At 69.9% G+C, this 45128-nt stretch carries 46 protein-coding genes; 24 read left to right on the top strand and 22 right to left on the bottom strand.

The window, feature by feature from the left end; genetic code table 11:
- Nucleotides 1-730, bottom strand: a 730-nt coding sequence (locus VNO22_09785; protein HXG61656.1) for a class I SAM-dependent methyltransferase, incomplete at its 3' end; no start/stop codon positions are given.
- Nucleotides 731-752: 22 nt separating this feature from the next.
- Here VNO22_09785 and VNO22_09780 point away from each other — a divergent pair.
- Nucleotides 753-1727, top strand: coding sequence for a hypothetical protein (locus VNO22_09780; GenBank protein ID HXG61655.1), 975 nt, complete (start codon nucleotides 753-755; stop codon nucleotides 1725-1727).
- Here the strand turns inward: VNO22_09780 and VNO22_09775 are convergent.
- The 6 genes from VNO22_09775 to VNO22_09750 all read right to left on the bottom strand — a co-directional run bounded on the left by VNO22_09775 (nucleotide 1718) and on the right by VNO22_09750 (nucleotide 8490).
- A complete protein-coding gene (locus tag VNO22_09775; protein ID HXG61654.1) occupies nucleotides 1718-2806 on the bottom strand; it encodes a class I SAM-dependent methyltransferase in 1089 nt (362 codons plus the stop codon). The two genes, VNO22_09780 and VNO22_09775, sit on opposite strands and share 10 nt — an antisense overlap.
- On the bottom strand, nucleotides 2803-3258 hold the full coding sequence (locus tag VNO22_09770; protein HXG61653.1) for a hypothetical protein: 456 nt from the start codon (nucleotides 3256-3258) through the stop codon (nucleotides 2803-2805). The genes VNO22_09775 and VNO22_09770 overlap by 4 nt, the downstream gene beginning before the upstream one ends.
- A gap of 102 nt (nucleotides 3259-3360) precedes the next feature.
- Complete coding sequence (locus VNO22_09765) at nucleotides 3361-5274, bottom strand: sodium-dependent transporter (GenBank protein HXG61652.1); 1914 nt, start codon at nucleotides 5272-5274, stop codon at nucleotides 3361-3363.
- 119 nt (nucleotides 5275-5393) lie between these two features.
- On the bottom strand, nucleotides 5394-6332 hold the full coding sequence (fmt, locus tag VNO22_09760) for a methionyl-tRNA formyltransferase (GenBank protein ID HXG61651.1): 939 nt from the start codon (nucleotides 6330-6332) through the stop codon (nucleotides 5394-5396).
- A 4-nt stretch (nucleotides 6333-6336) separates the two neighbouring features.
- Complete coding sequence (locus VNO22_09755; GenBank protein ID HXG61650.1) at nucleotides 6337-7467, bottom strand: FAD-dependent oxidoreductase; 1131 nt, start codon at nucleotides 7465-7467, stop codon at nucleotides 6337-6339.
- A gap of 33 nt (nucleotides 7468-7500) precedes the next feature.
- On the bottom strand, nucleotides 7501-8490 hold the full coding sequence (locus VNO22_09750; protein ID HXG61649.1) for a S8 family serine peptidase: 990 nt from the start codon (nucleotides 8488-8490) through the stop codon (nucleotides 7501-7503).
- A gap of 526 nt (nucleotides 8491-9016) precedes the next feature.
- On the opposite strand from VNO22_09750, the gene rnc reads away from it, so the two are divergent.
- From rnc to VNO22_09725, 5 genes are read left to right on the top strand one after another with little or no spacing between them, the layout of a single operon-like run.
- Nucleotides 9017-9739: a ribonuclease III gene (rnc, locus tag VNO22_09745; protein ID HXG61648.1), complete on the top strand. Its 723-nt coding sequence runs from the start codon at nucleotides 9017-9019 to the stop codon at nucleotides 9737-9739.
- An 18-nt stretch (nucleotides 9740-9757) separates the two neighbouring features.
- A complete protein-coding gene (mfd, locus tag VNO22_09740) occupies nucleotides 9758-12766 on the top strand; it encodes a transcription-repair coupling factor (protein HXG61647.1) in 3009 nt (1002 codons plus the stop codon).
- Complete coding sequence (locus VNO22_09735) at nucleotides 12763-14265, top strand: sulfatase (protein ID HXG61646.1); 1503 nt, start codon at nucleotides 12763-12765, stop codon at nucleotides 14263-14265. The genes mfd and VNO22_09735 overlap by 4 nt, the downstream gene beginning before the upstream one ends.
- Nucleotides 14266-14320: 55 nt before the next feature.
- On the top strand, nucleotides 14321-14623 hold the full coding sequence (locus VNO22_09730; protein ID HXG61645.1) for a hypothetical protein: 303 nt from the start codon (nucleotides 14321-14323) through the stop codon (nucleotides 14621-14623).
- Nucleotides 14620-15105 (top strand): DUF6036 family nucleotidyltransferase, encoded by a 486-nt coding sequence (locus VNO22_09725; GenBank protein HXG61644.1) that lies wholly within the window; start codon nucleotides 14620-14622, stop codon nucleotides 15103-15105. Before VNO22_09730 ends, VNO22_09725 begins: the two co-directional genes overlap by 4 nt.
- Before the next feature lie 67 nt (nucleotides 15106-15172).
- On the opposite strand, the gene VNO22_09720 is transcribed toward VNO22_09725, so the two are convergent.
- A complete protein-coding gene (locus tag VNO22_09720; GenBank protein HXG61643.1) occupies nucleotides 15173-15991 on the bottom strand; it encodes a hypothetical protein in 819 nt (272 codons plus the stop codon).
- 166 nt (nucleotides 15992-16157) lie between these two features.
- Here VNO22_09720 and VNO22_09715 point away from each other — a divergent pair, with 166 nt between their 5' ends.
- Nucleotides 16158-18155, top strand: coding sequence for a hypothetical protein (locus VNO22_09715; GenBank protein ID HXG61642.1), 1998 nt, complete (start codon nucleotides 16158-16160; stop codon nucleotides 18153-18155).
- 87 nt (nucleotides 18156-18242) lie between these two features.
- A complete protein-coding gene (locus VNO22_09710; GenBank protein HXG61641.1) occupies nucleotides 18243-18833 on the top strand; it encodes a hypothetical protein in 591 nt (196 codons plus the stop codon).
- 3 nt (nucleotides 18834-18836) lie between these two features.
- Here VNO22_09710 and VNO22_09705 read toward each other — a convergent pair whose 3' ends face one another.
- From VNO22_09705 to VNO22_09695, 3 genes are all read right to left on the bottom strand, one after another.
- Nucleotides 18837-20870 (bottom strand): DEAD/DEAH box helicase, encoded by a 2034-nt coding sequence (locus tag VNO22_09705; GenBank protein ID HXG61640.1) that lies wholly within the window; start codon nucleotides 20868-20870, stop codon nucleotides 18837-18839.
- A gap of 101 nt (nucleotides 20871-20971) precedes the next feature.
- Nucleotides 20972-21733, bottom strand: coding sequence for a hypothetical protein (locus tag VNO22_09700; protein HXG61639.1), 762 nt, complete (start codon nucleotides 21731-21733; stop codon nucleotides 20972-20974).
- Between the two features lie 70 nt (nucleotides 21734-21803).
- Nucleotides 21804-22061, bottom strand: a complete 258-nt coding sequence (locus tag VNO22_09695) for an SWIB/MDM2 domain-containing protein (GenBank protein ID HXG61638.1) — start codon at nucleotides 22059-22061, stop codon at nucleotides 21804-21806.
- A 179-nt stretch (nucleotides 22062-22240) separates the two neighbouring features.
- Here VNO22_09695 and VNO22_09690 point away from each other — a divergent pair, with 179 nt between their 5' ends.
- From VNO22_09690 to VNO22_09680, 3 genes are read left to right on the top strand one after another with little or no spacing between them, the layout of a single operon-like run.
- Nucleotides 22241-22744, top strand: coding sequence for a PilZ domain-containing protein (locus VNO22_09690; protein ID HXG61637.1), 504 nt, complete (start codon nucleotides 22241-22243; stop codon nucleotides 22742-22744).
- Between the two features lie 43 nt (nucleotides 22745-22787).
- Nucleotides 22788-24062, top strand: coding sequence for an MFS transporter (locus VNO22_09685; GenBank protein HXG61636.1), 1275 nt, complete (start codon nucleotides 22788-22790; stop codon nucleotides 24060-24062).
- A gap of 35 nt (nucleotides 24063-24097) precedes the next feature.
- The gene (locus VNO22_09680; protein HXG61635.1) at nucleotides 24098-24868 is read left to right on the top strand and encodes a hypothetical protein; all 771 of its coding nucleotides are present in this window, start codon (nucleotides 24098-24100) and stop codon (nucleotides 24866-24868) included.
- Here VNO22_09680 and VNO22_09675 read toward each other — a convergent pair.
- Nucleotides 24846-26495, bottom strand: a complete 1650-nt coding sequence (locus tag VNO22_09675; GenBank protein HXG61634.1) for a hypothetical protein — start codon at nucleotides 26493-26495, stop codon at nucleotides 24846-24848. The genes VNO22_09680 and VNO22_09675 overlap by 23 nt on opposite strands.
- A gap of 47 nt (nucleotides 26496-26542) precedes the next feature.
- Between VNO22_09675 and rfbF the strand changes: the two genes are divergently transcribed.
- Genes rfbF through rfbH form a run of 4 tightly spaced genes read left to right on the top strand, consistent with a single transcriptional unit; the run spans nucleotide 26543 to nucleotide 30377 of the window.
- Nucleotides 26543-27328 carry a glucose-1-phosphate cytidylyltransferase gene (gene rfbF / locus VNO22_09670; protein HXG61633.1) on the top strand — a complete coding sequence of 262 codons (786 nt, stop codon included), beginning with the start codon at nucleotides 26543-26545 and terminating at the stop codon, nucleotides 27326-27328.
- On the top strand, nucleotides 27325-28257 hold the full coding sequence (locus tag VNO22_09665) for a GDP-mannose 4,6-dehydratase (GenBank protein HXG61632.1): 933 nt from the start codon (nucleotides 27325-27327) through the stop codon (nucleotides 28255-28257). Before rfbF ends, VNO22_09665 begins: the two co-directional genes overlap by 4 nt.
- 1 nt (nucleotide 28258) lies before the next feature.
- Nucleotides 28259-29101, top strand: a complete 843-nt coding sequence (locus tag VNO22_09660) for an SDR family oxidoreductase (protein ID HXG61631.1) — start codon at nucleotides 28259-28261, stop codon at nucleotides 29099-29101.
- Nucleotides 29073-30377, top strand: a complete 1305-nt coding sequence (rfbH, locus tag VNO22_09655) for a lipopolysaccharide biosynthesis protein RfbH (protein HXG61630.1) — start codon at nucleotides 29073-29075, stop codon at nucleotides 30375-30377. The genes VNO22_09660 and rfbH overlap by 29 nt, the downstream gene beginning before the upstream one ends.
- Before the next feature lie 31 nt (nucleotides 30378-30408).
- Here rfbH and VNO22_09650 read toward each other — a convergent pair whose 3' ends face one another.
- The 8 genes from VNO22_09650 to VNO22_09615 are packed head-to-tail and all read right to left on the bottom strand — an operon-like array spanning nucleotide 30409 to nucleotide 35506.
- A complete protein-coding gene (locus VNO22_09650; GenBank protein HXG61629.1) occupies nucleotides 30409-31377 on the bottom strand; it encodes a glycosyltransferase in 969 nt (322 codons plus the stop codon).
- 55 nt (nucleotides 31378-31432) lie between these two features.
- Nucleotides 31433-31786: a hypothetical protein gene (locus VNO22_09645; protein HXG61628.1), complete on the bottom strand. Its 354-nt coding sequence runs from the start codon at nucleotides 31784-31786 to the stop codon at nucleotides 31433-31435.
- Nucleotides 31783-33237, bottom strand: a complete 1455-nt coding sequence (locus VNO22_09640; protein HXG61627.1) for a type IV secretion system DNA-binding domain-containing protein — start codon at nucleotides 33235-33237, stop codon at nucleotides 31783-31785. Before VNO22_09640 ends, VNO22_09645 begins: the two co-directional genes overlap by 4 nt.
- A complete protein-coding gene (locus tag VNO22_09635) occupies nucleotides 33234-34058 on the bottom strand; it encodes a hypothetical protein (protein ID HXG61626.1) in 825 nt (274 codons plus the stop codon). Before VNO22_09635 ends, VNO22_09640 begins: the two co-directional genes overlap by 4 nt.
- Nucleotides 34036-34515 (bottom strand): hypothetical protein, encoded by a 480-nt coding sequence (locus tag VNO22_09630; GenBank protein HXG61625.1) that lies wholly within the window; start codon nucleotides 34513-34515, stop codon nucleotides 34036-34038. The genes VNO22_09635 and VNO22_09630 overlap by 23 nt, the downstream gene beginning before the upstream one ends.
- Nucleotides 34505-35011, bottom strand: a complete 507-nt coding sequence (locus tag VNO22_09625; protein HXG61624.1) for a TraE/TraK family type IV conjugative transfer system protein — start codon at nucleotides 35009-35011, stop codon at nucleotides 34505-34507. Before VNO22_09625 ends, VNO22_09630 begins: the two co-directional genes overlap by 11 nt.
- The gene (locus tag VNO22_09620; protein HXG61623.1) at nucleotides 35008-35139 is read right to left on the bottom strand and encodes a hypothetical protein; all 132 of its coding nucleotides are present in this window, start codon (nucleotides 35137-35139) and stop codon (nucleotides 35008-35010) included. Before VNO22_09620 ends, VNO22_09625 begins: the two co-directional genes overlap by 4 nt.
- A 4-nt stretch (nucleotides 35140-35143) precedes the next feature.
- Entirely contained in the window at nucleotides 35144-35506 is a 363-nt protein-coding gene (locus tag VNO22_09615) for a type IV conjugative transfer system protein TraL (protein ID HXG61622.1), read from the bottom strand.
- 116 nt (nucleotides 35507-35622) lie between these two features.
- Between VNO22_09615 and VNO22_09610 the strand changes: the two genes are divergently transcribed.
- The 7 genes from VNO22_09610 to VNO22_09580 are packed head-to-tail and all read left to right on the top strand — an operon-like array spanning nucleotide 35623 to nucleotide 42300.
- On the top strand, nucleotides 35623-35904 hold the full coding sequence (locus tag VNO22_09610; GenBank protein ID HXG61621.1) for a hypothetical protein: 282 nt from the start codon (nucleotides 35623-35625) through the stop codon (nucleotides 35902-35904).
- Entirely contained in the window at nucleotides 35901-36614 is a 714-nt protein-coding gene (locus VNO22_09605; protein ID HXG61620.1) for a hypothetical protein, read from the top strand. The genes VNO22_09610 and VNO22_09605 overlap by 4 nt, the downstream gene beginning before the upstream one ends.
- Nucleotides 36611-37267, top strand: coding sequence for a hypothetical protein (locus VNO22_09600; protein ID HXG61619.1), 657 nt, complete (start codon nucleotides 36611-36613; stop codon nucleotides 37265-37267). Before VNO22_09605 ends, VNO22_09600 begins: the two co-directional genes overlap by 4 nt.
- Nucleotides 37264-38328, top strand: a complete 1065-nt coding sequence (locus VNO22_09595) for a TraB/VirB10 family protein (protein HXG61618.1) — start codon at nucleotides 37264-37266, stop codon at nucleotides 38326-38328. Before VNO22_09600 ends, VNO22_09595 begins: the two co-directional genes overlap by 4 nt.
- Nucleotides 38325-38705 carry a hypothetical protein gene (locus VNO22_09590; protein ID HXG61617.1) on the top strand — a complete coding sequence of 127 codons (381 nt, stop codon included), beginning with the start codon at nucleotides 38325-38327 and terminating at the stop codon, nucleotides 38703-38705. Before VNO22_09595 ends, VNO22_09590 begins: the two co-directional genes overlap by 4 nt.
- On the top strand, nucleotides 38705-41047 hold the full coding sequence (locus tag VNO22_09585; GenBank protein HXG61616.1) for a TraC family protein: 2343 nt from the start codon (nucleotides 38705-38707) through the stop codon (nucleotides 41045-41047). The genes VNO22_09590 and VNO22_09585 overlap by 1 nt, the downstream gene beginning before the upstream one ends.
- Nucleotides 41044-42300: a hypothetical protein gene (locus tag VNO22_09580; protein HXG61615.1), complete on the top strand. Its 1257-nt coding sequence runs from the start codon at nucleotides 41044-41046 to the stop codon at nucleotides 42298-42300. The genes VNO22_09585 and VNO22_09580 overlap by 4 nt, the downstream gene beginning before the upstream one ends.
- A 118-nt stretch (nucleotides 42301-42418) precedes the next feature.
- On the opposite strand, the gene VNO22_09575 is transcribed toward VNO22_09580, so the two are convergent.
- On the bottom strand, nucleotides 42419-43276 hold the full coding sequence (locus VNO22_09575; protein ID HXG61614.1) for a hypothetical protein: 858 nt from the start codon (nucleotides 43274-43276) through the stop codon (nucleotides 42419-42421).
- Between the two features lie 45 nt (nucleotides 43277-43321).
- Nucleotides 43322-43540, bottom strand: coding sequence for a hypothetical protein (locus VNO22_09570; protein ID HXG61613.1), 219 nt, complete (start codon nucleotides 43538-43540; stop codon nucleotides 43322-43324).
- Between the two features lie 143 nt (nucleotides 43541-43683).
- On the opposite strand from VNO22_09570, the gene VNO22_09565 reads away from it, so the two are divergent.
- Together VNO22_09565 and VNO22_09560 are read left to right on the top strand one after the other, a co-directional pair.
- Nucleotides 43684-44421 carry a sigma-70 family RNA polymerase sigma factor gene (locus VNO22_09565; GenBank protein HXG61612.1) on the top strand — a complete coding sequence of 246 codons (738 nt, stop codon included), beginning with the start codon at nucleotides 43684-43686 and terminating at the stop codon, nucleotides 44419-44421.
- Nucleotides 44393-45128 (top strand): serine/threonine-protein kinase (locus VNO22_09560; protein ID HXG61611.1); only part of this gene is annotated, 736 nt, incomplete at its 3' end. The genes VNO22_09565 and VNO22_09560, both read left to right, overlap by 29 nt.

Raw genomic sequence — 45128 nt, 5'->3', positions numbered from 1 at the left:
GCGGGACCCGCCGCCGGGCCCCCAGCCGCCGCAGCGCGCCGCGCTGCCACTCGACGTTGAAGCGGCGCACCCGCACATCGCGGAAGCCCGCGCGCTCGAGGAGCGTCCGGAGGGTCGATTCCGAGAAATGCCAGACGTGCTCGGGCGCCCCGAAGGGGCCGACCCGCCCGGGAGGCACCTCGGCGGCGTTGCCGGTTTCGAGCGCCAGAACGCCTCCGGGCAGAAGTCCTTCGCGGCAGCGGGCGAATTCCCCGGCGGGGTCCGGCACGTGGCTGAGGACGTTGAAGAGCAGCACCGCGCCGAACCGGCCCGGCGGGCGTTCCCGGCGCACGTCCAGGCCGAGGCGCTCGCGGGCGAACCGGACGTAGGCCTCCGCCGCCTCGGTCCCCGCCACGCGCCAGCCGCAGCGGCGGAGCTCGTCGAGCAGATACCCCGCCCCGCAGCCGACTTCGAGGGCCGAGCGTTCGGGGGCCGCGCGGAGGGCGCGCTGCACGACGGCCAGGCGCAGCCGGGCCTCGAGCCGCTTCTCGTAGGCCGCGCGGATTTCCGCCGCGTGGTGAAACGTGGCGCCCGCTTCCTCCTCGTAGAGGCGTTCCAGGTCTTCCGCCGACGGAAGCGGCCACAGGAAGACGAGCCCGCAGCGCGCGCAGCGCCGGTAGGTGCAGCCCGCCTCCTCGTGATGGGGCGGGGCGTCCCGGCCTCCGCAGAGCGCACAGCGCGGTTCGTCCATGCGGGGATATACTACCCCGGAAATGGCTTTCCCCTGCCCGGCTCCCTATCGCGCCGCCCTGGCGCTTTCGATCGACTGCGACGGCTGCACCGCCCGCCGCCTCGAGGAGGTCCTGGGGTATTGGGCCGGGGACGGGCGCACTCCCTGGGGCCCCGCGCTCGGACTTCCCGTGGCTTCCTCGATGTTCGTCTACTCGCGCAATCCCGCCGCGCCGCCTCAGGCGGCGTATCTCGACGGAGACCGCGACGCCCTCCGTGAAGCGTGGCGGCGGGGCTGGATCGACAGCCTTCACGGCCTCGGAGACTTCGGCCCCGCGTCCCCCTGCACGCGGGAGCTGGCCGCCCGCGCGTTCGACGCGCTGGCCGCCGACGGGATCCGCCTTTCGGTCTGGACCAACCACGGCGGGCCGGAGAACGTCCAGAACCTCCTGCGTCCCGGCGCCCAGGGGGATGTGCCGGGCTCGCCCGCCTATCTGGCGGATCTGGCCGCGGCGTACGGAATCCGATTCGTCTGGCCGAGCGTGCTGACGCCCCTCGTCGGCCAGGACCGGGAAGCGACGCCCGCCGAGTATTACCGCGCCTGTCCGGACGCGACGTCCGGGAAGCGCCGGCTGGCCCGCTGGGCGCACTTTCTGGGGACGTCGGCCGTGCGCCGCCTGGGCGTGGAGCCTTATCCGGGGAACGCCCTTCTGCGTCCCGCGCGGCTCCGGGACGGGCGCGAGGTCCTGACTTTTCTGCGCTACGGCCGATGGAGACGGGACACGATTTCGCTCCTCCCGGAGATCTTGAGCGCGGAAACGCTCGATCGGCTGGTCGCCTCGCGCGGAGCGATGGTGGTCTATCTTCACATCGGACCCTCGCGGGACGAGACGCCGGAGCGCCTGGCGGCGGGTCTTCGGGCGCTCGAGGACGTGGCCCGGCGGTACCGCGCGGGCGAGCTTTGGGTGGCCCGGACGGCGGACCTTCTGGCGCGGGCCGCCGGCGCGACTCAGGCGTAGTTCGGCGGGAGATCGAGGAGGACGAATTTCCGGGCGAGTTCCGGGTCCCCCTCGGCGACCTTCCGGCGCTCGACGCGGAGCGTCGGGGGCAGAAACGGGTGCGGCCGCCGCGCGGCGAGCGAAAGAGCGTCTCCTTCGTCGCGAACGTCGTAGATCGGGTTGATCGAGCGGCCGCCGGTGAAGAAGTCGGCCTCCGGATAGAGGCGGGGATCGACCCCCGCCGCCAGGGAGACGGCCTCGTCCGGATGGGGTCCGGGTCCGGAGAGATCCAGGACGCGCTCCGCGAGAAACCGCTCGAGGATCCGCCGCTCCGAATGAAGGCTCGGCGAGCGTTCCCGGAAGAGATCCAGAATCCGCGCGGAGGCGAGGGGAGGCTGCACGGAGGGGCCCTGGAAGGCGGGATCCTGGAGATGCGGCACGAGCACCGGTCCGCGGGCCACGCGCAGGAGCTCGCGGGCGGCCCGGAGGCGGTCGTGGAGGAAGTAGAAGCCGTCCGCGCAGACGGCGGCGGCGAAGGCGCCGTCCCGGAAAGGCAGTTTTCCGGCCGCGTCGGCGCAGACGAGGATCGCCTCGGGGGCGACGAATCGGCGGGCGAGGTAAAGGAGCGCGAAGTTGAGGTCGAGCCCGACGACGGCGGCTCCGGGAAGTTTGCGGCTCAGGGCGCGGGTCACGTGGCCGGCGCCGCAGCAGAGGTCGAGGACCGGGCCTTCGCGGAGGGGCGCCAGGAACGCCAGGGCGGCGATGTAGCTCGGGTCGCTGAAGCGGTACCGGAAGTAATCGAGATCCGAGGCGCGCCCGAGGCGGGCGACGAGATCGATGAACCGGGTTTCGCGGCGGGCGGCGGCGCGGGCCAGGCGCGCGGTTCCCGGAAAAAGCCTCCGCAGGAAGGCTCCCGCGCGGGTCCGGGGGGGCGGCCGGTGGAGGGCGAGAAGTTCGCCCAGCGAGAACTCGCGATCCCGTGCCGCGTCGGTGAGGAGGGGGATGCCCTCGACCACGGGATAGGAGCCGCAGGAGCAGCGGAGGCGGGCCCCGGACTCGCGCAGGTCCGCGCCGCAGCGGGGGCAGACCAGAGGGATCATCGGGCGTCCGAGGCGCCGAGTTCGCCCAGGAGGGCGCGGAGCCGTTCCCGGTAGCGTTCGCGGACGGCGTCGAGCTGCTTGAGGTCGCGCTGGGCCCAGCGGTGGGCGAAGATCTGGATCGTGATGTAAAGCGCCGCGGCGCCGGCCAGGAAGCACGCGACGCCGAGCGTCGGGTCCACGGCCCGCTGGAGGCTGAAGCCGACGCCCGCCAGGATCGCCACGATGAAAAGCGGCCGCATGATGCGCCAGCCGAAGCGGCGGTACCAGACGTGCTGGGACTTGGCGTAGAAAGCGTGGCGGTGTTCCTCGTCGCGCGCGCGGAGGAATTCGAAGAGGAGGCGCTGGTCGGGGAAAAGCTCGGCGAGATCCTCCAGGGCGGAGCCGTATGAGCCGGGGCGTTCGATTTCCCGCTCGAGGAGTTTGCGGAGGCGTTCGCGGGAGTGGGCGTCCACGGGTTTACTTCTTGGGCCCCGACAGAAGTTTCAGGACGCAGTACACGTTCAGCCAGACGACGGCGGCCCAGGTGAGCATCATGAAGACGGCGGCGGAGGGCTTCATGCGGGGACCTCCCGAGGCGACGCGGGTCGGTTCTTCCAGGCCACATGAATGAGCACGAGGAAAACGAGAAAGACGGCGGCCATGAGGATGCGGGTGACCCAGATATAGGGGGCGCGGTGGAGGGCTTCGAAGACGAGGGTGACCCGGGCGGGGGCGGGGGAGGGACGGTCTTTTTTCTCCTCGTATCGCCAGCCCTGGAGCGCCAGCCAGCGTTCGAAGGAGCCGGCGTCCAGGACTTCCCGCAGGGCGGGATCGGCGAAGAAAGAGACCACCCGGGCCCGGCCCTGGCCGTCGAGTTCCACGTCGGCCATCGCGCGCAGGTCGCGCCGGGCGGCGCGGACGGCGTCGAGGACGGATTTTTCGATCCCTTCGAGGCCCTTCCGGGCCTGCTCCCGCTCTTCCGGAGGGGTTCCCGGCGGGAGGCCTTTGCGGAACTCTCCGGGGTACCGGGCGCGGTTTTCGACGCCCCAGCTGATCTTGGGAGAGGGGATCAGCGTGTCGTTGGCCACGGCGTCGTAGAACCAGGCGCCCAGGATGGCCAGCAGGGCCACGGGCGTGACGTACTTCATGACGAAGTAGAAAAACCGGGGCACCTGAAGATCGGCCCCGCGATGCATTTCTTCCCAGCCGCGGTCCATGCCGAAGATCCAGGCGAAGAGAACGACTTCGATGAGGGCGCACACGACCAGGCCGATGGTGCCCGCCCAGAAGTCCATTTCGTCGAGGACGCCGTACTTGAAGAACCAGATGACCGGCAGGGTGCCCAGGAACCAGAAGAGCCCCACGAGGAGGGCGGAGCCTTCGCGGCGCAGCTTGAACTCGTCCTGGAAGAAGGCGACGACCGGCTGGGCCACCGCGACGGAGGAGGTGAAGGCCGCGAAAAAGAGGAGGAGGAACCACATCGTCCCGAAAAGCTCCAGTCCGGGGGTGTTGCGGAGGATTTCGGGCATGGAGACCATGCCGATGGCGAAGGTGCCGGAGCCGGCGATTTCGGGGATCCGGCCGGCGCCGAAGAAGACGGCCGCGGCGGGAATGGCGATGATGCTTCCGAAGATGACTTCGACGAATTCGTTCGTGGCGGCGGTCGTCAGGCCGGTGAGGGTGACGTCGTCGTTCTCGCGCAGATAGGACGCGTAGCACTCCATGGCGCCGAAGCCGATGGAGAGGGTGAAAAAGATCTGTCCCGCGGCGGCGATCCAGACCTGCGGTTCGAGAAGGGCCTTGAAGTTCGGGGTCCAGAGGAAGTCGAGCCCCTGCCAGGCGGTGCCCTGTTTCTGGCCCAGCGTGAACACGCGCACGGCCAGGACGACGCAGAAGAGGAGCAGGAGCGGCATCGCGATCTTGGCCAGAAGCTCGATGCCCTTGGCGACGCCGCGGTAGAGGACCCAGATGTTCAGGAAGAGCGTGATGAGGAAGAAAACGAACGCCGGGACAAGGCCGGCGAAGTAGGAGTGCGTGGGGGTGTCTCCGAGAAACTCCGCGAGGAATACTTCGAGATCGACGGTGCGGCCGGGGGTGCTTTCGAAGAATCGGGTCAGGGAGAAATACCCGTATCCCAGGCACCACGCCTCGATGTAGGTGTAGTAGAGGCAGAAGACCAGGGGCATCGCCACCCCGAGGACGCCGACGTACTTGGCCAGGGGGGTCTTCCACATCCGATCGAACTGTCCGGGAAGGCTGCCGTGTCCGAACCGGCCGCCGTAGCGTCCGATCGTCCAGGCGATCCACATCATCGGCAGGCCGAAGACGAGGAGGGAGACGACGTAGGGGATCATGAAGGCGCCGCCTCCGTTGGTGGCGGCCTTGCCGGGGAAGCGCAGGAGGTTGCCGATGCCGACGGCGTTTCCGGCGGCGGCGAGGATGAGGCCGATTCGGGATCCCCAGCGTTCGCGCTCCGCGGCGTCTCCCATCCATCCCCCCTTGCCGTCCGGCCGGCAGGTTTGGGCGGATCGTATCGGATCGGAAAAGCGCTTTCAACATAAAACGCCGGAACGCCGCGCCGGCGTCGGCCGGGTTGGGCTCGAAGGCTTCAGGCGAAGAATTGTCCGGCCTTGGGCTGGTAGCCGCTGATGAACTCGGCGGCCGTCATGCGGCGCTTGTTTTCCGGTTGAAGCTCGAGAACGGTCACGTCGCCGTCTCCGCAGGCCACCCGGAACGAGTCCTTGTCCACAGCCAGAATCGTGCCGGGACGGTGGGAAGGCTTTTCCGGGTAGCGCTGGCCGCGGACCTTGTAGAAGAGGATCCGCTGGCGGCCTCCCAGGTGGCTGAAGGCGACCGGGTAGGGGATCAGCGCGCGCACGAAGTCCTGGATTTTCCGGGCGGGCTTGCGCCAGTCGATGCGTCCTTCGCCCTTATCGAACTTTTTGGCGTAGGTGGCCTCCCGCTCGTCCTGCGGCACTTCGACGGCCCGGCGTTCCTGGACCGCCTGGAGGACCTCCAGAAGCAGATCGGCCCCGATCTCGGCGAGGCGGTCCTCCATCTCCGGAGTCGTGGCCTCCGGCGGGATGGGGACGCGGGTGATTCCGAGGATGGGGCCGGCGTCCAGCTTCTCCACCATTTTCGTGATCGCCACGCCCGTATGGGTTTCGCCCTGGAGGATGGCGCGGGCCACGGGTTCGGCTCCCCGGTACTTGGGCAGAAGGGAGGGATGGATGTTCAGGCAGTAGAAGCGCGGGAGCTGGAGGATCTCGTTGCCGAGCTTCTGCCCGTACGCGGCCACGACGATGACGTCCGGCGAAAGCGCCCGCAGTTCCCGCAGGAACTCGTACTCGTTGCAGTTTTCGGGCTGGTAGAGGAAGACGCCCCGCGCCGCGGCCGCTTCCTTGACGGGGCTGGCCTGGAGCTCGCGTCCCCGGCCGGCGGGCCGGTCGGGCTGGGTCACCACGGCCATCACGCGATGGGGAGACGCCAGGAGCTTTTCGAGCGCCGGCACGGCGAACCCGGACGTTCCGAAAAAAACGATGTTCATGGCTTCAGAGGACGTTGGTTTCCCGAATGAGTTTGCCTTCGCGGAAGCGTTCGAGCCGCAGGCAGGAAATGTCGAGCGAGGTCTTTCCCTCCGTGAGGAGTTCCGCCAGGAGGCGGCCGGCCGCGGGGGCGTGCATGACGCCGTGGCCGCTGAATCCGCAGGCGGCGTAGAGCCCGGGGCCGACGGGTCCGAGCACGGGGTGGTGGTCCGGGGTGACCTCGTACAGGCCCGCCCAGACGGTGCGGACTTCCGCGCGTTCCAGGATCGGCACGCGGCGGACGGCGAGAGCCGCCGTGCGTTCCACGAACCCGTCGTCCGGGGTTTCGTTGAAGCCGGGGGGCTCTTCCCATTCGGCGCGTCCCACGAGGAGGCCGCCCGACTCGCTGTGGAGGTAGACCCCGGTGGCGAAATCGATCGTCATGGGGACGGGATGAGGCAGCTCGGGAAGCGGCTGCGTGACGAAGCATTGCCGGCGGACAGGTTCCACGGGGATCTCGCAGCCCAGGGCGCGGCCCACGCGGCCCGACCAGGCGCCGGCGGCCAGAACCGCGCGCGCCGCGCGGACGGGTCCGGCGCTCGTCCGAAGCGTCCCGCCCTCGCGGCCGAGGACTTCGTGGCCGTAGAGAAAGGTCACGCCCAGGTCGCGCGCGCGGGCCACGTATCCCTGAAGGAAGTCCGCCGGCGAGCCGTATCCGTCGCGGCCGTGGAAGGCGCCGCCGAGGACGTCGTCCGTCCTGGCGAAGGGGGCGCGGGCGGCCACTCCGCGGGCGTCCAGAAGTTCCACGTTCATACCGAGCCGCCGGTGGAGGGACGCGTTGCGTTCGAAGAGGCGCAGGTCGTCGGGGCGCGTCGCGATCCAGAGGTAGCCCGCCTGATGGAAGGTCGTGGGGACCCCCATTTCCTCCGGAAAGCGTTCGAAGTCCGGCAGGGACAGAAGCGACAGGCGCACGTTGATTTCGCTGGAGAACTGGGCGCGGATGCCTCCGGCCGCCTTGGCGGTGGATCCGGTTCCGGCGGCGGGCTCTTTTTCGAGGACCGCCACGTCGCGGCAGCCGCGGCGGGCGAGGTGGTACGCGACGGACGCGCCGATGATTCCCGCGCCGATGATGGCCACGTCGTAGCGGCGGTCCGCCATGCGGCGCTTATTCTACGGGGTCCGGGGGACGATTCAATGTTTTGTCCCCGGCGGCCCGGCGGAGGCCCGCTCCACCGCGCGGCGGGCGTGGACGCGCCCGCGGCCGAAGTACGGGTCCGGCCCCGGCGCTCCCAGATCCTCCGCCGACTCGGCCAGGAGGGCGACGAGTTCCTCGGCCGAGGCGCGCGGGCGGACGGCCAGCATCAGGGCGAGCGTTCCGGAAACCATGGGCGCGGCGAACGACGTTCCATGGCGCCAGGCGTAGCGGCCGCCGGCGGCGGTCGTGAGGATCGAGACGCCCGGCCCGCTGAAATCGATCCAGTCGCCGGTCGTCGAAAACCCCGCCAGGGTGTCGGCGGCGGTGGTGGCCGAGACCGCCAGGGCGCGCGGCGAAGCCGCCGGATAGTGGGGGGTGGAGTCGCCCGTGTTCATGGCGCTGGCGACGACCAGGCATCCCCGGCCCCAGGCGTACTCGATCGCCCGGTCCAGGCCGAAGGACGGGCTGGTCCCGCCCAGGCTCACGTTGATGACGCGCGCCCCGTGGTCGGCGGCGTAGACGATGGCGCGGGCGATGTCCGAATAAGAGGCCCAGTTGTTCGCGTCGAGCGCCACGAGGGGCATCACGCGGACGCCGGGGGCGACGCCCGCGCCGCCCACGGCGTTGTTCGCCGCGGCCGCGGCCGTTCCGGCGACGGACGTGCCGTGCCCCAGCACGTCCGAGGTGTCCCGCGTTTCCCTCAGGAAGTTCCAGCCGGGAACCAGGGCTCCGCGCAGGTCCGGATGCGCGGGATCCACGCCCGAGTCCACGACGGCCAGGATCGCCGGTTCGCGGCCCGCCGCGAGCGCCCAGGCGGCGGGCCCGTCGAGGGTGCGAAGGTGCCACTGGGCCGGATAGCAGGGGTCGTTGGGCTCGGCGCCGGCCCGGGCGACTCCGTCGGACTCGATCCATTCGAAGGCGTCCGCGGCGACCGCTTTTTCGAGGCGCGGCGCCGGGGCGCCCGGTTCCGCCTCGAGAATCCACACGCCGATCGCTTCGAGCCCTTCCCGCCGGCGGAGTCCGGTTCCGGCCAGGAATTCCTCCGCGCGGGCGGCCGCCCCCGGGCGGAGTCGGGCCAGGAATCGCCGGGGAGGCGCAGGATCGGCCGCGCCGCCCGGCCCCGCCGCGGTCCACGCCGCGTCCGAGGCGATGTCTCAGGAGCCCGGGGCCGGCAGGGACTCCCCCAGGCCGGGGCCTCCGCCGTCCCCGTCGCCGCATCCCGGCAGGGCCAGCCCCGCCGCCAGGAGTGCCGTTCGAAAGAGGCGCGTCCTCATCGGAGCGCCCCGCCCCATCCGGTCCTCCCTGCGGAACCGGCCGGCGGCTCGACGTTACAGGGATTCCGCGGACGTTGCTTTTCCCGCCCCTGTGTGATAAGAGAAGCGAAGGCGCCCGGCCGAGAGGGACCCGGGAACGCGTTTTGCCCCTGATCCCGCGGATAGACGGTATCCCCGGAATCACCGGCAAAGCTCCCTGCTCCCGTCGGGCGCGGTTCGATTTCGAGACGGGGACTCCATGGAAACGACGCGCCCCAACGAGGAAGAAATTCTCCGGCATCTCGAAGGCAAGATCGGGTACCGCTTCCGGGACGCGAACCTGGCGGTCCAGGCCCTGACGCACTCCTCCGCCAAGGACAAGGACCTTCCCTGCAACGAGCGCCTGGAGTTCCTGGGGGATGCCATTCTGGGGCAGGTGATCAGCGAATACCTCTTTCACCACTTCCCCACCTATGAGGAAGGGGAACTCTCCACGATGAAGTCGATCATCGTCTCGGCCAAGACCCTTTCCGAGCGGGCGCGGGAGCTGGAGCTGGACCGGGTGGTGATCCTGGGCCGCGGGCTGGCGGAGAAGCGGACGCTTCCGCGCTCGATCCTCTGCAACGCGTTCGAGGCGCTCGTGGCGGCGCTCTATCTGGACGGCGGTTTCGACGTGGCCCGGGAGTTCGTCCTGACGAACCTGCGGCGCAAAGTGGACGAGATCCTCAAGGACGAGCACGAGAAGAACTACAAGTCGCTGCTTCAGGACTACGCGCAGCGGACGATGGCGAAGATCCCCTGCTACCGCGTCACCAAGGAAGTCGGGCCCGATCACAAGAAGATGTTCGAGGTCGTCGTCGAGCTCGACGGGCTTCAGTACGGTCCCGCCTGGGGAGTCAACAAGAAGGAAGCCGAGCAGCGCGCGGCGAAACTCGCGCTCCAGCAGCTCGGTCTTCTGACCGTGGAGGCCGAGGCCCCGTAGGCGGGGGGCGGTGCCCCGGTGTCCGTCTCCCCGGCGCTGGAGCGGATCGACGCGGCGCTGGCCGGCGGGGGCTCCGTGCGGGTCGGCGGCGCATGGGGATCCTCGTATGCCCTCCTGGCCGCCCGGGTGCCCCGTCCGGCGCTGGTTCTCGTCCCCACGCCCGTCGAGGCCGAACAGGCGGTGGAGGACTTCGCCTGTTTCGAGGCGCGCGCCGAGCTTCACCGGGGCCTTCGGGACGCCGAGCGCTTCCGGGCCGGGGAGATCGATCTTCTCGTGGCGGCGCTGCCGGCCGCCCTGGCGCCGCTGCCTGCGCCCCGCCGGGTCGAGGCGGCCCGCTGGACCCTCGTCCCCGGAATGCCCTTCGACCTCCAGGAGGCCGCGCGGCGGCTCGTCGAGGCGCGCTACGAGCGCGCGGCCGCCGTCGAGCGGCCCGGCGAGTTCGCGGTCCGCGGGGGCCTTCTCGATCTCTATCCGCCGACCGCGGATCGGCCCCTGCGCGTCGAGCTTCTGGGCAACGCCGTCGAGTCCGTGCGGGCGTTCGACCCGGCCTCCCAGCTTTCCACGGAGGCGCTGGCGCGGGCGGAGATCAGCCTGGTTCCCCTGGATGCTCCCGGGGAGGCGACGCTCCTGGATTATCTGCCGGCCCGCGCGGCGGTCGTCCTGAAGGAGCCCGCCGAGCTGGAGCAGCGGTCGCCGGGGTGGGCGCGCGCCTGGCCTGAAGGGGCGCGCCGGGCGACCCTTTCGATCTCGGCGCTTCCGCAGCCGGAAGCGGAGAACCTCCGGATCCGGTCGCTTCAGCGGTTCAGCGGGGTTCTCGCGCGCGTCGAGGAGGAGCTGGCCGCCGTCCGCCGCGGACGGACCGTCGTCTTCTGCGCCAACGAAGGCGAGGAGCGCCGGCTGCGCGAGCTCGTGCGCTTTCCGGTGGAGATCCGCCGGGGCCGTCTGGGCCAGGGCTTCGTCTTCGAGGAGATCGACGCCACGTTCGTTTCGCATCACGAGCTTTTCAACCGGTACCGGCTGCGCCGGGGCCCGGTCCGCCGGGCCGAGACGCGCCCGATCGACGCGCTGCTCGAAATCGGCCCCGGCGATCTCGTGGTCCATGTAACCCACGGGATCGGGCGCTTCGTCGGCATCGACCGCCGGGACGGGAAGGAGTTCCTCGCGATCGAGTACGCCGGCGGGGCGCGCCTTTTCGTGCCGGTGACGAACCTGGACCTCGTGCAGAAGTACGTGGGCGGGGGCGAGGCGGCGCCGGCGCTTTCGGTCCTGGGAGGCGCCGCCTGGGGAGCCGCCAAGGCGCGGGCCGAGCAGGCGGTCGAAAAGCTCGCCCGGGAGATGCTGCGGGTGCAGGCGTTGCGGGAGATGGAGCTCGGCACGGCGTTCCCGCCGGACCCCGAGTGGCAGCGGGAGTTCGAGGCGGCCTTTCCCTATGAGGAGACGGAGGATCAGCTCCGGGTGGCGGAGGAGATCGCGCGGGACATGCACTCCCCGCGTCCGATGGACCGCCTCGTCTGCGGGGACGTGGGGTACGGGAAGACCGAGCTGGCGATGCGGGCCGCCTTTCGGGCCGTCCTGGCCCACAAGCAGGTGGCCGTGCTCGTGCCGACCACGGTCCTGGCCCAGCAGCACGGCCAGACGTTCCGGGAGCGCATGGCGGACTACCCGATCCGGATCGAGGTGCTCTCGCGCTTCCGCTCGCGCGCGGATCAGGCGCGGGTGGTGCGGGATCTGGCGGAAGGACGGGTCGATATCGTCATCGGCACCCACCGGCTGCTCCAGCCGGATGTGCGCTTCAGGGATCTGGGGCTGGTCGTCGTGGACGAGGAGCAGCGCTTCGGCGTCGAGCACAAGGAGTTCCTCAAGCGGCTCCGCGCGACGGTGGACGTTCTGACGCTCACGGCGACGCCGATTCCGCGGACGCTCCACATGGCGCTCCTGGGGATCCGGGACATTTCGGCGCTGACCACGCCGCCGCAGGACCGGCTGGCGATCCAGACGGAGATTCTTCCCTACGACGAGCGCCGGATCCGGGAGGGGATCCTGCGGGAGCTGGAGCGCGGCGGGCAGGTGTACTTCGTCCACAACCGGGTGCACTCGATCGACGAGGTCCGACGGCGCCTGGAGTTTCTGGTCCCGGAGGCGCGGTTCGCCGTGGGGCACGGCCAGATGGACGAGGAGGAGCTGGAGCGCACGATGGTGCGCTTCCTGGAGCGCGAGGTGGACGTCCTGGTCTGCACAACGATCATCGAGAGCGGACTCGACATTCCGAACGTCAACACGATCTTCATCGATCAGGCGGATCTCTTCGGCCTGGCGGATCTCCACCAGCTTCGGGGCCGCGTGGGGCGCTATACGGTGCAGGCCTATTGCTACCTGCTCCTGCCGCGGGACCGGCCGATCGTGCCGCAGGCGCGCAAGCGGCTCAAGGCGATCGAGGAATTCCAGGAGCTGGGAGCGGGCTTCAAGATCGCGCTGCGGGATCTCGAGATCCGGGGCGTGGGGAACCTGCTGGGCCGGGAGCAGCACGGCCACATCGCGGCGGTCGGATACGATCTCTACTGCAAGCTGCTGGAGAAGGCGGTGCGGCGGGCGCGCCGGGAGCCCGTGGCGGAGCCTCTGGAGACGCACGTCGATCTCGGGGAGCCGGCCTGGGTGCCGGAGGAATACGTGCCGGACGTGCGCACGCGGATCGAGGTCTACCGCCGCCTGACGGGATGCCGGTCGGAGGAGGATCTGGAGGCGGCGGCGCGGGAGCTGGAGGACCGCTTCGGCGCGCCTCCGGAGCCGGTGCGCAACTTTCTCCGGTCGGTGAGGGTAAAACTGCGGGCGGCGCGCTGGGATCTGGCGTCGCTGGCGCGGGGACGGGAGGGCCTCGTGGCCAAATACCGGGATCGCCGCAAGGCCGAGGCGCTCCGCCGGCGCCGTCCGGAGGCCGTGCGCCTCGTGGACGAGGAGACGCTGCTCATCGTGGACGGCGACCCGGCGGCGCTCCTGGCGCCTCCGGAAAAGGAAGGAGACGGCGGATGAGACGGTTCGCGGGAGGGTTGGCGGCGGCGCTTCTGGCCGGCGGGTGCGCGGGACGCGGCGGCGACGTCGCTCCGGAGGCCCGGCGGCCGAACGTGCTTTTCATTCTGACCGACGACCAGCGGTGGGACACCGTGGGGCTGAGCGGACGGTCGGTCGTGCCGACGCCCCACATCGACCGCCTGGGCCGCGAGGGGGTCTATTTCCGGAACGCCTTCTGCACGACCTCGCTCTGCTCGCCGAGCCGGGCGTCGATCCTGAGCGGGCTGTACGCCCACGCCCACGGGGTGATGGACAACTTCACCGAGTACCCCGAGGCGCTTCCGACCTGGCCCCGGGCGCTCCAGGAGGCCGGCTACGAGACGGCCTACGTGGGCAAGTATCACATGGGGGAGGACAACGACGATCGCCGCCCGGGCTTCGATTTCTTCGTCACGCACCGGGGGCAGGGAAAGTACTGGGACACGGAATTCCGGGAGAACGGGGGCGAGCGGCGGGTGCTCCGCGGGTACTACACGCACGTCGTCACGGAACTGGCGGAGCGCTGGATCCGGGGGCGGCGCGGGGACCGGCCGTGGGCGCTCCTTCTGGGCCACAAGGCGCCGCACAGTTTCTACGTGCCGGAGCCCAGGTATGAACGCGCGTTCGACGGCGTGGACGTGCGCTATCCGGAGTCGGCGTTCCGGCTGGACGACAATCCATCCTGGTACCGGGACCGGCTGGACACCTGGCACGGAATGTACGGGCCGCTGTTCGACTTCCGGAAGAAATGGCCGGACCGCAGTCCCGAAGGCGTGGCCGCGTTCGCGGCGATGACGCGCGCCTACTGGGCCACGATCCGCTCGGTGGACGACAGCGTGGGGCGGCTGCTGCGGCTTCTTCAGGAGCGCGGGGAGCTGGACCGCACGATCGTCGTTTTCACCGCCGACAACGGCCTCCTCAACGGCGAGCACGGGATGGTGGACAAGCGCACCATGCACGAGCCGAGCATCCGCGTGCCGCTTCTCGTGCGGTATCCGGGACTGACGCCGCCGTCGCGGCCGAGGATCGTGGACGAGATGGTTCTGACGGTGGATTTCGCTCCGAGCCTTCTGGAGCTCTGCGGCCTGAAGGCGCCGGAGCGGCTCCACGGCCGGAGCTGGGTGCGCCTGGCGCGGGGGGAGAAGGATCCCTCCTGGCGCCGGAGTTTTCTCTACTGCTACAACTACGAGAAACAGTTTCCCTACACGCCCAACATCCGGGGCGTGCGGACGGCGCGGTGGAAGTACGTCCGTTATCCGCGGGGGGACGGCCGCACGGACAGCCATCCGCCGGAGCTTTTCGACCTCGAGCGCGATCCGGAGGAAGTCGTCAACGTGGCGGCCGATCCGCGGCACACCGGGACGATCCGGGAGCTCGAGGCGGAGCTGGCGCGCCTTCTGGCGGAGACGGGGGCGGATCCGGACCGGATGCCTCGGGACGAGGGGATCCGCAAGGAGCTGCCCGATCCGAGGATCCGGTGAGGCCCGGAGGGGGAGGCCGCTGGTCCGCGCGGCGCCGCCGCGCTATCATGAGAGCATGCGGCTGGAGGAGCTTCCGGGCGGGGACCTGGTCGGCCGGGGGCTGGCCGACCTCGCGGCGGGGCGGGAAACGGAAGAGGCGCTGCTCGTTTCGATCGGCGCGTCGCGGCTCCGCCGGGCGGGGCTTGCGGTCCCGCCGGCGGTTCCGGACGCGGACCGGCGGCTCTACGCGCTCCTGGCCGCGCGCTTCGGCGACGACGCCCATGCGCGGTACAACGCCCTGGTGCGGCGGCTGATCAGCTTCGAACGGAGCCTGGAATGCGCGAGCCGGCCACGGGAGAGCGGATCCGCCGCTTCATGAGCCGCCTCGGCCGGGCGGTGCGCGGCGAGGCGCGGGCCTATCTGGTGGGGGGCGCCACGGCCGTGCTTCTCGGGTGGCGGGAAAGCACGATCGACGTGGACCTCAAGATCGTCCCGGAGCGGGACGACTTCTTCCGGGCGCTCCCGGAGCTTAAAGAGGAACTCCGCCTGAACGTCGAGCTGGCCAGTCCGGATCAGTTCATCCCGCCGCTTCCGGGCTGGGAGGAGCGCAGCCTTCCCCTGGGCCGCGAGGGAGCGGTCGAGTGGTTTCATTACGACCTCTACGCTCAGGCTCTGGCCAAAATCGAGCGCGGGCATGAACGCGACCGGGAGGACGTCCGGAAGATGCTGGCGCTGGGGCTCGTCGAGCCGTCCCGGTTGAGGGAGCTTTTTGTCCGGATCGAGCCGGATCTGATCCGATATCCCGCGCTGGACCCGCGTTCGTTCCGCGCGAAGCTCGAGGAAGCCCTCCGGAGGGGATAGCGGCGGGCGGACCCTCTCCGCGGCGCGTTCGGGAATCCCCGGGCCCGCCTCTCTCCCCGGCCGCCGATCAGTGTCTGGATCCGCGCGACTTCGGGAACACGCGCTCGAGGGCGGCGCGCTCCGACGGCGCGAGGTCCCGGAACATCCTGTCGTCCGGCGTCACATGCTCCCGGCGCGCGATCTCGCGGATCGCCTCCTTGATGAACTGCGCGCCCGAGAAGGACACGTGCTCCTCGATGTCGTAGAGCCGCACCAGGGGTACGAGCGCCCGGCGGTCGCCGACGCGCGTGAGCGCGTCCACGACGCCGTCGCGGACCCGGCGGCGGCCGTCCCCGAGCATCTCGAGGAGGTCGTCCACGCCGCCCTTCTCTCCCAGATCGATCAGGATCCGGTGGATGCGGACCTTGGCGGCCTCGCAGCAGTGGACGAGCGTGCGGTCATGGTTGCGCCGGATCGCGCGGTTGAGTTTTCCGAGCTGCTCGAGAAGCGTCCCCGCGGCGCGCCGGTCGTGGAGGACCCCGAGAAGATCCACGAAGCTCTCGAGGAGATAGACGTCCTCGCAGCGGCGCACCTCGGCGATGTGGTTGAGCGCGTGAAGGATCACGTTGAGCGAGGGCTTTCCGATCTCGGCGAGCGCGTCGGAGAAGTTCGCCAGGGCGTGCGGGTGATCGGGCTTCTTCTTCAGGAGCGTGTGGACGAGCGCCTCGGCGGCCTCCTGGCCGTATTTGCCCAGCTCGCTGATCGACTGCGCGCGGACGTGGTAGTCGTCGGAAAGCAGGTCGCGGATGTGCTTCTGGATTTCTTCTCTTCGTTCGGGCGTCAGAACGGCGGAACCGGTCCTCTCCTTCGCCGAGCCTCCAGGCTTCTCCGGTTCGGGCTCACTCATCGAGTACCCTCCTTTCATCCCACTCGTCCCAACACGAAAACGGCCACGCGCACGGGATCGATCGCTCTGCAAGATTATACACGTCGCGTCGCGCAACACAATACCCCGCGGCGCGCTTTTTCGAAAAACGTCGCGCGTTCCGGCAACGTATCTCTCGGAGGCCGCCATGCGTTCCGTCTTCTTCGCGGTCCTGGCTGCGGCGACGCCGCAGGATGCGCCGTCCGTCGATCTTTCGGCGTACGATCCGGCCTGCGGCGTGCGCGTCGAGCGGCGCGGCGCGCTCCTGGAGGTTTCCTGGGACGGCGGCGGCGTCGCGTGCGGCGCCGCCTTCGACCCGGCGCCCGGCGCTCCCCTGGTGGCGCGCCTGACGGCGGGCGGATCCGTCCTCGCGCGGGGAGTCCGTCCCGTCTACGTCGTGACCGCCGGCTCTCGCGCCGTGCGTCCGGGAGAGCGCTATGTCTTCTTCGACAAGCCCGCCTCGCGCCCGCACACCCGGCACGAGGCGTCCCTGGACGCGGGCGGCGCGCGCGTGGAGAGCGCCGGTCGCCGCGTCCGCATCCGGTTCCCCGGGCTTTCGGCGGGTCCCTTCCGCGGCGAGCTCGCCGTCACGCTGTACGCGGGAAGCCCGCTCGTTCATTTCGAAGCGGTGCTCACCCCCGACCGGGCCCAGAGGGCGTACATCTACGACGCCCTCCTCGAGGGCGATTTCGGCGCGTACGCCTGGAAGGACGTCTCGGGCGGATGGGTTCGCGAGGCGCCCGGCGGAGAGCCCCGGCCGATCGTGGCGCGCCACCGGACGATCCTGGCGGAGTCGGAAGGAGGAACCTTGGCGGTCTTCCCTCCGCCGCATGCGTTCTTCTTCCCGCGCGACCACACGGACAACTTCGGATTCGTCCAGGCGGGCGGGCGCCGCTTCGGGCTGCGCCAGGATCCCGACCGCAAGAACGCCTTCGTCCCGTGGTTCGACGCTCCCGAGGGGCGTGCTCAGCGGATGGGGATGTTCGTCCTTCTTCACCCCGGCCGGGCGGAGGGAGCCCTCGAACGCGTCCTGCGATACACCCGAGGCGACCGGTTCGCGCGCCTCGAAGGTCGCGCGACGTTCACGAGTCACTGGCATCTGCGGCTGACGGTCGCCGAGCTGTCGGGCCGCCCCCGCGCCCCCGAGGCGGTGAAGGTTTTCAAGGACATGGGCGTCGAGATCGTCCATCTGGCGGAGTTTCACGGGGATCCCGGCGCCCACCGGCCCGACGATCCCGGTCCGCGCCGTCTCCCGGAGCTTCGGGCGATGTTCGACCTCTGCCGCCGGTATTCGGACGACGAAATCCTCCTCCTGCCGGGGGAGGAAGCCAATATGAGGCTCAATATGCCGCCTCCTCCCGGGACCCATCCCGGCCACTGGGTCTACCTCTTTCCTCGTCCCGTTTATTTCCTCGGGGTGCGGCCGGAAGGCACTCCGTTCGAAGAGCGCCTGGAACCGTACGGACGGGTCTATCGGGCCGGGACCGAAGAGGAAATGGCGGAAATCCTCCGCCGCGAGGGAGCGCTCGCCTGGACGGCGCATCCGCGGATCAAGGCTTCGTTCGCCTGCCCGGACAGCTACCGGCACAAGGAGTGGTTTCGGAGCGACCTGTGGCTCGGAGGCACGTGGAAGGCGATGCCGGCGGATCTGTCGCACGGCAGGCTCGGGGTCCGGTCGCTCGATCTTCTCGACGACATGAACACCTGGGGCGCGCGCAAGTATGTCCTCGGGGAAGTGGACACCTTCGAGCTCGACCGGACGCACGAGCTCTACGGCCACATGAACGTGAATTATCTCAGGCTCTCCCGGCGCCCCACGGTCGACGACGGTTCGCCCGTGCTGGAGGCGCTGCGGCGGGGCGATTTCTTCGTCACCACGGGGGAGGTGCTCATCCATTCCTTCGAGGTCTCGGGCGGGCGGGCGCGGGCGGAGCTGGAGTGGACGTTTCCCCTGGACCACGTGCGGATCGCGTTCTGGGATGGACGGGAGGTCCGGCATCGGACGCTGCCCCTGCCGGAGACGGAGGAGTTCGGCCGCCGCGCGTTCGAGTGGCCGCTGGGGAGCGCGGATCTCCGGTGGGTCCGGCTGGAGGCCTGGGACGCGGCGATGAACGGCGCCTTCACCCAACCGGTCGAACCCCGGTAGTCCTTTTCCTTCCGGCGGATCGGGGGTCTGGTTTAGATTCGAGGCCGGCCCAACGCCCGGGATCCCAGGCCCGTTGAAAGGAGGACGATGGTGCTTCCCTTCGCGCTCTGGCTGGCGGCCGCCCTTTCCCAGGAGGAGGGGCCGCCCGTGGTCGACGAGGCCTTCATGCGGCTCCGAGCGGGCGTGTGGGCCTCGCGCGGCTTCGACTTCGAGGCGGTCCGCCCGGGCGGCCTCAAAGTCCATTCCGACGACGACGCGCTCGCTTCGGGGGGGCTGGACGCGGGGTTCTCCTTCCTGGGGCACTATGTCCTTTTCGGGACGGTGGAGGCGGCCGGGACGGACGACGTGCGCTCGGAGCTCGCGGGCCTTTCGCTGGGCTACCGGGAGTTCGCGCAGCCGTTCGATCCTCCGGGGGTGCCGGACGAGGTCCTCATCTACGCGGGCGGGATCTGGGGGCGCTTCGAGGTGGACGCTCGCGGTTTCGGGGATTTCGACGACGGCTTCGGGTTTCGGGCGGGGCTGGCGCTTACGTGGCGGCCTTCGCGGCCGGTGGCGCTGAGCCTGGTGGCCGAGTATCGCCTCATCGAATTCGACTATGAGGAGCCGGTCGTCGAGGGCGACCGGGAAGCGGGGGGATCCTCCGGTTGGGTGGGGCTGGGGTTGGACGTGCGGTTCTGAACGTCACTCCTCGGGGGTGGTGTCGATCGCGGGGGGCGCCGGGGGTTCGGCCTGGGCCGCGGGGGGCACTTCCTGGGGCTGGGGCTCCTGGGTTCCCAGACGGAGCTGGCGTTCGGCGTCCACGACGTCCCGGTTGAGGCGCCGTGCCGCGCCGCGCAGCTTCTGGCGGAGGGGATCCCCCTCGGGGAGCGCGTACTGGGTGTTGCGCAGCAGCTGGAGCGCCAGCCGGAAAAAGCGCACGAGGTCGCCGTCCGAAGCTCCCGTGTAGGACTCCAGATCCGCCCAGGAGCATCCGCGCGCCCAGGCGTGCACCGCCGCGGCGAGCTTGAACTCCAGCGGTTTGATCCGGTCCTCGATCTCCTGCGCGTCCTCGGCCCGCAGGATGTCCTCGACGACCCCCAGGGACGCGCGGCGGATCCATCGGAAGCGGCCGTCTTCGAGCTTGCGCGCCCAGTCTCCCTTCTTGGCCTCGTAGACGATGGCGTGAAAGAGAACGCACAGTTCCTCCTCCGAGAGCTGCTTGAGGACGCCGCGGAAGAGAAGCTCGGAGACCTGAAGCTCGTAGCCCTGGATCTGGCGGGCGAACTGCCCCTTGGGCGTCAGCTTGTGGTCGCGGATGTAGCCGAGGTGGCGCAGGACGGTGAGCTTCTTGCGGATCTGGGAGATCTTGTTCTGGACCACGCGCTGGCCGCGCTTGAGGGCGAGAAAATTGGCGAAGGACTTCTCCGCGGCCGTGTAGATGCGGTTGCCCAGGCGCTCCCAGAGGGTCAGAAGCGTCGCGTAGGACAGATTGAACTGGGACCGGATGGGTTCGAGGGGTCCGAAGAGGACGCGCTCGATCTCGGCCGCCCGCACGTGGGGCCACTCGACGACGCTGTAGACGTAGCCGATTTCGTCGATGCCGCGCCGCCCGGCGCGGCCGGACATCTGGTGATGCTCGCGCGTCTTGATCGGCCCCATGCGGCGGCCGTCGAACTTGAAGATGGAGTTGAAGACCACGGTGCGGGCCGGCATGTTGACTCCCACGGCGAAGGTCTCCGTGGCGAAGAGCAGCTTGAGGAGCCCCGTCGTGAAGACGCGCTCGATCACTTCCTTGAGGGTGGGCAGGAGCCCCGCGTGGTGGTAGGCCACGCCCTTCTCGAGAAGCCGGCGCAGGTGGTCGGTGGTGGCGTCCTCGGAAAGGTCGAAGCGGGCCAGGAGCTCGTCGTACGCGGCCAGGATCCGGCGGCGCTCGTCGGCCGAAAGAAGCGGCCGGTGGACGAGCGAGGCGAACTCCTCGCACTCGCGGCGGTTGAAGGCGAACCAGAGGGCCGGGAGCCGCCGGGATTCGGCCAGGTGGTCGATGAGGGAGGCGCGCCAGCGGTTCGGATTGAGGTTCGGGTCGATCTTCTGGACGAAGGAGCGGAGGTCTCCCTGCTCGTGGCGCTTGAGGTCGGCCATGGATTTCAGGCCCAGGCCGGGGACGAAGAGCTCGTGCCGCAGGGGGACGGGGCGTTTCTCCTCGACGATGACGTGCAGCGGGATGTGCGGACGGATGGTGCGGATCCAGCGGGCCAGGGCCTCGAGGTTGGGGACGGTGGCCGACAGACACAGGATCCGAATGTGCTCGGGCGCGAAGATGATGGACTCCTCCCAGACCGTGCCGCGCTCGATGTCGTCGAGGTAGTGGATCTCGTCGAAGATGACGTAGCGGACGTCGTGGAAGGCTTCCGGGGACTCGAAGATCGTGTTGCGGAAGATCTCCGTGGTCATGAGGATGACCTGCGCGTCCGGATTGAGCGTGACGTCGCCGGTCTTGATGCCGATGCGGTCGCCGTAGAGGGCGGTGAAGTCGCGGAACTTCTGGTTGGAGAGCGCCTTGATGGGGGCCGTGTAGAGGACGCGGGCGCCTTCCCGCAGGCAGCGCTCGATGGCGTACTCGGCCACGAGGGTCTTGCCCGCGCCCGTGGGGGCGGCCACGATGAGGGACTCGCCGGCGTTGACGACCTCGATGGCGCGCTCCTGGAACGGATCCAGGGTGATGCCCTTATACTCCATGAGCGGGGGGAGCGCGAAGAGGGAGGAAGGGGCGGGGGCGGGTTACGGGAGAAGGATCCACGCGGGGTCCGTGTCCTCTAACCCGCCGGGCCGCGCCGGGGTCAGGGCTTCTTCTCTTCGGGCTTCTTCTCCTCCTTGGACGCTTCCTTCTGGGCGGCGACCGCTTCGTTCCAGAGCTGGAAGTTCTCGGCGAAGGCGCGCTCTTCGAGGGTGACGGGGAGTTTGAGCTGAGCCTTCCGGCTGATCTCCTGAAGCCGCTCGGGGCCCCACCCGGCCGAGGGCGGGAACCGGGCCAGGACCTCCTTGTACTTCTTCACGCGGTCGAGTTTCTCGGCCAGCTCCTTTTCCTGTCCGAGCGCCTTGAACTTTTCTTCCTCCTCCTTGCGGAGGCGTTCGGCCAGTTCGCGGGCCTCCTTCTCGCGCCGCTCGGCTTCCTTGCGCAGCTCCTCGTTCTGGCGCGCCAGGTCCTCCTGGATTTTCTTCTTCTCTTCGGCGAGGCGCTTGAGCGTGGCGGGGTCCAGATTCTGGAGCTTTTCGATCGAGCGCACGTCCTTCTTCTCGATCGTCAGCGTTCCGTTGAGACCGGGGTACTCCCAGCTCAGGTCGAGGGTGAGGGCCGAAAGCTTGGAAAAATCGACCGGCTCGGGAGCGGGCGCCTCGGCCGGAGCCGCCTTGCCGGAGCGGGGCGGGGCCTTCTTGGGCGGCTCCGCCGTGGGAGGCGGCGCCAAGAGCCCCGTGATCGTGTTTCCGCTGCGGAACGTCACCCGGATCCGGTCGCCGACCTTGAGGTCCTTGTAGAACTCCTCGGCCGACTGGACGCAGGGAAGCAGGGACAATACGAGATACAAGGTGCCAGCCGTCATATAACCCAATGCTAGCACCGGATTGCCGCGCGGTCAAATCAAAGATCCCCGGTCCTCCGGGGAAAATCGATTACTTCAGGTGCTTGCTGACCAGGGCGGTCATCTCGAACATGGAAACCTGTTTCTTGCCGCCGAAGATCTCCTTGAGGGTGTCGTCGGCGTTGATCATGCGCTTGTTCTTCTGGTCCTGCAGGCCGTGCTTCTTGATGTAGGCCCAGAGCTTCTTGGCGACCTCGCTGCGGGGGAGGGGCTTCTCCCCGGTCACTTTGGCCAAAGCCGGGCTGGGCTGCAGCGGCTTCATGAACGCGCTTTCGGCCTTCTTGGGCATGCGTTTCTCCCTCTGCGGAAAAGTTTAATGGGGACCCATTAGAAGGAAAAAGAGGCCGGCGCGCAAACAAAATCCGCCTGGGGGCGGCGGGGAGGTTCGAAACTCCTTGACGCAGGGGGGCGTCCTCTTTATCCTGCGGCAGGCTCCGAAGAGGGGAGAGGGGGGGCCGTAAGGAGGGAATGCTGATGGTTACTCAGGTGGAGATCGCCCGCCGCGTGGGCCTGGACGTCTCGAGCGTCAACAAAATCCTCAACCGGCGCCCGGGGCCCGTCTTCCGCAAGGAGACGATCCGAAAGGTCTTCAAGGCCGCCCGGGAAATGGGGTACGACTTCGGCAAGCTCAAGCACCAGCACCGGCGCCGCCACCCGCGCCGGGCCCTCTCCCTGGGAGCCGAGCTCTACATCTACCGGAAGGACGGCACCCTCTACGACCACGGCATGGCCACGATCCGCGACATCTCGCTCGGCGGCGCCCGCATCAGCGACGTGACGCTCCCGACGGGAACGCTGCCCGTGGAACCCTTCTCCGTGGGCCTGCGCTCCATGCAGAAGCCCATCGAGGGCGTCGAGATCCGCGGGCACATCGTGCGCTTCCACCTGAACGGGGACGCCAGCTTCGGCGTCCAGTTCGCGCCCCTCGAGCCCGCGCTCGAGAAGAAGCTCCGGCGGATCGCCAACGGATAAGGTATCGGAGACCGCGAGGACGCAGGCCCACAGGACCCGCAGCGTGATCGAATCCGTCCCCCGCGCGCCTCGCTCCGCCCGCTATGCCCTGGCGGTCATCTTCTCGGCCAACTTCCTGAGCTACCTTGATCGACAGCTCGTCAGCGCGCTGGAAGAACCCATCCGCCGGGACGTGGGGCTCACGAGCGCGGAGTTCGGCCTGCTCTGGACGCTCTTCACGCTGGGGTACATGGCCTGCTCGCCCTTCATCGGGTACGCCTCGGATCGGCTCCGGCGCCCGCTGCTTTTCGCGGCGTGCATCGTGGTCTGGAGCCTGGCGACGCTGGCGTCCGGCTGGGCCCCCACGAAGGGCGTGCTGTACGTCTCCCGGGTGCTCATCGGGCTGGGCGAAGCCGGCTGCCTTATCGTCGGATCGGCGCTCATCAGCGATTACTTTCCGCGGGATAGCCGGGGCCGCGCGCTTTCGGTCTTCTACCTGGGGCTCCCCATCGGGGGAACCGCGGCCTTCATTCTCGCCGGGATCTTTCTCAAGCTGGAGCTCGGCTGGCGCACCCTGTTCTACGCGGCCGGCCTTCCGGGGTTCGTGGTGGCTCTCCTCATCGCGCTCCTGGCGGATCCGCCGCGCGGAGCCACGGATCCCGCCGGCGATCCTCACGCCCCGGTCCGGGGCGGCGGCGTGCGGGAGTACCTGAGGCTCTTCCGGACGCCGACGCTTCTCTGGATCGTCCTGGCGCAGGCCTTCGCGGTCATCATCCTGGTCCCCCTCATCCATTTCGGCGTCGAGTTCTTCGTGCAGGAGCGCGGCATGGAAAAGGGCCGCGCCCGCATCGCGCTCGGCGTCATTGCGCTCATCGCCGGCGGCCTGGGCAACACCTTCTCCGGAGTGATCGGCGACCGCCTGGCCCGCCGGTTCCGCGGCGCCTATGCGGCCATGGCGGGCGTCAGCTTCCTCCTGGCGCTCCCCTCCCTCCTGGTCGGCTTCCTGGCGCCCCGGCCGGCGGTCTTCCTGCCCGTCCTCACCCTGGGCGCGTTCTTCATCTTCCTCTGCATGCCCGCGGTCAACACGCAGATCGCGAACGTCACCCACCCCACTCAGCGCGCCATGGCGTGGGCCTTGGCGGTCTTCGTCCTGCATCTCCTGGGCGACACCCTGGCGCCGCCGGTCTTCGGCCTCGTGGATCACTCCCTGGGACGCCTCCAGGCGTTCCTCATCTTCTCGGCCGCGCTCGTTCCGGCCTCGCTGTGCTGTTTCCTGGCGGCCCGGACCTCCGCCCGGGACGAGACCCGCGCCGCCACCCTCGTTCCCCAGGGGGTATAATTTTCCCGAAGGGCGAACCGACCGGGGAGGGCTTCATGACGCTGGTGACCGCTCTGGCCGCGCTCCTGGCGAGCGCGGCGTCCGACGAAACCGTAGGGCTCCGCCTGCGCGAATGGTACGCCCACATCGACGGCCACGTTCAGGCCGAAGGCGAGTCCATTCCGAGCACCGACCTTGACCTGGACCGGGACCTGGGCGTGGACAGCCCGGACCTCGCCCACGAGCTTCAGGCCTCCCTGACGCTGCCTCTGCTGGGACGCCTCACGGCCGGCGCCTGGTTTGTGGACTACGAGGGGGACTCCACCGTGACCCGCACGTTCACGTTCGCGGGCCAGACGTTCACGACCGGCACCCGCGTGAAATCCGAGATGGAGCTGGACGTTTACTACCTTTCCTACGAGTTCGTCTTTCCCTCCCTGCCCCTGGGAGACCTTCTGGAGGCGGAACTCGGGATTATCGGCGGGGGACGCCTTCTGCGGGGCGAAGGCTCCGTGGAAAGCGATCTGGGGTCCGGGGAGGACAGCGGGGTGGCCGGGCTCCCCGTGGTCGGGATTCACGCGATGGTCCGCGTGACGCCGTGGCTCCGCGGCGACGCGGAGGTCGTCGGGATGACGTTCTCCTCCGGGGACATGTCGGCCCGATATGTGGAGGCCTACGTGGAGGCGACCGGCCAGATCGGTCCGGTCTTCGCGGGCGTGGGGTACAAGTTCGTGCGGCTCAACTTCTCGGACCGCCGTTCGGAAGAGGAGTTCATGGCGGACGTGGACCTTTTCGGCGTCTACGTCACCGCCGGCCTTCGGTTCTGAGCGCTTCGAGGTACCGGACGACGGCGGGGTCGCGCGCCTTGCGAAGCGCCATCTCGATCTCGTAGGGCTCCAGTCGGGGCGCGCCCTCGAGGGCGGCCGGGTGGCCCAGAAGGAGAAGCGCTTCGTACGCCCCCCGTTCCCGCAGGAATTCCGCGTCCTGGTCGTTCTGGCAATACCCGAGCGCCCGCAGGGCGCGCCGCGCCGAAGGGCTTCCGGGCGCTTCGGCGGCGGCCGCGCGGAGCCGGGCGCGAATGTCCGCCAGGAGGGCCTCCGGGGGGCGCGGCGGGAGCCGCCCGGGAACCTCCGCCACTTCGACGAGAAGCGCGGCGCGGAGCGGCGCCGAGAAGAGAACCGCGGGGCGGTCCGCCGCGTGCTCCTCCACCCGTCCGCGCTGGCCGCCCTCCGCGCTGAGGTACTCCGCCGCCACGAGGCGCGTGCCGGCGCGGCGGGCGCGCGCGTAGAGGACGTAGGTTCCCTCTTCCACTTCGAGCGCCAGTTCCACGGAGCCGTCCTCGGAGGCGTGGAAGTACGTTTCCTCGACCCCCAGAACCCCCGCGGTCTCGCGCTTCGGATGCAGGCCCACGGCGGTCACGGAGAGCCGAAGAGATCGCCCTTCGAGAAGCCGCTTCCAGGCGCGCTCGAGGTCGGGAGCCGGGCGCCACAGGCGGATCGCCGATGTCAGCTCGCCGAGGCGGCGCCAGCGGGGCGGCGCGAGTCGAAGCCCCGTGAGGCGCTCGAGACGGCGCTCCGCGGCCCACGCGGGGGCGCGCCCCGCGGAGAGGGCCGGAAGGTGCCGCTCGGGGGGGAGCTCCGCGTCCCGCGGCGGACCCGGACGCCAGAGGGCGGGGTCCTCCACCGGCCCGCCCGCCACGAGCTCGAGAACCGCGCGCGCCGCTTCGTCTCCGCCGGCGGCGCGCTCCGCCAGCGCGAGCGCCGCGCGGCGGGACCACTCCTCTTCGGGCTCCTCCCGCGCCTGGGTCCACCACGCGCGGGCGGCCTCCAGGCGCGCCTCCGCGCGGACCTCCCGCAGCGCCGGCTCTTGCTCCCCCAGATAAAGCATCGCCGCCGCCGCCACGTCGCACACCCGCGGTCCGCCCAGATCCCGCCGCGTGTCCAGGAGCCGCGCGAACGCCTCCGCCGCGCCGTAGCCCCCGATCCAGATCATGAGCCGCGCCAGCCGCAGGGCGCGCGCCTCGGTGGACGCCTCGCGGGCGAGCGCCTCGGCCAGCGGCCTCAGGGCGGGCCGACCCGTCCGCACAATGTCCCGCTCCAGCTCGTCCCACACGTAGGGCTCCACCACCGCGTTTTCGACGGCGTAGGGGCGCGGCCAGTCGAAGAGCGCCGCGTGGCGGATCCGGAATTCCAGGGGCACCGCGTCGCCCTCGCCCAGGGCGTACAGGACCGCCACGAGCGGAAACCCGCGCGCCGCCCCGAGCGGAAGCGCCGCCTTGAGGAGAGGAAGCGCCTGGGATCCCGCGTGGAGCAGGACCTGAAAGGCCTTCTCGTGGTCCTCCGTGCCGGCCGAGTGCAGCAGGCGGACGAGCTCGGGAAAGGGATCCGGTCGCGGCCAGGGCATGCATCCGGCGGCCCAAAGGAGCGCCCCCGCCGCCATCGCCCGCGTTTTCACTTGATCCCCTTCCGGAAGGCCCCTAATATTGCCATCTCTTCTCCCGAATGGGTAGAAACTCCTCGATTCCGGTCGTCATTCTCTGCGGCGGTCTGGGGACCCGTCTCCGCGAGGAGACCGAATTCAAGCCCAAGCCCCTGGTCGCCATCGGGGACATGCCCATCCTCTGGCACATCATGAAGATCTACGGGCGCTACGGCTTCCGGGAGTTCATTCTGTGTCTGGGATACAAGGGACACCTCATCAAGGAGTTTTTCCTCAACTACCCCTGGATGGCCAACGACGTGACGCTGCACCTGCGGGACCACCGGCAGGTCGTCCACGAGGTGCGTCCCCCGGAAGACTGGCAGATCACTTTCGCCGACACGGGGCTTCACACCCCCACCGGCGGGCGGGTCGCCAAGATCCGCAAGTACATCAAGTCCGACGACTTCTGCGTGACGTACGGCGACGGCCTGGCCAACGTGGACCTCGACCGGCTGGTCGCCTTCCACCGCGCCAAGAAGAAGATCGCCACTTTGACGGCCGTCCATCCCATGAGCCCCTTCGGCGTGATCGAATCGGAGGACGGCCTGGCGCGGTCATTCAAGGAAAAGCCCCGCCTCGAGGGCCTCATCAACGGAGGGTTCTTCGTCTTCAACCGGAAGATTTTCGACTACCTGACGGAGGATTCGGTGCTCGAGGAGGACCCGCTCCGGACGCTGGCGGGCCGCGGGCAGCTGGCGGTCTACGAGCACCGGGATTTCTGGATGTGCATGGACACGTTCAAGGACGTGGAGCGCCTGAACCGCATGTGGGCGGAGGGGCGCCGCCCGTGGGTGGTCTGGGAATGAACGTCCTGGTGACCGGGGCCACGGGGATCGTCGGAAGCTGGCTCGTCCAGGCGCTCGTCGAACGCGGCCGCCGGGTCGTGTGCCTCGTGCGCGACGAAGTTCCCGACTCGAACTTCCATCTTCTCGGCCTGGAGCGCAAAACGGTCACCGTTCGCGGAGCCCTCGAGAGCGCGGAGGATGTCCTTCGCGCCTTCAACGAGTACGAGATCGAGGTCTGCTACCATCTGGGGGCCCAGGCGATCGTGGCGGTGGGGAACCGCCACCCGGTCTCGACCTTCGAGGCCAACATCCGCGGCTCCTGGAACGTGCTCGAGGCGGCCCGGCAGCATAAGCCCCTCCGGCGCCTGGTCTTCGCCTCCAGCGACAAGGCGTACGGGGATCTCGAGACCCTGCCCTACACGGAGGAGATGCCGCTCCGGGGCCGCCATCCGTACGACGCCTCCAAATCCTGCGCGGACCTTCTGGCCCAGTGCTACCTCGCCACCTACGGGCTTCCCATCGCGATCGTGCGCTGCGGCAACATCTACGGCGGCGGCGACCGCAACTACAACCGTATCGTGCCGGGCACCATCCGCTCCGTCCTCGAGGGACGCCGGCCCGTGATCCGGTCGGACGGGACTCCCCTGCGGGACTACCTGTACGTGCAGGACGCCGTCTCCGCGTACCTCGCCCTCGGCGAGTCGGACGAAGTCGGCGCGTTCAACTTCGGGACGGAGACCCCCACGTCGGTTCTGGACGTCGTCCGCCGGATCCTGCGCCTGATGAATTCCAGTCTCGAGCCCGAGATCCGAAACGACGCCGCCCATGAGATCGCGCGGCAGTGGCTTTCGTGCCGCAAGGCGCGGGAGCGGCTCGGGTGGACGCCCCGCTACGATCTGGAGCGCGGGCTGACCGAGACGATCGCCTGGTACCGTCGGCATCTTTCGTGACGTGCGGATTCTCGTTCTGGGCGCCTCGGGGGAAGTCGGCCGGTTGCTGCTTTCCGCGTTTCCGGGCCACGAGGTCCGCGGCGTGCGCCGTCCGGAGATGGATCTTCACGACCCCGCCTCGATCGAACGGGCCGTCGGGGCTTTCGATCCGGACGCGGTGATTCTCGCCGCCGGTCTGGCGGATCCGGACTTCTGCGAGGACCATCCCGGGGACGCCTATGCGGTCAACGTGGACGGCGCCCGGCGCGCCGCCGAGGCGGCTCGGGGCCGTCACTTCACCCACTTTTCGACCGATCATGTCTTCGACGGCAAGGCGGGCCCGTATGCGGAGGACGACCGGCCCGATCCGATCAACGTCTACGGCCGGACGAAGCGGGAATCGGAGCGCATCGTGCGGACGGTGCATCCCAGGAGTCTCGTGGTGCGGACGTCGCTCGTCTTTGCGCCGTCCGGGCGGAGCTTCTTCGCGCGGCTCCTTTCGGCCCGGGCGCCGGTGCCCTGCTGGACGGACCAGTTCGGCACGCCGACCTACGGGCCCAACCTGGCCGAGGCCGTGGCGGAGCTTGTCCTCTCGGGCCGCACGGGCGTCTGGCACGTGGCCGGCACGGACTGGATGGACCGGTACGCGTTCGCCCTGCGGGTGGCGCGGAGATTCGGGCTGGATCCGGGGCTGTTCCGGCCGGTCTCGATCCGGCAGGCGCCGCCGCGCGCGCCGCGGCCGCTGCGGGCGGGGCTGCGCACGGACCGGGCGAGGTCGGAGCTGCGAACGAATTTGCTCTCGGTGGACGAGGCCCTTGAGCTAGCATACCGCTCCTATGGACGCTCTCCGGAAGGAAATTCTTGAGCTCGTGCGGCGCTACGCGCGCGCGGAGGCCCCCGCGCCGTGGCGGCCGGGCGTGGACAAGGTGCCCTACGCGGGACGCGTCGTGGGGGAGGAGGAGCGGGCGCTTCTCGTCGAGGCCGCGCTCGAGTGCTGGCTCACGCTCGGGCCGTTCGGGGACCGGTTCGAAGAGCGCCTCAAAGCCTTCCTGGGGGTGCGGGACGTCATCCTCGTCAACTCGGGATCCTCGGCGAACCTGGTGGCGCTGACGTCGCTGACGTCGGAGATGCTCGAGAATCCCCTGCGTCCCGGGGACGAGGTCATCACGCCCGCGGTGACCTTTCCGACGACGCTCGCGCCGATCGTCCAGAACGGCCTGGTGCCGGTTTTCGTCGATTGCGAGATCGGGACCTACAACGCCGATCTCGACCAGGTCGAGGCGGCCGTGTCGCCCCGGACGCGGGCGGTGGTCCTGCCCCATACGCTCGGGAACGTGTTCGATCTCGATCGCGTGGCGGCGCTCTGCCGGCGCCACGGGATGTACCTCGTGGAGGACTGCTGCGACGCCCTCGGAAGCCGCTGGAACGGGAAGCCCGTGGGGACGTTCGGGGACTACGCCACGGTGAGCTTTTATCCGGCGCATCACATCACGATGGGCGAGGGCGGGGCGGTCGTGACCTCCCGGGCGCTTCACGCGCGCGTGGCGCGGTCCGTCCGGGACTGGGGGCGGGACTGCTGGTGCGCGCCGGGCGTGTCCAACACCTGCAACAAGCGCTTCGACTGGCAACTGGGGGACCTCCCCCGGGGCTACGACCACAAGTACATCTACTCGAACATCGGCTACAACCTCAAACCGACCGACCTTCAGGCGGCGGTGGGGCTGGCGCAGCTCGAGAAGCTGCCGTCCTTCATCGCCCGGCGGCAGGCGAACTTCCGGCGGCTCTACGACGGACTGCGGGACCTTCCGGACCTCATCCTTCCGCGCTGGGACCCGCGGGCGGACGTCTCCTGGTTCGCCTTTCCGGTGACGGTCCGCCCCGGCGCGCCCTTCACCCGGCAGGAGCTCGTGGCGCACCTCGAGTCCCGGAAGATCGAGACCCGGATGATTTTCGCGGGGAACCTCATCCGCCAGCCGGCCTACACGAAGATCCGCCGCCGGGTGGTGGGCGATCTGGCCCGGAGCGACCTCGTGATGACGAACACGTTCTTCGTGGGCGTCTACCCGGGCCTGACGGACGCGATGATCGACTACGTGGTCGACCAATTCCACGCCTTCGCCCGCGGGCGGGCGCGGGGGTAGCCGCCCTCGTTCGTCCGCAGGCGCCCGGCGGTCACCCCGGCGGGCGCGGAACGAGCGACCGGAGGACGGCCCGGAGCCGGCCGTAGGCGGCCTCGGCGGTGTATTCGGCCTCCACCGTCCGGCGGCCCGCCCGGCCCAGCCGTTCGCGCAGGGTCGGGTCGCCGAGCTCCTCGATCCGGGCGCGCCAGTCGCCGGCCAGAAGCCCGTTTTCGCCGTCGCGGATGACCGTCTCCACGGCGCCGCGCCGGGAGGCGACGACGGGCACGCCCGCGGCGAAGTAGTAGAGGATCTTGAAGGGCATCTTCGCGCGGCTCCAGGGATCGTCGGGAAGCGGCGCCAGGGCCACGTCGAAGGAACGCACGTGGTCGGGCTCGGTCGCGTAGTCCCAGCGGACGAATTCCACCTGCACGCCCGGAAGCTCCAGAGGCTCGTCGCTGACGAGCTTGAGGCGGTATCCGCGCAGCGCCGGGGCGATCTCGCGCAGGTTGGGAAGATTGGCCGGGGAGCCCACCCAGCCGAGCGTGAGACGCTCGGCCTTCCACGAGTCCTTCATCCGCCACCGCTCGAGAAGCACCGAGGTGGGCACCACATGGACGCGCGAGGCGCCGTGCTCCCGCGCGAGCGCCTCGGTTCCCGCGTGGTTGACGACGACGGCGTCGGCCAGCCTCAGGATTTCCCGGAAGCGCGCCACCCGCGTGGCGGAGAGCTCCACGCGGTCCCCGCGGCGGCTGTAGATCATGGGGTCGTCGAAGTCGTAGACAAGCGCCCGGGCGCGCCGGCGGAGCATCCGGAACTGCCAGGCGGGCAGGAGACGCTTCTGGTGAATCACCACGTCGAACCCCCGGGCCTTCCGGAAGAGCTTCCACCGGGCGGCGATGCCGGACGGGATGTCGTGGCGCTCCACCTCGATTCCGTCCTTCTGGAAGAAGGGAAGAAGCTGCAGCACGCGGTACTTCGTGCTGGGCGTATCGACGGGATGGCTGAGGATGAGCACGCGCACGGCGCTATGAAACACCGCCGGGGCGGGGGATGCAAGCCGAAGGCGCGTTTCCGCTTCAGAGTCTCCGCGGGAGGTTGCCCAGCCAGAGCGCCGACCCCAGCGCCGCCGCGGCCGCCAGGGCGTCCAGGACGCGCGCCGGCCAGGCGACCGGCGAGAACGCGTACGCCGCCGCCCCTCCGAGCGCGGCCATGAAGAGCGCTTTCCCGACATAAGCCGCCGTCGGCGAGGCGTACGTTCTTCCCAGCCGCACGCGGTCGCGAAGGCACATGCCCCCCGTCACCCCGAGGAGGGCGAGAAGTCCCTCCCGAAGCGCGGATTCCTCCAGCCGCCGGAAGTTCTCCGCCGCGTCTCCGCGTCCGAAAAGCCACCCGGCTCCCACCGCCGCCGCGATCCACGGGATCCAGATCATGACACGAGCGCCGTGCGCCCCCGGTACACCCGGCCCTCCCAGCGCGCGAAGTAGTGGAATCGCGGAAGCTCCACGAGCGCCGCGGGCGGCACAAGCGGCCGGTCCCGCCACTCGAACGATTCCGAGAACCGCGCGCGGAAGTCGTCCACCGTCCGGAACCCCGATCCGAGAAGCGCCGGTTCGTACGCCGCCCCTTCGGATCGGGTGCGAAGAAGCCTCTCGCCCGCCATCCGCGCGAAGACCTCCGCGTCGGGCGCGCTCTGGGCCCGGAACTGGAAGACCGTGTTCGCGTTCCCCAGCGCCTGCAGCGCCCGCGCCCGGCTTCCGAGCGCCGCTTCGAGATCCGCCGCCGTCTGGCCGCAGGCCACGACGCGCAGCCCCGCGCCCCGGCTTTTATTAAGAAGGTTCACGAGCTCCGGCGTCGCCACGTCCCCGAGTTCGTCCACGAAAAGCCACATCGGAGTCCGCCCTTTCGCATAGGCGTACCGGCCCCCCACGTAGGACTGAAGATCCAGAAGCGCCATCTTCGCCACCGCCGAGGCCGTCTCGTATCCGAGGAGGCTCCCAAGCGAGAAATAGACCGCCCAGCGGCCCTCGTCGGCGGCTTCCCACGTGAGCCCGCCGTCCTCGGGCGAAAGCTGATCCGTCGCGAGCTTCGAAAGGACGGGAATCAGCGCGCTGGCCGTCTTGAGGTAATGCTCCCGCGGGCGCGCCGCCAGAGGCCCCACGGGCCGGTCGATCGCCGCGCGCTTGAGATTCCGCAGCGTCATGGGCGTCCGCCCGTGCATTTCGCGCGCCGCGGTGTGGACGATCTCCCAGCCGAAATTCCGGAAGGGAAGCGCGTCCCCGGAGGAGGGCAGGAGCGCCGCGATCCGGTCCGCCACCTCGCGCACGTCCCGATAGCGGCCGATGGGGTTGTACCGCACGCTCCGCCGCGGGTGCGGCAGGGAAAAAAGACGAAAGCGGTCCCCGGCCGCCCGACGGATGCGCGTTTCGAGGCCGTCATCGCCCTTCGGATCGATCACCACCGTCGTCTCGCCGCGCGCCACGGCCTGAAGCGCCAGAAGTTCGAGAAGCCGCGTCTTCCCGGTTCCGGTCGTTCCGAGGATGAGAACGTGCTGTTCGAAGAGGGACGCGGGGAGAACCAGATCCCCCTCCGGACGCGGCGCCGCACGGCCCTGCTCCAGCGCCTCCTGCGCGGCGGCGGAAGTCCATTCGTACCCACGGCCGACGAGAAAACCTTCGGACCGACAGGGGATCTCCCCGAGGAGCAAGGGATCGCTCCCCGCGCGGACTCCTCCCGGCGGTCGAAGGACGAGTCCGGCCAGGAGCGCCGCGCCCGACCAGGCCCCCCAGCGCAGCGGCCCGTCGTCGGCCGTCGCCCCCACCGCGGCCGCATGGGCGCTCAGGAGCGCCGCGTGCGCCCGCGCCCGAGCGTCCCACCACCTCACCGCGGCGGCCTCGGGGGCAGGAAGCGCACGGGCAGGCACCGCCGGCACGCTTCGAAAAGACCCCAATGAACGAAAAGATACGCGCCGGGACGGGAACCGGACCCCCGCTCCAGCGCCGCCAGATCGGGATGCCCGATGGAAACGCACGCCTTGACGGCCGGCGCCGCCATCTGGACGAAGTGCCCCAGCCGCGGCTCGTACGCGTAGGGATAGATCACCACGCGGCCCCAGGGCCGCGCCGCCACCCTCCCAGCCCGGATCGCCTGAAGGTGGGCCGCCAGGACTTCGCTCTGCTGAAGCACGAACCCCGAGCGCGGTACCGCGCAGCCCCAGTTTCCCATGCAGTCGCCCGGCCGCGCGAAAAGAAGGTCCAGGAGCCCCGTCCTCCACCCGAAGGCGTCCAGCTCCGAGACGTAGTTCAGCTGATACCGGCTTCGCGGCGCGGCGATCGGGATTTCGAGATTCTGCACGAGCGGCGGAACGAACGTGAGGACGCGTCCTTCCGCGAACTGCAGGTTCCCTTCCCGATGGCCGGACGATCCGATCCGCCCCGGGAGTCTCGGAAATTCCGCAAGATGGCTCCGGAACGGCTGCCGCACCACCTCGAGAATCCCGCACGGATACGCGTTCTCCACCCAGAGGCACGCGTACCGGTCCCCCCTCCACGGACAGACCAGGATGCCCTTGATCTTCCAGGTCCGAAGAAGGCACGTCACGTCCATCCTCGGAATGAGCGTCGCCGCCGTGAGCGTACCTTCGTACGGCAGGCGGTCCTGAAGCCCCAGAAGCGCCGCCGCGCTAAGGATCTTCCACCAGCTCAAGCTCTTCCTCCGATCGCACCCTCACCCACGTGGGCGTGCACCGGACGCCCAACCGACCCGCAAGCTCCGGGTCCGCCAGCGCGTCCGCCTCCGCGTCCATCAGCCGCCGGCAGGAGGTCGCCACCCGGACGTCGGCCGCCGGAAAACGCCCCTCGGGAGCGAAGGCGAACGTCCGCCCCACGAGCTCCGGGGGCATCCGGACCGCCGCGCGACGCTCGCGCCGTCCCGCGCAGGCCGGCAGGCCCGAATCGAAGGGCGCCGCCGGATCGAGCTTTCCCACGTCGCCGAACGCCTCGGAAAGCTTTCGGGTCACTTCCTCCTGCGCCCGGGCCACCGCCGCGAGCGACACGGGACGGGTCGCTCCGGTTGTCCCGTGACGGCATACGGACTCTCCGCGCGCGGCCGCCACCGCCGCCGCGGCGGCGAGAATCGAGGGAACGAAGCGTCTAAAGCTCATGGATCTCCTGCGCCACGACGCCGAGTCCGAACGGATTCGCGTCCGTCGGCGGTTGCGGTTCGAGCGTCACTTCGTAGCGCACGCGCGCTTCGCGCGAAAGCCGGTCGGAGATGAACGTCCGCCGGATCGCTTCGACCGTGACGCGCGATCCCTCCGCCTGCACCCGCAGCGGCAGGACCTGGGACGACATGCGCCCCTCGAGCGCCACCTGGCGGCGCTTTTCGAGCGCTTCGGCGGCGCCGCTCCAGGAGCGGGCGGCGATCATCTTCCGGAGGGTGCGCGTCGTCTCCTCGATCGTGGCCGGCGTGTAGTTGTCGAAGTGAAGGACATACCGGAGAGCGAATTCCCGGAGCGCTTCCTGGGGAACGACGCCGGGGAACAGCGTCGCCTCGGCGCGCGCCGACGGGACGATCCGGACCGGGCGGGGGGCGAGCGCCCGCGCCGTCAGTCCGGCCGCCAGAAGAAGGTTGGAAACGAGAAGCGTTCCGACGATCACGGGAGGCCGTAGAAGACCGGCGGCGGCGCCGAGCCCAAAGCGGCCCAGAGCGCGGCCAACGCCAGCGCCTGCGCCGCCAGAGCGGCCGCCAGAATCGCCGCGGGCCACCGGCGCTTCCATCGGTCCACCTCCTCACGGATCCAGCAGGGGACGGTCGAACCAGTACTCTCGGGCGGCGGCATCGTCGGCTCCCGGAAAAGGATCGAGCGCGCGGACCCGGCGCGGCACCAGATGGGGAGCGCGCAGGAATCCCGGCATCCGGCCGAGCAGGCCGGATCGATAGAGAAGCTCATAGAGATGCCCGGGGGGTTTTCCCGCCTTGATCCGGGCAAGACCCACCCAGAGGACCGCCCCGGCCAGAACCGCCGGCACGCCGTCCCACAGGAAGAGGATCGCTCCCGCGCCGAGCCCCACGGCCACGAACTCGTCCGGTTCCAGGCCGAAAAGGACGATCGGCCGGTCGAGCGTCCGCGGGCACGGCTTTCGGAAACTCATGCGGCCTCCACGGGGCAGGTGCGCGGACCGCCTTCCGGCTCGACGCGGATTTTCGGGCGTCGAGTCGGCGCGTCCGCGGCGCACAGCCGGAACGGACGGCTCGAGAGGAGGACCTCATGAAGCTCGCGCTCTGGACCGCCGCGGCGCTGCTCGGCGCGGCGGGAACCGCCGCCGCGGACGACCTGGCGAACACGTCCGGCGGCGTTTTCGGCTCCATTCTCAAGGTGATCGTGAAGTGGATCTTTCCGGTCTGCGCCGCGTACTGTTTCCTGCACGGCGTCATCGGGAAGGGGGTCAAGCGCGGCGAGTGGGACATGGCGGCCATCTGCACGCTGGCGGCCGTGGCGCTGGCCCTTTTCCCGAAGCTCCTGACGTCCCTCTTCCAGGTGCCGCTGTGAACGGCCGGGCGTGGAAGGCGCTCGTGGCCGTCCTGGCGGTCCAGGCGCTCGTGGCCGGCGCGGCGGCCACGCTCGAATGGACCTACCCGTGCGGCGCCTGCCGGGCCGGCGGATTCTCGCTGGGACTGGTCGGGTTCGCCTTCTACACGGGGCTTTTCCTCGCCGCCGTCTTCGCGGGGCCCACGCGCTTCCTCTTCGCCGCGCTTCTTTTCGGATTCGGCGTGCATGTGCTCCTTGTGGCTCAGCTGGTCTCCGCCGGCCTGACCTGCTGGATCTGCTTTTCGGCGGCGGGACTTTCGGCGGCCCTGGCGGCGCTCTCGGTGGCCTGCGATCGGGAGAATCTCGCGCGCCTGGCGCTCCTTCTGCCCTGGTCCGTGCTGGCCGTTCTCGCCTGGGGCGGCGCGCCGCGCGCGGCGCTCTCGTCCAGCCCCGCCGGATCCGCGCCCGCCGCAACCACGCGCCTGACCGTCTTCACGCAGCCGGACTGCCGCTACTGCGATCAGCTGGAACGCGAAGTGCTTCCCGTGCTCCGGAAGGAATTCGGAGACCGCTTGGAGATCGTCCTGCGGCCCGCGCGGGATCTTCCGGCCGTCCGCCGCACGCCGACCCTCATCGTGGCCCCGGCGCGCCAAGACCGGACGGGACGCGTGATCGAGGGATTGCCGACGCTGGAGACCCTGCGGGCGGCGATCCGGGAGGCGGGATCGTGATCGCCCTGGCGCTTCTCGCGCTCTTGCAGGAGGCCCGCGAGGTCGCGGCTTCCGGGGGCGCGGTCGAGATTCGCGTGCCCGTGTCGGCGGAGGGGCGCCATCCGGCGACCGTGGTGAGCTTTCCGGAAGAAGCGCTCGAGGCCCTCGTGGCCGGCTGGAACGAAGGGGACCTCTCGATCGAGCGGCGGCGCGAGAACCTGTTCCTGAAGCTCCTGCGGCCGGTCGAGGGGGATCTGCACGTTCTGGGCGCGTCGGGCGCGCTCTATCGCCTGGCCGTGCGGCCGGCGGCGGGGTCGTACGACGGCCACGTGCGGATCGTGCGCCCCGCTCCCCGGGGGAGTCGCGGCGTTCCGGAGCCGGTCGAGCTTCTGCGGACCATGCGCCTGGGAAGGCGTCCGGTCGAGGGCGCGGTGTGGAAGGCGGACGCGCCCCTCGAGGGGCCGCCGGAGCTTTCTCTTCGGCTCGCCTGGGTGTACGACACGGCGTCCTTCCGAGGATACGTGCTCCGGGCGCGGAATGTGGCGGGAGGAACGCGGCGGCTCGATCCCTCGCGGTTCGCAGGGCGCGATCTCGTTCTGGCGGGGGCTCGCGAGATGGTGCTCGGGCCCGGGAAGGAGACGCTCCTCTACTTCGTCTTCTGGAAGGCGCCGTGAAGCGAAGGCTTCTCTGGGGCGGGGCGGGAGTGGTTCTTCTCGGGGCGGCTGCGGTCCTCGCCTCTCCGCGGGGCGGGTCGCCGGCTCCGGTCGCGAAGGCGGATTCCCGCGCGGGATCGTTCGATCTGGGCCTTCCCACCGCCCAGGAAGTGCGCAACATGCTGGCCGTGTACGGCGAGCGCGTGGAAGCCGCCGAACGGGAGATCGCGGCGATTCGGGGGCAGCTCGAGGAGACCCGCAAGCGCCTCGAGGAGAGCGGCCGGCAGCAGGCGTCGAGCCTCGAAAAACTTCTGCGGGAGCTTCGGCCCGAAGCGCCGCCGTCCGAGCCGCCGGCGCCGCCGCCCCCGCGGTTCCGGACGTTCGAGTTCGAGAAGGTCCCCGGACGGTCGGTGCATGTCCCCGCGGGAAGCTTCGGAGAAGCGACGCTTCTGACCGGCGTCTTCGCCCCCACGACGGGCGAGGCGCTGCCGGTGCTTCTCCGGCTCGACGCCGCGCTCGTCGGGCCGCAGCGTTCGCGGGTGCCGCTGGCGGGGGCGTTCCTGGTGGGCAAGGCCCAGGGGGACGCCAATTCCCGCCGCGCCGTGGTGCAGCTTGAAACGCTGAGCGCGGTGCGGCCGGACGGCAAACCCTCCGAGGCGCGCGTGAACGGCTGGGTGGTGGACGAGGACGGCATCCAGGGACTGCGGGGACACTACGTATGGCGCACCGAGGAGATTCTGACGCTTTCGGCTCTGACGGGAGGTCTCTCCGGGGGCGCGGAAGCGGCGGCGCAGCGGGAGACGACGCTTCAGGCCACGCCTCTCGGAGGCTTTCAGGGAGCGGTGACGGGAGACCCCGTGCGCTTCGCGGGGGCCCGGGCGGTCTCGAGCGCGTTCGGACGTCTGAGCGAGGCGGTTTCGCGGAGGCTCGAGGAGATCGTTCCGGCGATCTACGTGCCGAACGCCCGGCGGGTGACGGTGGCGTTCATCGGCGGGGCGACGCTCGAGGGCTATCCGCCGCCCGAGGGAGGAGGGCCGTCGCCCTTCGAGGGGCTGGATCGCCGGGAGGGAGGAGCGCGATGAAAGGGCTTCCGGTCGGGCTTCTTCTTTTGGGGGCGGGATGCGGGCTGGCGGCGCCGTCGGGGCGGTCCGTGGCGGAGGCCTACGGATCGGGGCACGAGCTCCGGGTGTTCGACGCGCCTTCGCCTCTCAGGCGGGAGGCCCGGATCCCCGTCCTGGCCGCCCCGGAGGTTTTCGCGGCGTACGTTCCTTCCCACGCGGACCGGGATCTCCTGATCGGGGAGCACTGGATTTTCTTCCGGCTGCGGGAGGCGGAGTGGTTCACCGAGCGCGGGATGGATCCCGAGCCGCCCGCGGACGGCGAGGCGCCGGCGGAGGCGCTCCGGCCGCTCCGGGGACTGGAGTGGGATCGGGTGGTCGTTCCCCATCGGAGCCCGTGATGTTTCCCGAGCTTCTGCCTTATCACTCGTACGATCCGGACGGCTCCGTCTTCGTCCAGCGCGACGGGTCGCTGGGCCTGGCCTGGCGCGTGGAGCCGCCCGAAGGCGAGGTGGCTTCCGAGACGGCGCTCGGGCAGGTGGCGCGGCGGGTGGAGGCGCTTCTGGCGCTTTTCCCCGAGGGCGCGGCGGCGCAGTTCCTGCTGGTGAGCGCGCGGGCTCCGGATCTGAGCCGGTGGATGGCGGCGACCACCGGGGACGGGCTTCTGCGGGACCTGGCGGAGGCCCGCGCGCGGGCGACGCGGTCGTTCGAGATCCGGCACGAGGGGACGCTCTTTGCGGCTCGGACGCTCAGGCTTTTCGTGACGCTGCGGACGTTTCCGGCCTGGCGGGCGCCGGGACTGGCGGACGGGCTTCGGTACACGCTGCGGGGCGAGCGGACGATCGAGGCGCGCTTCCACGGGGCCTACGCGCGGGAGAAGGGAGCGCTTCTGGAGCGGGGCGAGGCGCTCGAGAATCTGCTGACGCAGATGGGCGCGGGCTTCTCGCGCCTGGATCTCGGGGCGTTCCGGGCGCTCGTCTACGGGATTCTCAATCCCGGGAGGGAGGCGCCCGCGCCGCCGGAGGACGGGGCGTCCCTTCTGCGCGAGGGCCTGGCGTTCACCCCTGCGGAGATCGAGGAGGCGTCGCTTCGGCTGGGAGGCCGGACGCTTTCGGTGCTGACGGCGCGGGAGGCTCCGCGGGAAACCTGGGCGGGAATGCTGCCTCTGGACGCGGCGCTGGAGGGGATTTTCGCGTTCAACGTCGAGGTCTGCCGGGTCGAGGAGGTGCGGCGGTTCCTGGCGGCCAAGAAGCGCCTGGCCTTCTGCCAGCTGTCCGGAGGGGACGACAAGGCGGACGTGGCCGCGATGAAGGAGGAGGTGGACCGGGTCCAGGCGGAGATTTTCACGGAAGGGGCGCGGGTGTATGCGGCGCGGCTGCATCTTCTGACGTGGGACGGCGCGGACGGAGCGGTGAACGCCTTTTCACGGGTGGGCGTCGAGATGGTGCGGGAGGCGTCCCTGGCGGGCACGCTTTTCCTTCAGGCGCTTCCCCTGGCGTACGATCCGGCCAACGACCGGGCGCTCCGCCGGGGCCGGCGTCTCCTGGGGCTGAATCTCGCCCACCTGCTGCCGTTCTACGGGGCGCTCAAGGGGACGCCCACGCCGGATCTCCTGCTCGTCAACCGCCGAGGGGAGCCGGTGACGTTTTCGTTTTTCGACTCCACGGTGGCGCCGCACGGGATCGTGGCGGGCGTGTCGGGTTCGGGCAAGAGCGTCTTCGCCAACCATCTCATCCTCTCGGCGGCGCGCCGCGGGGCGCGGGTGTTCGTCCTGGACCGCGGCAACAGCTATCGGAAGCTCTGTTCGATCCTCGGGGGGACGTATGTGGCGTTCGATCCCCGGGCGCCGCGGAGCATCAATCCCTGCGGGACGGCCTTGGACGAGGAGAAGAAGCTCTTTCTCACCGATATCGTCGCCGAGATGTGCGCGCAGGGGCAGCGGGAGCTTACCGTGAAGGAGCGGAGCCTCGTCGCGCGCGCGATCGTGCGGGCCTTCGAGGGGGCGGGAGGCCGCGAGGTGCGGATCGGGGACGTGCGGCGCGCGCTTTCCGAGGATGCGGAAGCGGCGGCGCGGGACCTGGCGATTTGCCTGGAGATGTTCACGGGGGAGGGGGCGTACGCGGGCTTCTTCGACCGGCCCGCGGCGCCGGACGAGGGGGGGCTCTTGACCGTCTACGAGCTGGGGGATGTGGCCAAGCGCAAGGACGTGGCGAGCGTCCTTCTCATGGCGCTCATCCACCGGATCACGGAGTACGCCCGGACGCATCTGGAGGTGCAGAAGTATCTCATCGTGGACGAAGCCTGGACGCTGCTGAAGAGCGCGACGACGGCGCAGTTCTTGGAGGACGTGCTGCGGACGTACCGGAAGCTGAACGCGGCGGCGATCATGGTGACGCAGCAGGTGACGGACTTCGAGGGGCGGACGGGGGAGGCGATCCGGGCGAACGCGCCGAACCGGGTGTTTCTCCAGCAGACGCCGGAGACGGTGCTGGCGATGGAGAAGCTGCTGGATCTTTCGCCGGAGGAGAAGGCGCTTCTCGGGCGGATCCGCACGGTGAAGGGGAAGTTCAGTGAAATGCTTCTTCAGTCCACGGAGACGCGGGGGGTGGCCCGGCTGGTGCCGGACCCGATGGGATACTGGGTTTCGACCACGGACCCGAAGGACAATCTGCGGCTGGAGGCGGCGGTGCGGGAGAAGGGCGGAGACCTGCGCGCGGCGCTCCGGGAGCTGGCGGGGGCGTGAGCACGGTCGACACCGTTTTCGAGTACGCCGGCTACTCGCTGGCCGGGCGCCTGATGGAGCTTTTCTCCGCGGCGGGGGTGCCGCTGCTTCTCGGACTGGGAGGAGTGGCCGCGTCGGTATGGCGGATGGCGGAGCGGGGCGGCGTATCCGGTCTGGGGGTGCATGTTCTCTATCTTTTCCTGGCGTGGTGGCTTCTTTCGCCGGCCCCGATGCAGGAAATGAAAGTCCCGCGGTTCGTGGGATATCTGGGGCAGGCGGCGGATGTTCTCCAGAAGCGCGCGGTGAAGGCGATCAACGAGGACTTTCTGACGGCTCCTTTCGAATGGGAGCGGGTGTCGGCGATGGCGGCCTGGGCGAGGATCGTGGATCCGGGGCTCGGGAACGACGCGGCGGAATTCCTCGAGGCCTGCGCGAAGCCGGCGCTGGCGGTCGCGGAGCCTCGGGGGGCGAATCTTTTCCGGGAGGGCGCGCTTCCCTACACGGAGCCCTGCGAGCGCGCGCGGGCGGAGCTGTGGAAGCGGATCCGGGAACACGTGGACGGGGACCCGATTCATCGCGCGACGCTCGAGGCGGTTCGGCGGCGCGAGCCGGAGCGCCTGCGGGAGTTTCGCGAGCGGTACCTCGAGGAGGTCGCGCGGCGGGCGGTGGACGATCCGGGGAGTCCGACGCACGAGATGCGCCTGGCGGCGGAGGCGCTGGGGAGCTATTCGTGGACGGCGGAAGGGCAGTCGGTGGGGGAGGGGGCGCCCGGCTTTCTCGAAAAGGCGGTGAATTTCGTCGTCTCGGGGGTGGCGGCGCTCTCGCAGGACGTGACGGACCGGTTCTCGGCCAAGCAGAAGTATTACATCGCGGTCTCCTACGGACCGGCGATCTACGGGCTGTCGCTGATGCTGTGGGCGGGGCTTTTTCCGGTGGCGGGGCTCTGGGCGCTTCTGCCGGGCCGGTGGGGGACGCTGGTGAGTTACGGGAAGGTGTTCGTCTCGATGAAGCTCTGGCCGGTGGGCTGGTCGGCGCTGACGGCCTTCACGTCGCGGCGGTCGTCGCTGGAGGCGTTCGAGCCGGGCGGGTGGGGAATCGAGAATCTTTTCCTGGGGGTGTCGGCGATGTATTTCCTGGTGCCGGCGCTTTCGTTTGTCGTCGTGAATTTGGCGGTGCGGGCGGCGGCGCTGCCGTTCGGGGAGGGAACGCCGGTTCCCGCGGGACCGGGGCTGGGGCCGGCGGCGGCCGTGGTTCGGGCGGCGGTGAAAAAATAAGGGCATGGAGGTCCCCCCCGCGGAAGCATCGGCGCGGGAAGATCGACGGCCGCGCCCTTCCTTCGCCGGCGCGGGACACGGATCCGGACCGAGGCGCCGGCTCCTTTCGACGCCCTCTCTAGCGGAGGTACTCCGGCAACCACGCCTTGGCGCCCTGCGGCATCACGCGATCCGCTTCGTCCTGACCGGAGGCCAGCCGGAAGGCGATCCCCAGAGTGAAGCGGTCTTTGGGCGCGGCCGCCTCGGTGCATCCGCTGTGGCCCCAGGCCGCGCCGCGCGCCACAAGGTCGAAACGCGTCACGCGCCCTTCCGCCGTTTCGATCCGGCCGCGCAGATCCGCGCGGTAACCGAGCCGGCCGTCGGGCGTTTCGAGATGAACCCGGCCGGTCAGGACGCCGTCCCGAAGGAAAAACTCGGCCGCCCGGACCGCTTCGGCCGGCCAGGGCGCAGGCTCTCCGCGGGTGTTGTCGAAGAGATGATATCGCGCGATCCGCCGCCCGAGCGTGGCCGGAAACTCCCCGCGGGCCAGCGCCTCGTGCTCGTCCTTGCGCACCCAGAGGACGTCGCGGCCGAGCGACTCCTGAAACGCCCGCGTGACGGCGTCGTCCGCGGGCTCGTAGCCTTCGAGGACTTTGGAGGTCACCGTCACCACGAGCCCTCCCGCCGGGGGCCTGAAATTGAAGTCCGGGTCGGGTCTCGGATTCTCCAGAAGCGGCGCTTCGGCGGGAACGAACGCGTCGAGGCCGCGCCGCAGCATCTCCTTGACCCGCTCGGGCGACCGGTGGTTGGTCCACGCGAGGAGCTTTCCGGACGCGTCGCAGAGGTAAAGCCCCTGGGTGGTCTGGTTGAAGTCCTTGAAGTAAGGCGCCTGGGCGGCCACCTTGCGGTAGAAGTCCCCCTCCGCGTCCTTCTGGCGGCGGTGATACCACTGATCGATCGCCACGGCGACGCACTTCTCCCGCACGAGCGAGATCACCTCGGGATCGCTGAAGGTCGACGCACGGTCGAGGATGACGTTGTTTCAGCCGCAACCGAGCGGGTTTCCGTCCATCGACCAGAGGAAGAGCGGCTTCTTCCTTCGGGCCGCCTCGTTCTGCGCTTCGACCAGGGAAACCTTCCAGGGAATCGAGCGCCACGCCTCCTGGGAGGGCGGGCGGAGCGCCTCATGGAGTTTGCGGAAATCGTCCTCGCCGAGACCGTCCCCGCCCCCCAGAACCGCCCAGAGAAGAAGCAGCTTCATGAACACCCCCTGCACACCGGGACCTCGCTTCTCCCCGCTCCGATCTCCTATAGCCCGTTTCCGGGCGGATCTTCCCGAAAAAATGGGGCCTCCGCCGGGGTAGAATCTCAGAGCCGGACCGGCCGCGCGTAAAGTAGGAGGCCATGCACTTCCTCGACACGAGCCTCGGAGGCGCGGGGCGCGAGTTCCCCCGGACCACGATCGGATTTCTCGGCGCCCTCCGGAGCCCTGAAGCCGCGGACTACGCCCGGGCGCTCGAGGACCTCGCGCGCCGCTACTGGAAACCCGTGTACGCCTACGTCCGCCTCGTCCGCGCCCGCTCCAACGAGGATGCCAAGGACCTCACGCAGGCCTTTTTCGCCTGGCTTCTCGAGAGCGAGGCGCTCCGCCGGTACGATCCGGCGCGCGGCGGATTCCGCGCCTTTCTCAAGACGCTCCTGCGCCATTTCGTCAGCCGCGAGGAACGCGACGTGGCGCGCCTCAAGCGGGGCGGCGGCGTGAAGATCCTCTCCCTGGACGAGGTCCGGGGAGCTCTTCCGGAACCCGGCGCGGGACCTGAAGCGGATCCCGAGCGGGCGTTCGAGCGCGTCTGGTTCGAGGAGCTCGTTCGCGCGGCGCTCGCCCGCGTCCGGCGGCGCTGGGAGGAATCGGGGCGCGGCCTGCGCTTCCGCGCCTATGAGGAGTTCGCGCTCGTTCCCGAGGCGCGGCGGCCGTCGTACGCCGAGCTGGCCGCTCGCCTGGGGCTCGGCGTGGGCGAGGTGGAAAAAGCCCTCTACGCGGTGCGCGAAGACCTCCGCCGGGAGCTGCGCGCCGCCCTGGCCGAAACGGCCGGAGACGACCGGGACCTCGAACATGAGTGGAGAAACCTCCTCGGGCTCTGAAGGTCTGGCGGATCTCCTGCGGACGGACCTGGCGCGGCACGAACGGGCGCGGCCCGCGCGCGCGCTCCCCGTGCCTCCGCGGTACGAGATCCTGGAGCTTCTGGGACACGGGGCGACCTCGGCGGTCTACCGGGCCCGTGACCGGGAACTGCGCCGGGAGGTCGCCGTCAAGGTCCTCAAGGACGTCCTGCTCGGACACGAGGCGGCCCGCGAGCGCTTCAGCCGGGAAGCGCAGGCTCTGGCCCGCATGGACCATCCCCACGTCCTGCGCGTCTACGACGCGGGCGGCGGCGAGGAGGGGGCGTGGCTCATCCTCGAGCTCGTGGAGGGCCGGCCGCTCTCCGAGCTCCTCGAGCGCGAGGAGCCCGGCTCCCGGAAGGCGCTGGAGCTTCTCGAAAAGGCCGCGCGGGGCGTCGCGCACGCCCATGAGCGCGGCATCGTCCATCGCGACCTCAAGCCGCAGAACGTTCTCGTGACCGCCTCGGGCGAGCCCAAGGTCGGCGACTTCGGGCTGGCCCACCTGGCCGAAGGAGCCGGGACGCTCACCCGCACGGGGACCGCCGTCGGGACGCCGCTCTACATGGCGCCCGAGCAGGTGGAAGGCCGGACGGAGGCGTTCTCGCCGCGCACGGACGTCTACGCCCTGGGAGTGATGCTCTACCAGATCCTGACGGGCCGGGTTCCCCATGAGGGGCGCGCGCCCGCCG

This window comes from Planctomycetota bacterium (assembly GCA_035574235.1).
GTDB lineage: Bacteria > Planctomycetota > MHYJ01 > MHYJ01 > JACPRB01 > DATLZA01.
Note: the sequence above shows the minus strand (reverse complement) of the source record. Positions and strands in the feature narration are given on the sequence as shown.

What these genes read in the sequence shown, in the direction of transcription:
- VNO22_09765 (HXG61652.1), bottom strand. Translation starts at nt 5,274, where the DNA reads ATGGGAGACGCCGCGGAGCGCGAACGCTGGGGATCCCGAATCGGCCTC.
- VNO22_09665 (HXG61632.1), top strand. Translation starts at nt 27,325, where the DNA reads ATGAACGTCCTGGTGACCGGGGCCACGGGGATCGTCGGAAGCTGGCTC.
- VNO22_09615 (HXG61622.1), bottom strand. Translation starts at nt 35,506, where the DNA reads ATGAGTTTCCGAAAGCCGTGCCCGCGGACGCTCGACCGGCCGATCGTC.
- VNO22_09690 (HXG61637.1), top strand. Translation starts at nt 22,241, where the DNA reads ATGCTGATGGTTACTCAGGTGGAGATCGCCCGCCGCGTGGGCCTGGAC.
- VNO22_09610 (HXG61621.1), top strand. Translation starts at nt 35,623, where the DNA reads ATGAAGCTCGCGCTCTGGACCGCCGCGGCGCTGCTCGGCGCGGCGGGA.
- VNO22_09585 (HXG61616.1), top strand. Translation starts at nt 38,705, where the DNA reads ATGTTTCCCGAGCTTCTGCCTTATCACTCGTACGATCCGGACGGCTCC.
- VNO22_09735 (HXG61646.1), top strand. Translation starts at nt 12,763, where the DNA reads ATGAGACGGTTCGCGGGAGGGTTGGCGGCGGCGCTTCTGGCCGGCGGG.
- fmt (HXG61651.1), bottom strand. Translation starts at nt 6,332, where the DNA reads ATGAACATCGTTTTTTTCGGAACGTCCGGGTTCGCCGTGCCGGCGCTC.
- VNO22_09725 (HXG61644.1), top strand. Translation starts at nt 14,620, where the DNA reads ATGAGCCGCCTCGGCCGGGCGGTGCGCGGCGAGGCGCGGGCCTATCTG.
- VNO22_09780 (HXG61655.1), top strand. Translation starts at nt 753, where the DNA reads ATGGCTTTCCCCTGCCCGGCTCCCTATCGCGCCGCCCTGGCGCTTTCG.
- VNO22_09730 (HXG61645.1), top strand. Translation starts at nt 14,321, where the DNA reads ATGCGGCTGGAGGAGCTTCCGGGCGGGGACCTGGTCGGCCGGGGGCTG.
- VNO22_09715 (HXG61642.1), top strand. Translation starts at nt 16,158, where the DNA reads ATGCGTTCCGTCTTCTTCGCGGTCCTGGCTGCGGCGACGCCGCAGGAT.
- VNO22_09630 (HXG61625.1), bottom strand. Translation starts at nt 34,515, where the DNA reads ATGAGCTTTAGACGCTTCGTTCCCTCGATTCTCGCCGCCGCGGCGGCG.
- VNO22_09710 (HXG61641.1), top strand. Translation starts at nt 18,243, where the DNA reads ATGGTGCTTCCCTTCGCGCTCTGGCTGGCGGCCGCCCTTTCCCAGGAG.
- VNO22_09705 (HXG61640.1), bottom strand. Translation starts at nt 20,870, where the DNA reads ATGGAGTATAAGGGCATCACCCTGGATCCGTTCCAGGAGCGCGCCATC.
- VNO22_09755 (HXG61650.1), bottom strand. Translation starts at nt 7,467, where the DNA reads ATGGCGGACCGCCGCTACGACGTGGCCATCATCGGCGCGGGAATCATC.
- VNO22_09680 (HXG61635.1), top strand. Translation starts at nt 24,098, where the DNA reads ATGACGCTGGTGACCGCTCTGGCCGCGCTCCTGGCGAGCGCGGCGTCC.
- VNO22_09590 (HXG61617.1), top strand. Translation starts at nt 38,325, where the DNA reads ATGAAAGGGCTTCCGGTCGGGCTTCTTCTTTTGGGGGCGGGATGCGGG.
- VNO22_09700 (HXG61639.1), bottom strand. Translation starts at nt 21,733, where the DNA reads ATGACGGCTGGCACCTTGTATCTCGTATTGTCCCTGCTTCCCTGCGTC.
- VNO22_09565 (HXG61612.1), top strand. Translation starts at nt 43,684, where the DNA reads ATGCACTTCCTCGACACGAGCCTCGGAGGCGCGGGGCGCGAGTTCCCC.
- VNO22_09570 (HXG61613.1), bottom strand. Translation starts at nt 43,540, where the DNA reads ATGAAGCTGCTTCTTCTCTGGGCGGTTCTGGGGGGCGGGGACGGTCTC.
- VNO22_09775 (HXG61654.1), bottom strand. Translation starts at nt 2,806, where the DNA reads ATGATCCCTCTGGTCTGCCCCCGCTGCGGCGCGGACCTGCGCGAGTCC.
- rnc (HXG61648.1), top strand. Translation starts at nt 9,017, where the DNA reads ATGGAAACGACGCGCCCCAACGAGGAAGAAATTCTCCGGCATCTCGAA.
- rfbH (HXG61630.1), top strand. Translation starts at nt 29,073, where the DNA reads ATGGACGCTCTCCGGAAGGAAATTCTTGAGCTCGTGCGGCGCTACGCG.
- VNO22_09695 (HXG61638.1), bottom strand. Translation starts at nt 22,061, where the DNA reads ATGCCCAAGAAGGCCGAAAGCGCGTTCATGAAGCCGCTGCAGCCCAGC.
- VNO22_09645 (HXG61628.1), bottom strand. Translation starts at nt 31,786, where the DNA reads ATGATCTGGATCCCGTGGATCGCGGCGGCGGTGGGAGCCGGGTGGCTT.
- rfbF (HXG61633.1), top strand. Translation starts at nt 26,543, where the DNA reads ATGGGTAGAAACTCCTCGATTCCGGTCGTCATTCTCTGCGGCGGTCTG.
- VNO22_09720 (HXG61643.1), bottom strand. Translation starts at nt 15,991, where the DNA reads ATGAGTGAGCCCGAACCGGAGAAGCCTGGAGGCTCGGCGAAGGAGAGG.